This is a genomic window from Candidatus Pantoea floridensis (assembly GCF_900215435.1).
Classification (GTDB): domain Bacteria; phylum Pseudomonadota; class Gammaproteobacteria; order Enterobacterales; family Enterobacteriaceae; genus Pantoea; species Pantoea floridensis.
This window is the reverse complement of sequence record NZ_OCMY01000002.1, coordinates 173015-230685: the sequence shown is the minus strand read 5'-3', so window position 1 is coordinate 230685 and position 57671 is coordinate 173015. Positions and strand designations below refer to the sequence as shown.

Genomic DNA, 57671 nt, shown 5'->3' with positions numbered 1-57671 from the left:
CAGCAGTGACCAGGCGCGGTCAACGTGGCCCATTTCGGCAAAGGCCATAATTGCCCAAAGTGCCGCATGCGTATATTGCCCGCCATTTTCACGCGTGCCCGGCAAATAACCGCGGATATAACCGGGATTCGGCCCTTCACCGTTAAACGGCGGCGTTAGCAGCTTAATCAGCCCGTTATCGTTATCGACTAACTGCTGGTGCAGCGCCTGCATCGCTGATTCACATTTGTCCGGATCGCCAGCGCCGGAAAGCACCGACCAACTTTGGGCGATGGCATCAATGCGACATTCGCTATTGAGATGCGACCCCAGCGTTTCGCCGCTGTCAAAATAACCGCGCAGGAACCACTCGCCATCCCAGGCAACGTTATTAAGTGCTGTTTTCAGGCTATCGGCCTGAGACAGGCACAGCGTAGCAGCATCGGTTTTCCCTAGTCGGTGCGAGAGGGCTGCAAAACGGGTAAGCACGTTATAGAGGAAAAAGCCCAGCCAGACGCTCTCTCCCCGCCCGGCAATGCCTACCGCGCTCATGCCATCATTCCAGTCACCGGATCCGATGAGCGGCAGGCCATGCTCGCCGAAAGTCAGGGCATGTTTGATTGCGCGTAAGGCGTGCTCCCATAGGTTTTCGTGTATCTGACTCACGCCGGGAAGGCTATATACCGATTCCTGTTCCGGCAGCAGCAGCGCTGCTTCCAGATACGGCACCTGCTGCTCTAACAAGGTAAGATCGTCTGTCGCCGTTACGTAATGGCACAGCGCATAAGGTAGCCATAGATAATCATCTGAGCAGCGCGTTCTGACGCCACGTCCTGTCGGCGGATGCCACCAGTGTTGGACATCCCCCTCAAGAAACTGACGAGATGCGCAGAGCTGTAGCTGCTCACGCAGCAACTGTGGCGCGGCATGGGTGAGGGCAAGCGTATCCTGCAGCTGATCGCGAAAACCGAATGCTCCACCCGACTGGTAGTAACCGCTGCGTGCTAGCAAGCGACTGGCCAGGGTTTGATAGAGCAACCAGCGATTTGCCAGTAAATTCACAGCACGATCGGGCGTTTGCACCTCGATTTTGTTCAACACGTCTTGCCACTGGTTTTTTACCTGCTCAAGTTCAGCCTCCGCTGCTTCAAGAGGCAGGAAGCGCTGCATAAGCGTCAGCGCCGCGTCGGTATCTTCCGCTGCGCCCAACACAAAGACGAAGGTACGCGTATCGCCATCGATCAGGGTTGTCAGCGTTTGCAAGGTGGCACAAGGATCATAACCTGCTCCGGTATTGCCCGATAATCCACGCGCTTGCATCATCGCCGGTTTGCGCATCGATCCGTTGCGGCCAAGGCATTCAAGTCGATTGCCGCTGAAGGTAATCTGGTTGCCTGATGCGGCAAAAAAGGTGGTTCGGGCCGCCCCTGCGCTGTTATAGCGATTGATCGCCAGAATGGCGCTGCCGGCTTCCACCATGGCCGATGAGGTCTGGACATGCGGGGCAGATTGACTCATCAACTCGCCCAGCACCCATTCGACATAACCGGTGATCGACATATACCGCGTTCTGCCTGAGAGATTACTCAGCGTGACGAGCGTAATCTTCGCAGCCTCTTCTCTTGCCACAAAGGTGGTTACGCTACTGCTTATCCCCCGTTCCTGATGCACAAAACGGCTGTAACCCATGCCATGCTGCGTCACATAGGCGCCTTTGCCGCGCATCGGCAGCGGCAGCGGCGACCACACATCACCGTTCTCTTCATCGCGTAGATAAAAGGCTTCTCCGGAGGTATCGCTTACCGGGTCGTTTTGCCACGGGGTTAACCGATATTCATGGGCATTTTCATACCATGTGTACGCTTGCCCACTTTCCGAGACGACGCTGCCAAACTGTTTATTGGCCAGTACGTTACACCAGGGCGCCGGCGTCTGGTGGTGTTCGGGTAAGTGAATGTGGTATTCGTTACCCTCTGCGGTGTAGCCACCGGTGCCATTGAACATCTGCAACGCTGCCGATGACGGCGGCAGAACGGCGGCCGGTGCGGAATGTTTGTGTGGCAAGAAGTGAGCGGATGCTGGGGTAGGCTGCGGTTTAAGCAGCACCGTAAGCTGGTCGGCTAAACTGCCGTTTCGCCCCTCCAGCACCACGGCGGCCACGCTGATTAAGAGCGTGATGTCCTCGCTCGCCAGATGCTCGCTTTGGCGGATGAAGACGCCGCCGGGCTTGTCAACAAGCTGTTGCGTTTCAGCGGATGCCATCATTGTTAGTAATTGATTTTGCAGGAGTTGCTGGTAACCACCGTGTTCGCCGTTGATGATCACCAAATCAGTTACCAGGCCTTTTTGCCGCCAGTATTGATGCGCCTTGATCAAATTACTCACCAGGCTGAGTTGCGTACCGTTTTCAATGCGCACCAGCACGATGGGAAGATCGCCCGACAGCGAATGACGCCACAACGATGCCTGTCCCAAACGATTCTGCTGCAGGTATTTGCTGTCGCCGCGCATTTCCGGGCTGGCAAAGATCACCGCACTGGCGAGTTGATTGTACAAACTGGCATCTTCGGCAGTGATATTGAGCTGGCGTAGCGCCACCTGACTATGGGACGAGGCCATTTCAAAGACCCGATTGGCATAGACGTTATTGCGATACTTCTCCAGCAATGCCAAACAGGCGGCGCGCTGCGATGTCACGCCGTAGATCAGATCCAGCGTGATGGATTTCCCCGGCTTGAGCTGTATTTTTTGCCGAATCGAGAGCAAAGGATCCAGCACCGCGCCAGCGCTGCCCGAGAGAACGCCGTCGGGTGCTAATGCCTGAGGATTGGCAGCGCTGTTGCCGCGTCCGATAAACTGCGCGCGATCCGTTTCAAAACTGGTGGCGCGCTCGCTCGCGCCGTGAATCAGCAGGGCGTGGAACATCCAGACCGGTTCGGTCTTCTCTTCGCGCGGACGACGATGGGTCAAAATGGCTTCCAGCTCGGCCACGATTTCGGTCTGCACAAACAGGTTACTGAACGCGGGATGCGCCATATCACTGGCGGCCGGAGCCAGCACCACTTCCGCATAACTGGTGATATCAATATCACGCGGTTGCCGCGAGTGGTTGGTAAGGATGACCCGCCGAATTTCCACGTCGTCTTCCGGTGAGACCACAATATGCGTATGGGTGCTCAGCGTCTCATTGCGGGCTTCAAATTCTGCCGCAGCATCACTGAAGCGCGCAATATATTGCGGCTCTTCGTTGCAGGTCGGCTGAAACGTAGGACTGATGACCTCGCCTGTCTGACGATCGCGGATATAACAGAAAATACCATGCTGGTTACACGTGCCATCCGCACGCCAGCGTGTCAGCGACAATCCTTTCCATAAACTGTAGCCCGCGCCGGATTGCGTGACTAAAACATGGTAATTGGCATTAGATAGCAGCTGCAGCTGCGGCAGATGCCCCGCTGATCCGCTGAATTCGCGTAATCTGGCCAGATCCGAGCGAGGCGCTTTATCCACCACCTCAGCAAACTGCCGGCGTGGCGTATACAGCTCGATATCGTCTGGCACGCGCTCCTGCAACAGTAAGTAGGATGACTGGAAGCGGGCGGTAGACATAAAACGCGTCACCATCGGCGCATCAAACAGCAGGTGCGAGATCGCCAGAAAACCCATTGCCTGGTGATGGGCCATATAGGTTTTAACGGCAACAAATTGCTGACCGCGCGCCAGCCGATGGGCGGTGAAATCAAGCGCCTCATAGAAGCCATACTTGCCGCAGGCCCCCATTTTTTTCAGCTTCATCAGGTTCTCAGTCGCAGGATGCGGCAGAACCATCAGCGCTAATAGCGTGGCGTAGGGAGCGACCACGTGGTCATCGCCGAGGCCGCGCTTCAGGCCGAGCTCGGGGGTGCCAAACGCTTTATATTGATAGTTTTGACTGTCATCAAAGGCGGCATAGGCCGACTCTGATACGCCCCAGGGAATGTGCGCAGCTTCACCTGACGCTATCTGCTGTCTTACCGCTGCTAAGGCCATTTTTTCCAGCAAGGTATCGGGATACACCGGCATCACCAGATGTGGCATCAGATACTCAAACATCGAGCCGCTCCACGACATCACGGCGGGTTTATTGGCGAGCTGCGTAAATAATCGCCCCAGAACAAACCAGCTTTTTACCGGTAGTTGGTTTGCGGAGATGGCGAAGTAGTGCGTCAGTCGCACCTCGGATGGGAAGAGATCGTAAGCGCCTTTATCCATTAGTCCGCTATCGAGGTTATAGCCGACGCTGAGCAATGAGGTGGCGGGAAGGTAGAGGAAACGAAAATCCATTTTGGCATGGTTTTCCAGCCGTCCTTCCAGCTCCAGCAGGGTTGCCATACGTTCGCGAGCGGCCCAGATCACCGGTTCGGATTGGTTTAGGGGAAGATCGGGATAGTGAACATGTAATTCCACCAGCCACAGCAACGAAGGCAGCTCTTTCGGAAGCGTATGCTGCGGTGTCAGCCAGCTGAAAAACAGCGTCCACTCTTCCTGAAACTCGATAAGCTGCCGGATGAACAGTTCAAACCATTTAACCTGCTGCTGAGGAAAGACTATCTCCGCCAGTACCCTCTCGCTCAGGCCAATCAGCGCTGAGGTGCGTTCTGCTATCGCTGCGGGCTGCGCCTGCTGTAATCCAGCAAATTCTGCCGTTAACGCTTCCCAATGATGATTTCGCTCGGCCCCCATTTGCTTTTCAGCCAGCAGAAAGGTGTCTTGCAGACCGGCCATAATCACAGGCAGCGCCAGCAGCGGCTGATGTTTCCATTGCGCGAGGCCTGACTGCAGCGTGATCAGATGCGCGGCGAGATTGCCGCTGTCGACGGTGGAAATGTAGCGCGGATGCAAAGGCTGCAGGGTGTAAGTGTCATACCAGTTGTAGAGGTGTCCGCGAAAATGCTCCATGCGGTCGAGGCTATCCAGCGTGGCGAGCGTGCGGTTAATCACCTGTTTTTGCGTCACGTAACCAAAATCCCACGCGGTTAAATTGGCCAGCAGCGACAGGCCAATGTTAGTGGGAGAGGTACGATGCGCAACCGTGGGTTGCAACACTTCCTGAAAGTTGTCAGGTGGCAGATGATGGTGTTCGGCCGTGACGAAATCATCAAACCAGGCCCAGGTATGTCGCGCGGTCTGACGTAAAAATTGTTGCTGTTCGAAGGAGAGTCGTTTCTGACGGGGTGCTGCCGGTTTACTCAGGTGCCACAATAAGCCGGGCGCAGCCGCCCACAGCAACGCGATAGGCATCGCCATTGGCAGCAACATCGGATTGATCAAACCTGTTAAAAGTGACAGTGCAACGCCCGCGATGGGGTTGATCCACATGGCGCGATAGAAATGACCTAATCCGGGCGCTTGCCCAGCATGACCGGCTGCAACACTTTTCCACTCATGCAGAAACTGCCCGGTAACGTTCAAGCGCCACAGGGTGACAACGATCGCCTTCAGTGACCAGTAACTTTCATGCGGCAAGGCAGCCAGCAGCAGTGCGGCTCGACTCAGGCGGGTCAGCGCATCTGCCGATAAGATATACAGATGATGTTGCCAGGCGCGCTTCTTACTTTTTCTCATGCCCTCAATCCCCAGCGCGAGTAGCCCTGGCAGCAGAAGGTAGAGAACAATACAGCCCAACCAAAAAATTGGATTCGCGACGTAGGTAAACGTCAGGAATATCAGCATTAACAAGGCCGGTGCCACTACGCTGCGCCGCAAATTGTCGAACAGCTTCCAGCGCGACAGCGCACTCAACGGATTGGCCTGATGACTACCATCTGCCAGGCGTACACGTAGCCGGAGCCAGTTCAGCAGCTGCCAGTCACCGCGAACCCAGCGAAAACGGCGAGCAACATCACTCAGATAGTTATCGGGATAGTGCTCATAGAGCACCACGTTGCTGACCACGCCGGACCGGGCATAACAGCCTTCAAGCAGATCGTGGCTAAGCACCAGGTTTTCCGGGCAGGTGTTACGCGTAGCGCGCGTGAACGCAGCGACATCGTAAATTCCTTTGCCGACGAATGAGCCTTCGCCAAACAAATCCTGATAGATATCAGATGACATAGAGGAATAGGCATCGTTGCCCGGCACGCTGCTGGAGAGCCGTGCGTAAATGCCTTGCCCAAACGGCGGGATCTCTTCAGCCAGACGCGGCTGGAGAATGGCGTAGCCTTCAACAACGCGGTTAAGGCGATCGTCAAACACGGGCGCATTAAGCGGATGCGCCATAATGCCGATTAACTTATGTGCGGTTTCCCGCGGCAGGATGGTGTCACTGTCGAGGGTAATAACGTATTTGACCTGGCGCATTTGCGCATGCGTGGCACCCACGGTGACGTTGAACATCTCCTCTTCACCCTGTAACCAACGGTTCAGCGCATGGAGCTTGCCGCGCTTGCGCTCGTACCCCATCCAAACGCCCTGGGAGGGATTGTGTACACGGTTGCGATGCAGCAGAGAAAACAGCACATCGTTTTGCGTCTTGCTGCTATAGCGTCGATTGAGCGCTTCAATTTTCAGTACCGCATAGCCGATAATTTCATCGTCATTCGCCTGATGTTCAGCCTTGCTGTCGGTAAAATCAGCCAGCAGCGCAAACGTGATATTGGCTAACGCATTACCGAGATAGCTGGTTTCCAGTGACCGCAGTAGCGTATCGATCCCTTTTTGACTGCTAATCAGGCAGGGAATGACCACTAACGTCCGATCTTTATCAGGAACGGCGGCTTCAAAATTGAGCCGCGGCAGGGGAACAGGATGACGGGTGCGGGTGGTGACTTCGCTGAGTAACTGCATGGCGAGCTGGCTGCTGATCACTATCACGGCGGGCAGCAGCAGGAGCCAGACTAGCGAAGACATGTTCGCATGGCGGGTAATCAGCAGCGTCTCGGCAGTAAACGCGGTGGTGAGCAAGGTGAGGCTACCTAACCAGGACAGGAGCGGCGTCTGGCTAAGATGATGCCGCGCCTGGCTCAGCAACGAGCTGCGTGGCTGCAGCTGCTGCTCCAGTGTTGTCCGCCCCTTGTCTAGCAAAAAATAACCAATGTGCTGCTGCCGAATAGGTAATCCAGTCTGACGACTTAGCGCCAGCACCTGATTAGCGACGCTTAACTCATCAAATTGACTTTGCCGGGCGAGCTCTTCAATCACATGGCGATACTGATCGCGACTGTCAAAATGCATCTGTGAGTAAATGCCGCTGGGATCCTGCGCCAGCACTTGTTCAACCAAACTCAACGACTCTACCAAATCCTGCCAGTTAATTTCTCCCAGCTGGCGTAATCCTGAGATGCTATTGCTCACCGAGAGCTGGCTGAGCGACAGATGACGGTTAAATTGTTCAATGACATCCGCCGTGTTACGTCCGGTATTCAGCAGATGCTGTTCCACCCAGGTGAGCGCCAGCGAATGATTTTGTCCGTTGAGCTTGCGTGCCAGTTCAGCGACAAAGGCACCGGACAGTTGATCGTTCTTATCTGCCATTCGGGCGATAACCTGAATGACCTTGCTGGCATCTTTTGCAGAGTGGTGAATGATTTCATTAATCCATTCCTCCGCCTGGCCTCTTTCCTGATGGATGTTGGCTACTCCCACGGCAATGCGGGCGAGATTATCGATTAATGCAAAGCGCAGCATGGCAGGAAGCGCCCAAAGCTCGCCCATTAACAGTGGCGTAACTCTTTGATAGGCATGTATAAAGGTCGATAATACGCTGGATTCGAGCCGACCGTCGCTATGACTGATCATCTCGTCAGCAATCGCCTGGATACGCAAATAGTGAGCCGGTTCGGTTAATACGGGTAATCCCTGACCAAATTTTGCGGGCAGCAGATGTCGCACCATACGAATTTGTTCTTCGATAATATAAAAATTATCGAGCAGCCACTCACCGGCAGGTGTCAGGTTGCGTTCATCACCGGCACTCAATATTTCCGCGCTTTTAATCAGCGCCTGCTCATTTTCTTTTAATCGTTGTAATAATTTATAGCTTCTTTTCGCGCTGGAAAGATGGTGCGTTTTTGCTAAACGCTCGCCGTAAATGTCCATTTGTTGCTCAGAAAAAACATCTGGCCGGTTCGCCTGGTAAATACCACTTTCATGTAAAAACTCAACGCTGCTGCCTGTCATTTCTGGCAGCACGCTACTGTTTAAGATCGACCCGGTGGGAATTTTATTTTTCATAATGGCATCACAAAAATCCGATGGATTAAAAAAGCCAGCACTATCAATAGGAAAATTGATGGTATAGGGAGGGCGAGGGAAATTAATTTACCTTTAATGAGTATAGCGCTAAATGGCGTTTGCGGTTGGTTTACACGGCAATCGCTTATTTAAAAATTATAAACAACGTAATGATAGACTTGGACCGGTCTTATCGGCTTGTCAAATGTTAGTTGCGGTGAAAAAAATAAGGTGTGTTAGAATGAGTTATCGGAAAAAGGAAATAAATCATGAGCTGGTTAAATCGATTTCTGGAAAATTTGGGCCGCCGGGAGGTTAGTGCGCAGTGTCCGGTGTGCAAAAAGTTTTGCCCACAATCTTCACATAAACAATCCCACAGCCAGGCAATGCTGTGCCCACACTGTAAGTCCTTATTTGTTATGGATAAGTGAGTCTGCTGCCGCGTCTTTTTTGTTAATCACTAAACTGATTCTGCTCACCTGTACAAGAAGAGCCATTTGCATGTCTAAAGCTGTAAAGTAATTTACCTTTCATATTCCAAAAATGAACGCTGAGCTTCAGCCTGGTCTACATACTGAAAAGACATCGGATGTATTAATTTCTCATCACAATACCAAAGATTATTGATGCATTTAAAAATGTCACCTGCTTGAAATGTCTGATCATTGTCTAAGCGTATAACGGCATACTTTCCGTTGTTAACGCTGACTTCATACAGAGAAATTAACCCTAATTCGGATAATGTGCGCTGATGAATGATCTGACAGCGCATTTCAGAGGGGGTTGTTTTTTTCATGATACTTGCTCCACGTTGGCCTCTCTTAAGCCTGGCATTGCGTGAAATAAAATGAATTATTTATTTAACGCTGCGCTTGTGTAATACGCGATGTCCGCCATGATTAAGTCAGGATTAGGTTGCAGCCATAATAAATGGCCGCAGCTTCCCCGCCTTTTTTTATCAATACTCTACAACAAGGTAATATTATGACTATTAAAACGCTACATGATCTCTTCGTACATGATTTATCTGATATTTATAGTGCTGAAAAGCAGATTACCAAAGCGCTACCCAAAATGATTCGTGCGGCTACGGATGGAAATTTAGTTGCTGCATTTGAACTTCACCTTGAAGAAACGCGCGGACAAATTGATCGCATTGACCAGCTGGTTGAACTCACTGAAGGGGTTCGGATTAAACGAATGAAATGCCATGCCCTGGAAGGATTGGCTGAAGAGGCGCAGGAAATCATTGATGAAGTGGAAGCAGGACCGGTAAGAGATGCCGGATTAATTGGTGCGGCGCAAAAAGTTGAGCACTACGAGATTGCCACCTACGGTACGCTACGTGCCTTAGCGCTTAAACTTGATTATCAGGATGCGGCGAAGTTGTTGGGCGAAACGCTGGAAGAAGAGAAGGCGACTGACGAAAAACTCACCCTGATTGCTGAAGAGCAAGATTAACCGTTAGTGGAACAGGTTGCCAAGCGAGAAAACAACAAGCAGTAACCCCCCGCCAATATTAACGTATTTTTTCAGCACCACAGGGTCCGCCTTGCGGGCTGAAAAAATCAGCACATTACTCACCGCAATCAGCCATAAACTCATCACCGCAATATGGACCGACGCCAGCACCAGATAATGACTCACTTCACCGCTGCTTCCAGCAAACTGCGATACCACCGTCAGATAAAAGATCACTGCTTTAGGGTTTAGCACGTTAGCCAGCCAGGCCTCTTTTAACGTTACGGTCGCGTTTTCACGCGTAAAATCAATTCGTTGTGCTTTCCATCCGCTCAGTATCAGCTGCGTCCCTAACCAAAGCAGATAAACGGTACCCGCTACTTTCAACATGCCAAACACACCGGGAGATGAAACCAGGATAGCGGTGAGGCCCAAGCCAATGAGCAGGGCATGCGTATAAATGCCTAGAGCAGTGCCCGCCAGCGTACGGATCAGACCACGACGTCCGCCCCCCAGCGCGCTATTCATGGCCAGCGTGAAGCTTGCCCCAGGTGAGCATGCCACGGGAAGAAGCGCAGGAATAAAACCCAGTAGATTGATTTCCATAGTGTTTGCATAGTAAGTGAAGCATTACGCTGTTGCCACTGCTATCTGGAACCTGATGCAGATCAAAGCATGATGGCTATCCGCACTCTACTCTGCGCTTCGTAAAGAAATGTAAGCGCCGCTCTGGCTTAAGTGTGATCGAGGAAAAAGGGATGAATAGAGGTTCTTTTCGTTGTGCTTTGCTGGCCCTGATAATGGTAGCTATCAGCCCTGCACATGCCATCAACGCCGCTCATCGGGCTGCTCTGACACGCTCGGGATGCGATATGCAAACTGAAGCGACGTGGTGCGATATCCACAAAACCAAAGCACAGAATGACGCTAATCGACCAGCAGCCGAGTCCCGCAACAGTATGATGGAACGCCAGCGCGGTGATATCGCCTCCTTTCTGCAGGCACGCGTTCTGGCACAGCCTAAAACGAGCGCTTTTGCGGCACTGGTGGAATATGGATTCACACGTGAGAATGATGGCGACTTTTTTAAGATTACCGATCATTCAGCCTGGCATGTGCTAATGACGTTCAATTCAGACGGCACCGTAGCGACGGCTACTCTCCAGTAATCGCTGTTATTGCCCGGACGTTTTGAAAAATTCACTTGCGAATTATTGCATTAACTTGATCGTCATTCTCAGTATGCTTATCTCCATCTTCTCATACTAAAGTTTGCATCGTGGTGCGGAAACAAAGGGTACGCATGTTGGCTAATGAACGATCGGCAGAGCCCCGCACGTTTTTACGTGCCGGACGTTTCATATTGATACAGAAACTATTACGTCGTGATAAAACGCCAGCCTTGCTATTAGCGCTGGCGGCGCTGGTGGGCGTACTAACGGGACTGATCGGCGTGGCGTTTGACCGCGCCGTAAATTTTGTTATTCACACCCGCCTCAACATGATCGATAGCGTAGATGGCAGCCCGTGGTTGACCGGTCTGAGCGCTTTTTTTCTGGCCGCTGTCTTGGGCGGCATAGGTTACTTTCTGGTGCGCCGATATGCGCCGGAAGCGGGCGGCTCGGGCATCCCGGAAATTGAAGGTGCGCTGGAGGAGTTACGTCCGGTGCGCTGGTGGCGTGTGTTGCCAGTGAAATTTATTGGCGGAATGGGGGCGCTGGGTTCCGGCATGGTGCTTGGACGGGAAGGGCCCACCGTTCAGCTGGGGGGAAATATTGGTGGGATGTGCGTTGATCTTTTCCGCGTGCGTGCCGCTGAGTCTCGCCATACGCTGCTGGCAACAGGGGCTGCAGCCGGTTTATCCGCGGCTTTCAACGCACCATTGGCGGGTATCCTGTTTATTCTTGAAGAGATGCGGCCCCAGTTTCGCTATAGCCTCATTTCTATCAAAGCGGTGTTTGTGGGCGTTATCGTTTCCAGCATTGTTTTCCGCCTATGCAACGGTAATGAGCCAATCATTAATATTGGTCAGTTACGGGATGCGCCTACTAATACACTTTGGCTCTATCTGATTCTGGGTATGTTATTTGGGGGATGCGGCGTTGCGTTTAATCGCCTGATTTTTGCTGCACAGGATCAATTTCAGCGCTGGCATAAAGGACGCGTAACGCCATGGGTGATAGGGGGGAGTTTACTGGCCGGCACCTGTGGCGTGATAGGAATGGTGCTACCACAGGCCGTGCAGGGCGGGATCTCGCTGATCCCGGACTTTACCAGTGGTAATGTCAGCGCACAGGCACTCTTCTTCCTCTTCGCGCTGCGCACGCTGATAACCATTTGCTGTTTCTCTTCCGGTGCGCCCGGGGGTATTTTTGCACCAATGCTCACTCTGGGCACACTTTTAGGTACCTGCTACGGCCAATTGTGCATGCAGTGGTTCCCGGGATTACAGCTGGAGCCGGCTACTTTTGCCGTTGCGGGTATGGGCGCGCTTTTCGCCGCGTCGGTGCGCGCTCCCCTGACGGGCATTGTGCTGGTGTTGGAAATGACCAACAATTATCAGCTGATTCTGCCCATGATCATCACCTGCCTGGGGGCCACGCTAGCCGCGCAGTTCTTTGGCGGTAAACCCCTTTATTCTTCAATTCTTGCCCGAACATTGGCAAAAGCTAACAGGATCGAAAGCTAAGTCATTGTTTAGCTCGCCATGCCAAACTCTTTACCAAGCCACGCAGAAAACGCCGTCATCGCGGCGCTCTCTGCGCGCGATTGCAAGCGTGTAAGCCAGTAGCCGCCCAGATCTATCTCAGAGGTAAACGGACGGACCAACTTATCCGTCTGTAGCAGGTGATGGAAAATCTTGCTCGGGGCTAACGCAATGCCGACTTCCAGCAGCGCGGCTTCAACCATCGTCAATGAAGAATCGAAGATCATCACCGGATGTGAGGGCGAGGGGGGATGTTCGTTTATGCTTTGCAACCAATGGCTCCACTCATCGCGGCGAAACGAGCGTAGCAGGGTAAATTTATGCACGTCAGCGGGTTGCTGCAGCTGTTGGGCAATGGTAGGACTGCAAAGCGGTGAGAGGGGCGCATCGCAAATAAACTGCGCCTCGGTTCCGTGCCAGGCGCCGCTACCAAAACGAATCGTATAATCGTGCCCCTCAGCGGCGGGATCGACACGATTATTGTGGGTGGAGAGCTGCAGCTCAATATGTGGATGCTGGCGGTTGAAATCGCTCAAACGCGGGATGAGTAAGCCGGTGGCAAAGCTACCCACCACCCCCACTTTTAATTTTTCACGCATTGTTCCCGCAGAAAAGCGATCCAGCGTATCGGCGATACGATCAAACGAATCATTCAGCACCGGCAGCAGACTTTCACCTTCAGTGGTCAACATCAATCCACGCGAAATCCGCACAAATAATTGGCAACCGAGCTGCTGCTCCAGCGATTTCACCTGTTGACTCACCGCCGCGTGGGTGACATTCAGTTCAATCGCTGCATTAGTAAAACTTAAATGGCGAGCTGCTGCTTCAAATGCCCTTAGAGCATTGAGCGGTATATAGGGGCGCGTCATGCATTAACCTGTAAGATTTTCTATTGTCTGACGCTAAAATTAACCGTTTGTTGCGGCTTGTCAAATTGGGCAAACTGCTCGCGGAACACCAACCCGGAAGATTAAATACAATGAAATTGATTTCTCAAGCGTGGATAGCAACGCTCCTGGCATCGGTATGCTCCACAGGCGTGGCCGCCACGCCCGATGTAGAAAAAACCGTGAGTGAAACCATAAAGCCATTGATGCAGCAGCAAGGCATCCCCGGCATGGCCGTAGCGGTGATTGTGAAAGGCCATCCTCACTTTTTCACCTGGGGTATGGCAGATGAACAACGTCATCGCCCGATAACCCAGGACACGCTGTTTGAATTAGGCTCGGTGAGTAAAACTTTCACCGGGGTGTTGGCCGGCGTAGGCGTCAGCAAAGGCGAGATCTCACTTAACGATCCTGCGCGCCAATATTGGTCGGCACTTAATCAGCCTCAGTGGCGCCACATTACGTTGCTGCAACTGGCGACTTATACCGCGGGTGGTCTGCCCTTACAGGTCCCGGACAGCGTGACCAATGAGCCTGAACTGGTGGACTTTTATCACCAATGGCAACCTCAATGGTCACCCGGCAAGACACGGCAATATGCCAACAGCAGCATCGGCCTGTTTGGTTATTTAGCCGTGAAGACGAGCGGCCTCTCTTTCGAGCAGGCGATGCAGCAGCGCGTGTTTACGCCACTTAAGCTCAGTCATACCTTTATTACGGTGCCGGATGCGCAGAAAGATTCTTACGCCTGGGGCTATCGGCAGGGCAAACCCGTACGCGTAGCGCCGGGAATGCTGGATGCAGAAGCCTATGGGGTGAAGTCATCCATTAAAGATATGTCGCGCTGGATGCAGGCCAACATGGCACCAAAACAGGTGGATGATAAGACATTACAACAAGCCCTTGATCTCGCGCAGACACGGTTTTATCGCACTGATAATTTATATCAGGGACTTGGCTGGGAAATGCTTGATTGGCCTGATCAGGCTGCCATGGCCGAGAAGGGGGCTGATAATACCGTTGCGCTGGGGCCACAACCGGTGGTGGATGCGTCGATACACCCGCGTGTAGCGGCATCGTGGGTACATAAGACAGGCGCCACCGGCGGTTTCGGTGCTTATGTTGCCTTTATCCCGCAAAAGCAGGTGGGTATTGTTATGCTGGCCAATAAAAATTATCCGAATACCGAGCGGGTAAAGGCCGCCATGCAAATTTTAACGGCGCTGGAATAAGTGCCAGGGGCGAATTTTCGCCCCGTTTCTTGTGGCAAGCCACAAGAGCCGGGCGATTGATCATCTACACTTAAACTCTACTCATACTAAGGAGATCGAGATGACAGACCACCCGGAAAAAAAACGTGATGTTAAAGATGAAAAGCACCCGGCTAAAGATGCGCCTAATGAGCACGGTGAGATTCCCAGAACGCGCGACGACAGTGAAGACCACAAAAAAGATCCCTTCCGTGATGAGTGACGTTAATCGGTTTTCGCTGGTGTAAGAAAAAGCATCGCCAGGGGTAGCGCGGCGAAGAGTAATAACGCACTCGCTGCGCCTGCACTGGCGTAGAGCTGGCCAAAAAGGAGCGAACCGATCACTTGTCCAGCCGCTAACATAAAAAACAGTATGCCAACGCCGCTGGCGGGCGAATGCGCTGTTGCTTCGGCACCCCATACCAGCAGCACGCCGGAAAGCGTCACATAAGCAGCTCCTCCCAATGCCACGGCAGGAAATAGCCACCACGCATAGTGATGGCTGAGTGCCAGCAGCAGCAAAAGTAACGACATACCGCATAGCGACAGTCGATAAACAGCATTCATGCCAATCCATTTTGCCATCGGCCCCGTTAATGCGCCGAAAATGCCTGCCGCACCGCCAACCAGCCATAACAGACTTACGACGCTGGCATTCACATCAATGTGATGCAACAAATTGGGGCCAAAACTCCACCAGGCCGCACTGGCGATGCCGCTAATCAACGCAATGACGATTAGCCGCTGAAGCGAGCGCTGGCGCAGCGTGCTGAGCCACGATGAGTGGCGCGCAGCGTCACTTTTTCCGGGCAGCTGACGCCATACTGGCAGGATGCAAATGAGCGCCAGCAAAGCAAACAGGGCGCAGGCTGCTCGCCAGCCTCCCGGTAGCCAAAACAAAATGGGCACGGACAGCATGATCCCCATGCTGGTCCCGGCATTGATCGCGGTATTCATCTGCGGCTGTTGTCGGGATTCTATGCGCTGGCTCACCGCGTCTGCCAGCGCCGGAGAAGCAAGGCCAGCGCTTAGGCCGGCAATAAACAGCCCTGCACCGAGAAGCCATGGCGATGCGGCGCTGGCCAGCAGCAGCAATCCCGTTGCCGCACACAGGGCTGCAACCATCGCGGAAAACCGCGGCCCGGCGCGTGAAGTTAGCATCGGCGCAAGCATCACCGCGACGCAGTAGGCCGCAAAACTACTGGCTGAAAGTACGCCAGATATACGCGGTGTCAAAGGAATAGTGTGCATCACGTCTGGCATCATCAGGCCCCAGGCGAAGCGCGCCATGCCATAAGTGATGGCGATAAGCGAAAAGCCGGTCAGGACCAGCGCAGTCCCTTTCATGGCTGTTCACTGAGATGCAGCAGCTGGAGTGCGGCAGCTTTAGCCGCCTCACATGCATTCACCGCGCCGAGGATCAACGCGGAGGTAAGCGCACCTTCAAACAGTAGCCATATGGCATCAGCTAGCGCCACCTTCTCCTCACCGTGAAGCTTGTGAACGCAGCGCGCAATGTAAGCGCGCATGCTATGACGATATGCCATCGCCTGTTCAGCCAGTGCGATATCCTCCCCGGCATACTCTCCCCATGCTTTGAGGAATAAGCAGCCGTTGTTACCGTATTCAAGCATCCATGCGCTCATGGCATCGAATATCTGGCTTATTGCGTGGGGATGTTCTGCGGCATATAGCGCGGCGAAAAAACGTTCCTGACGCGCTGTCAGTACCGCAGCCGTCAAGGCTTCGCGAGAAGGAAAATAGCGATACATCGTGCGTGTAGACACATTGGCCTCGCTGCAGATGCGATCGGTACTGGTGGCATGAAAGCCATTGAGATAAAACAGCCGCTCAGCGGCATCAATAATGTCTTGTTGTTTATTCATCCTTAAAAAGTAAACCGATCGTTTTACTTTTGCAAGCTGACGGGATTAATCAGTTGATAAGGCCCTCTTCCCGCGCGTTTGCGTAAAGCGTAATGATTTTTTCCAGTAGCGCCTCCGCTTCGGAGAGATGTAAGAACAGCATTTCGTCCTCTTCCTCGAAGCTTACCAACTCTTCAATAAACGCTAATTTTTCGGAGAGGGAATGAATGCCAATGACGCTCAGCGTCCCAGTCATACGGTGCAGGTAGCGCGTGAGTTTGGGTCGATCTGCCATCAATAAGGCGTTACGTGCTTCGGCTAAATCCTGCTGCGTTTCAGCAAAGGTGGCGGTGAGAAAATCGTTGAGCGCATGGGGGGTGTCAGGGATGAATTTTTGTAGGCTCTCGAGATTAACCAGATCTAAAAATGTCTCTGCAGAGGAGAGTTGATGTGTGAAGGCCTCAAGTGATGCCGCGATTTGCTCAATGGTGATCGGACGGAACAGGCATTGATTCATGCCTGCCTCCAGGCAGCGCATCCGCTCAGATAATTGGGCATTTGCCGTCATCCCAATCACGGGAATGTTGCTATCTTCCTGCCTGATAATCCGCGTCATGGCTAAACCATCCATTTCGGGCATGCTGCAATCCGTGAAGATGAGATTAGCTTGCTCAGTTCGCCAGGCACGCAATCCTTCGGTTCCGTTGCTAGCTTCCGCTACGTGATGGCCCAGCAGCGTTAACTGGCGGCTGATCAGCAAGCGGTTGGCAGGATGATCATCCACAATCAGGATGCGCAGCGGGCGCGTGGCAGTGAGTGTTCGCGTAGCGATTGGTGGAGAAACCGGTACAGAGGCAGGGCGAAGACGAACCGGAATAGTGGTGAATACCGTTGTGCCTCGATTCGGCTCACTTTCAAGCGTTACTGTGCCCGCCATCATTTGCACCATATCGCGACTAATCGCTAAGCCTAAGCCTGTACCTTGATGCGTATCCGTTCCGGCCTGGACAAAGGGCTGGAACAGGGTGGGCAGAGCGTCAGCTGCAATACCGCGGCCGGTATCTTGTACCTGAATTTGCAGTTTAGCGGCGTGCTCTGCTGTCAAACTCAACTCAACCTGCAACGATATTTGGCCGCGCTGCGTGAATTTAACCGCATTACCTGCGAAGTTTGTGACGATCTGCCGCAAACGCACAGCATCGATATACATTTCGAATTGATTGTCTGGCAGCTGCCACCTGAAAGACAGCCCTTTTTGGCGCGCCAATCCCTCAATGATTCTGATCACCGGCATAAATACCGCTTCTGGCGCTGCCCAATCCGGCTGCAACTCCATATGGCCCGATTCGATTTTGGACATATCCAGAATGTCACCGATGAGCGCCAGTAGTGTCTGGGAAGAGTGATAGGCCGCCTGAATCAACTCAGGATCCGCTTTACCCTGGCGATTCTGCAGCTCCAGCAAACCAATAACGGCACTGATTGGTGTACGGATCTCATGGCTCATGGTGGCGAGAAAATGACTCTTACTTTTATTCGCCAGTTCTGCGGCTTCTTTGGCCCGTGACAATTCATCAAGCAGGGCGAGATAACCGGTAATGTCCTGCCAGCCGCAGATCAGGCCCGCCCATTCGTTGTTTTCATTCACGTAGGGCGTCATCCAGTGACGAAGCGTTCTTTCCGCTTCACCGACCCGGATGGTGAAGTCTAACTCTTCCATTTCACCTTTTTCTTCCAGCTGCTGCAGGCAGGCTTTCCAGACGGTGAATAAAGGGTTTCTGCCGTCATAGAGTGAACGGTGTAGATTTTCACGATCGTGGGAGGGGAAGAAACGGTCGAAGGCTTCGTTGCTGCGAATAATTTGGCCATTTTTATCGACGACATACACCGGACGCGGCGGCCCGTTAATGAGCTTATCGCGGAAAAGGACTTCTTCTCTCAGCCGTGATTGCGCCTGCCGCGTACGCCTCACCTGGCGCGAAAGGATTAACGCCCAGATAGCGGCCGTTAAAATGAGTACCCCGGCAATCACCGCCCCGCTGTAAAACTCGGTTTTATACAGGTTCCAGGTCTCAAATCTGGCGGCAGGCGTTCCCTGCCAGCGACTAACAATTCTTGAAATCATTGCTGGAGGCAGGGCGGCAATGGTTTTATTCAGAATACTTTGCAGTTCGGGATTATCACGCCTCACGCCAAACGAGATGGCGGCATCCTGGAATGGAAGAATATTTTCAATGGTCAGCTGATGCGGATATAAGCCTGAAATAACATAGCGGGCGCTGAATAAAGTATTAATAGTTGCATCTACTTTGCCCTCCGCCACCCATTGCATCGCCAGACTGGCATTGCTGGCATACTCCACTTCAACATCAGGATAGGTTCGCATAAACCATGCGCTGACGTCCTGGTCGCGGATTAACGCGATACGCTTTATTACCGGGGCAGAATCCGTGTTGGTATCACGTTTACGCGTTACCAGAACCTCTGGGCTGTACATAAAAGGGGTAGATAATAGAAACGTCGCGTTTCGGCTATTACTCCATACCAGCGGCGCCGTCATCAGCAGATTTTTTTGCGCCATGCGCTGACTTAAGTCTTGAGTATTTTCATCTTCAATCGGTAAAAAGCGAATACCGGTTTTTAACTGAATGAGATGCAGCAAATCGGCGCTGATACCGCGAAACTCGCCATTTTGATTGTTGAGAACGAAAGGTGCATTTAAGCTCGAGGCGGCATAGCGTACGGTTTGGTGTTCAGCCAGCCATGCTTTTTCACGCTCGGTGAACGTTATGGGCGTCGCAATAAAATGGACCATATCATCCTGATCCCACTGCGCGGCAAGTAGCTTGCCGGTGGTGTTCGCTTGCAGATCGGATAATGCAGTGCCAACGGCACGGAGTAGAATGTCATCGTGCTTATTTAACAGCACGTCATAACCACTCATTTTAATATTCAGCGGTTGGACAATGCTAAGGGTGGTGGCGTAATTACGCTCAATCAAATAATAGGCTTCACCCGCAGGCAGTGCGGCCTGATGCGTTTTACCGACATCGAGGGCGGCTAACAGATCTAAGGGCGAGAATGACTTAACGTTTTCAGCGGCCGGAATAGGTTGGCTATCCGCGAGTCTTATTACTTGTACCGGATAGGCAGGCAGAATATTTATTGTAGTGATGTCGCTGGCATGACTCGCATAATCGTCACCAGCGGGGCGGAAAACCATATCAACTTGACGCGCCTTAAGTGCGTCAACAGCTTGTGCGGCAGTGTCGAAATGCACAATTTTCAGGGTAAGCCCCAGGCTACGAATAAGCTGATAGGCCATATCCGGAAAGTAGCCGGTCAGCATCCCGGTTGGACTTATGCGCGTAATGGGAGGGCGCGCGTCGCCGTACAGTGCCAGCGTAATGTCACGCTTCTCACCTAACCAGCGCCACTCATCATTATTCAGATCTGGCGCCGCTAAATAGTGGTTGTCCATATTTTGATAGGTGAGTGAGGTTACAGCCGCCATGACTGAATGCATCATCGTGAATGACAACACTAGCCCTGAGAGAAAGCGCATCAATTGATATTATTCCTGCGGGCAAACTCGAGCAGATCCCGTTGATTTTTTAGACCGAGTTTATCCATCAGCCTCGCTTTATAAGTACTGACGGTTTTATTGCTAATTTTCATTCTGCCGGCGATGGAAATGATCTCTTTACCCTCGGCAAGATAGCGCAGCACTTCAAATTCCCGCTTGGATAAAAGGCGAATTTTATCGCTGTCGCTGGCATGTGCGGAGACGTCGTAAGTGGCGTGCATCCGTAAAGGAAAATAGCCATAGCCAGAGAGCACGGCGTTGACGGCCAATAGCAACCCCTCAAGATTATTCTGCTTACTAATAAAGCCGTTAGCACCGGCTTTCATGCTCTCAACTGCATAGTAATCGGCATTTTTACCGCTCATAACCACGATCGGTGTGCGGTTTCCTGTGGCACGCAACGCCGCGATCACATCAATGCCATTGATGCCAGGCAGATCTATGTCGAGAATCAACGCATCCGGTTTATGGCTGTTCAATAATTGCTGAACGACATCACCATCCCCCGCTTCGGCAAGCACCTGATGATCACTTTTTTCCAGTATCATTCGAATAGCAAGGCGCGCCAAAGGATGATCATCTACAACGATGAACGTAGCCATGTCCCTCCCTGTCAATATCAAGACATTTCTTACATCCATAAATGCTAGCCTGAGAATAACAGTTATACAATCATAAATATTAAAACGTAGTCCATTTCCTACACTTAATTACATCTACGCCTGGAAAATAGAATACTTTTTGCTAAGTAAGATTATCCCTCGTATTTGTAGTCCTGTTCCTACAGCGGCTGTAAGATCATCTTATTCCGTTAGTACGCCCAAAATGACAGACTTGTCACGTTCAGTCATGGCTAAAGACGCACGGGTGTAATGATGTCCTCTGCCATGTTTTTAATTAACGATGTAGCAGGAATATCATGAAAAACTTACGCGCCACCACAAATTATCATTTCAAATCAAATATACGTTCAACCACATGGATCGCATTATTCATGTTTTGCATCGGGTTTTGGCTGTTAACAACCTCGTTGCTTCTTATTAAATAACCTCAAAATAGCTTCTCAATATACCTGCAACAGGGTAGGCCTTGCTGTACCCTGCATTAATAAGGATTGATCGTGAATAAGATTTTTAGAGTTAAGTGGAATAGTGCGTTACAGCGTTTTGATGTCACCTCAGAATTAACCAAAGGGAAAAGTAAGTCATCCAGCGGTGGCGCTAAGCAATCTGGCGTGCAGTTACGTCACGCGGGTATATTGACTACGGGGGCATTGGCATTGGCTCTCAGCGCGCCTACAGTGGCTGTTGATATTGATTTAGATGATTTTGATGCGCCAGATGGGGGGCATATTCAGCGCATTACTGGCAGTGATAAACTGACCTCTGCCAACTGGAGTAGTATTAAATCGGGTGATAAAGGTTACCGATCAATGACGTTGGCACAGGCTAACGCCCTGGGGTTATTAACCGGTGATGGCGTTAATTATCTCGATGAGGGATATCTGGCGTTTGGTAATCGCATTGGCTATGAATATATCGATCCTACCACCGGTAATACCATTACGTTTCAGGGTTACGACAATGCTCAACTAAGAAATGTTTCCCTCAGCGGTAGCGAGTTTGTTCAGCACTATGCGGTGGGCGTTGATGGTCAGTATGTAGATCGTAATTTGATCCAGGTTGAGTCAGGGGGAAATCTGGAGGTGGATGTGGGGGGAGCGACCGGTCCCCTTTGGTTTAACGATCTGAACAACCGCCTTGAGCTTTTCATGAAGGGCAAGAATCAGACATCGTCTGTGTTTAAAGTCAGTTCAACTAACGCAGCAGCTCCTGCCACCTTGAATTATCTCAGCAAAACCGTGGTTCATCTCGGAAACTTCCGCAACACCTCAAAAAAGTCTGACGTTCCTGTTTTGAAGTTTTCTTCAGGTTTTAGCGGCGACTTCTCCAGTGCGATAGGCAATCAGAGCGTTAATAACATTGATGATTTAAAAAATTATAATAGCGCGCTAATTAGCGCCGTGCAGAGTGGCGCACTACCAGCCAGCCAGTATCAATCTGAATTTGAAAAGGCCTATTCACAGACTGAAAAGCTTATCTATGTTGATGATAAAATTGCCGATGATGATGCCTCCCGTTTAGGGGTGGGCACGGTAGGCGTTGCTTATATTTTGGGGGATGGTGGCGCAGCCACCATAAACGTTGACACTGATGCCTCAATCCAGGGTTTCAATACCGACATCTCTCTCATTCGCTTAGTCAATGGCGCAACATTAAATAACTATGGTTCGATAGGTCTTTTTTCTAACTCCAGTGCAGATAATGCGGTGATTACGGCCAGAGATAGCGTCGTCAATAATTTCGGCGTCATTGATGCCGGCACCAACAAAGAGATGATGGAGTATGAGACTTCACCGGGAATGCCAATTGGCAGTTTCTATAGCGGTGGACAGAAAAATGCCATCACCGCCAATAACGCGATCATCAATAATAGCGGTGTAATTAATGTTGCCCCGGCAGGAAATTATGTCGCAAACATTGGCATTAGCCTCAACAACAATTCCAGCCTGGTGAATAGCGGGAATATCAATATTTATGCTGCGGAAAAGAACGGTTCGATCTACTCAACCTATTCCCATGGCGTGCTGATGGAGGATAACGCGACTTTCCGTAACGAAGGTACTGTTTATCTTGGACGTGAGGCACAGCGTAACATTGGTGAAGCGGTTAATGATCTCGAGGTCAATTCACCTAATAACCGTTTGGTGACGGTGCGTGGTTATGCAGAATTTACCAACGAGGCAGGCGGGAATTTAACCCTAGGTTCACTTACCCAAGGCGCCTATGGCGTCATTGTTCAAGGGGGTGGCGCAAAAGCCGAGAATAAAGGCGATATCACTATCAATGGCAAAACCGGTGGCGCCGCGCCGTTGCAAAACATTGCAATGATGGGTTTTGCCAGCGCTAAAAATGTGCTTAACAGCGGCACTATCACACTTAACGGTGTTAATGCGGTTGGTTTAATGGCGAATTCTGTCGATACGGACAGTGGTACTACCGTGGTGACGAACAAAGGAACCATCAACATCACGGAAGGTGTGGATGCGGTGTCGAAAACCGCCAATTATGGCATGTGGGCTGACGGCCAACGTGCAATAGCGACCAATGGCGGCATCATTAATCTTAACGGTGATGGCGCCATTGGAGCGCACGCGCGCAACGGCGGCACCGTCGATATCGCGGATAATGGTGAGATGCGTTTTAACGGTAAAAACCAGACCGGTTACTACGTATATGGTGCAGGTTCGAAGATTATCGATGGTTCAGCCACCACCCAGGCTGCTAACGCGGAAGGCTCCACACTGTATCGTATTGATGGGGGAGCCAGCTTTGACGGTTCCGCAAGCTCCACCCGCATTGATGCCAGCGGTAAAAATGCCACGGCATTGCTGGTAACCAGCAATGCCAATCAAAGCACACTGGATACCGGCAAGATGACGATCCTCGTTTCGGGCGAAGGTGCAACGGGTGTTCGCGTTGAAGGCTCAGCCAAAGGAACGCTTTCCGATGAAACTGACCTAACGCTTTCAGGAGCAGGCAGTTCTGCAGGGATTGTTGACGGCAGCTATACCGATATTGTCGGTAACCGTAGTCAGGTGGGCAGAGCCGTTCTTACCAGCCTGGCGAACCTCACCAGCGCCAATACTGCGGCTAATGCCATTGGTTATATCGCACGCAACGGCGGAAAGCTCGACCATCAGGGTAGCATTGACTTCACTACCGCGGGTACCACCGGTGTGCTGGTTGAGGGCGGTACGCTGAATAACAGCGGCAATATCAATGTGAATGGCGTTGCCGTCAATATTCAGGGCGCAAACTCGGCCGTCACGAATACCGGCACCATTGCTGCCAGCGATGGCGTCGCCGCGATAAACGTGGGCAGTGGCGCAAACCTGACGCTGGACGGTTTGGGTCAGGTAAAAGCCAGCGGCAGCGCCCATGGCATTCTGCTGGATACCGGGGCAACCGGATTAATCGTTAAAGACGCCCGCATCAGTATGGATCCGGTCGCCACCGGCAACGCCATTGAGAATAAGGCCGAAATTGCCGGTATTAAACTCGACAATACGCACATCACGGTAGATAACGGTGCCGGTGTGCGCACGGCAGCCAGCATGGCCGCTGAGAACAGTGGGATTATCAACGTTAACGGCAGCGGCAGCGGCCTGCTGTTCCAGAATGCGGATGGCTCAACTGCTGATGGCGCGCTGGACATGTCGAGTTCGCGGAATCTGGTGATTGATGTCAATCATGCGTCGGGGAGCGGCATCGTGACTAACCTGAAGGGCGATGTTAAATCGGGCGCCAGCGTCAACGTCAATGACGCTGCCGGCGGCCCGGCGTTGAAAGTGGGCGGCACCAGCGCAGTCGTTGAGCAGAGCGGTCGGTTGGTATCAATCTCTTCAGCCAGCCCGGTGGTCGATGTGAATAACGGCTACGTTGGCAGCTTCATTAATCGCGGCGACATCATAGCGAACTCGGCAGCGCAGGTCGCATTGGAAATCACCAGCGGCCTTTCTGGCGTGCATTTTGTTAACGCGCAGGGTGGCAATATTATCGGCCAGGTCAACCTGACGACGGCTAACAATCACACCGTTGATTTGCAGCATGGCAGCACCGCCACCGATATCACCAGCGCAGGCGGCGATGACATTTTTAACCTGGTTAACATCGATGCCACGGATAGCAATGTGTTTGACTCGCTCGATGCAGGAGCGGGTAATGACAAACTCAATCTGCGCAACAGTCAATTGACGCTGGCGCAAACCGGCAAAACTATCAGCGGTTTCGAAGCGATTACCCTTTCGGATAACGCAACTCTGACGCTAGACAACATTCTGTTGCCGTTAGGCGATGCCAATGACGATGCCGCTGGGACCGGATTTGCGATCGCTGCTGGCAGCACTCTCGCATTAAAACAGAGCGGCGATACGCAATTTGCCAGCCACATCAGCGGTAGCGGCACGATTGCGGCGAGTACGGCGGGTAATACCTTTGATTTTACCGCCAATAACGCCAGCAACAGCTTTACCGGGACACTGGCGCTGAGCGACGCCAGCTTAAATCTTGACGGTTTAAACACGCAGGCGCTGACCCGCGCCCTGCTGCAGGCGGGCAGTGGTAGCCATATCCGTGTCGCTGACGGCACGCAAAACATCGGTGGTTTGCGCTTTGATGGCGGCACGGTGTCGTTTGATACCGGAACGCCAGGCGAGACCGTAGCGAAAGGCACGGTGCAAGCGCAAAACGAACTGGATATTGATGGCCGCGGAACGGTGGCCATCAACGCAGGCTCAGTGAGTAACCACCACGTATTGCCACCGGATACCGTTTCGCTGTTGCAACAGGATGAAGGGGATCTCGGAATTAAATTAGCGGGCAGCGATGGCGTGGTGACCGGCAGCGGCGGCAATCTGGAACTGCGCGATCAGTCGGGTAATCTGATTACTGATGCACTAGAGCGCAACGTTATTCAGGATGGCGAGATTGTCGCGATGGCGACATATGACTATCGTCTCACCAGCGGCGCGGCGGGTGATGGTCTCTACACCAGCTACGGATTAACTAAACTGGATCTCATGGGTACGGGTAATGATGCGCTGGTACTTAATGCCTTTGGTCAAACGGGCAACTCAGCTGATTTGAGCGCGAAGTTAACCGGCCTGGGCGATCTGGCGATTGATACCGGCGCAGGCCAAACCGTTTCGCTATCCAACATGGACAACGACTATCAGGGTAAAACCACGGTGCGCAGCGGCACCTTGCTGATGAACAACGACAATGTGCTCGGTCAAACCTCTGAGCTGACGCTGGCATCCGGCAGCGGTTTTGAGATGAACGGACATCGTCAAACAGTAGGCATGCTGAGCACCGCAGCGGGATCGACAGTTAATATTGCCGGCGGTACGCTGGATATCACCCATGGCGGAACGGTTGACGGCGCGCTACAGGGCACCGGAGCGCTGAACGTGAACGGCGGAACGCTGACGGTAAACGGCAGTAATACGGCGCTCTCCGCCACAACCTCGATTGCTGCGGGTGCTGATGCCCAGCTCAATCAGACTACCGGCTTGGGTATTGGCAGCATCGTTAACCACGGGCTGTTGGCAGTCAAAAACGCGGCGGGCGATCTGTATAACAGCCTGAGCGGCAGCGGTGAGACGCAGATAGCCAGCGCCAGCGATGTCAGACTGTTAGGTGATAACAGTGGCTTCTCGGGCACGTTCACAACCGATAGCGACTCCACATTGACCGCGACTCGCCAAAACAGCCTCGGCAGCGCAACCGTCAGCAATGAAGGCTTACTGAATCTGACTTCAGCTGATAGCTGGACGCTGGGCAACATCATCACGGGCAGTGGCAGCCTGAACCAAAACGGCAGCGGTGTGGTCACGTTAACCCAGTCGGCTGCGCAGTTCAGCGGTGACACTAACGTCAACGCCGGTGGCCTGCAGTTAGGGGATTCAGGGAATAACGTTACGCTGGCTTCCGGCAACCTCAATATCGCTGCTGGCGCACTGGCCGGTGGCTTTGGCGGCACCGCAGGTAACGTGAACAATCAGGGAATGCTGCTGTTAGGAGCGCTGAAGCCTGTTGCGCGAACCGTTGCCGATATCATGACTTTTAACGTTGGTGGTAGCCTGAGCAACGCCGGCGAAATAACTGTCGGCCGCACAGGCGCGCCGGCGGGTAATCTGCTGCACGTAGCGGGCAATTACGTCGGTAATTATGGTCACCTGACGTTTAACACGGCACTCGGTGACGACAGTTCCGTCACCGATAAAATGGTGGTCGATGGCGATACCACGGGCAGCACCCGCGTAAGCGTAAACAATGCCGGGGGCAGCGGGGCGAAGACCCTCAACGGCATCGAGCTGATCCGCGTTAATGGCGCATCAGACGGTGAGTTCATTCAGGACGGACGCATTGTGGCGGGCGCCTATGATTATCATCTGGAACGTGGCGAAGGCCGCAACGCGGGCAACTGGTATCTCTCGAACACCCTGAATGACGGCGGAGAAGAGGGCGGCGGCAATAAGCCCGATCCGGATGTGATAAAAGTGTATCGGCCGGAATCCAGCGCCTATGCCTCCAATATGGCGGCGGCCAACACTTTGTTTAATACGCGCCTGCACGATCGTCTAGGTGAGACGCATTACGTTGACGCCATCACCGGTGAAGAAAAGGTCACCAGCATGTGGCTGCGTAACGTAGGTGGCCACACGCGTTCATCGGACAGTAGCGGCCAGATGAGAACGCAGGCGAATCGTTATGTGATGCAGATGGGCGGCGACATTGCGCAATGGAGTGCTGATGGTGCTGATCGTTACCATCTCGGCCTGATGGCGGGTTATGCGAATCAGCAAAGCAATAGCCGCAATCGCCTTACCGGGCAGAAAGCCGATGGCAGCATTAACGGATATAGCCTGGGTGTCTATGGAACCTGGCTGCAGAATAACCTCGAAAAAACCGGTGCATACGTTGATACATGGGCGCAGTACAGCTGGTTTGATAACAACGTAAAAGGCGATTCGCTGGCTGCCGAATCCTACAAGTCGAAAGGGGTAACCACATCGGTTGAAAGTGGCTACACCTGGAAGCTGGGTGAGAAAAATGCGCGTGAAAGTTACTTCATTCAGCCAAAAGCTCAGTTGACCTGGATGGGCGTGGAAGCTGACAGTATTCACGAGAAGAATGGTACGCGTGTTGATGGCACGGGTGACGGCAATATTCAGACGCGCCTCGGCGTGCGGGCTTTCATCAAGGGACATAGCCCAATTGATGACGGTAAAAACCGTACTTTTGAACCCTTTGTTGAGGCAAACTGGATTGCTAACTCCAGGGCATTTGGCAGCCAGCTTAACGGTGTCAATGTGACGCAGAAAGGAACGCGCAATCTCGGCGAGCTCAAGGTAGGGATTGAGGGGCAAATCAAACCCGGCGTAAATCTGTGGGGCAACGTAGCGCAGCAAATGGGGGGCAGCGGCTACTCGGATACCAGCGCGTTGCTCGGAGTAAAAGTGAGCTTCTGATGCTATTAAAGAAAGCGTCCTTCGGGACGCTTTTTTACTACCTTATTTTTCCGCCGCGAAGGTCGCACTGTACAAGCTCAGTAACCAATCGATAAAGACGCGCACTCTGGGCGACAGCTGGCGATGCTGCGGATAAAGTGCGGAAACCTCCATGCCAGGGCTTTGCCATGCGTTGAGCACCTCGACCAATCTTCCGTCCGCTAGCGCCTCCGCAACGTGATAACGCGGTAATTGCACCAATCCCGCCCCTCGTAATGCACAGATAACATAGTTTTCCGCATCGTTTACCGTCACCCAACCTTTGGGCGAGAACGCCTGTTTTTTACCATTGATAATTAGCTCAATGGAATAATTCACGCCGCCCGTGGTCGAGAAAAAATTAACGCACTGATGCGCCATTAATTCTTCGGGATGCTGCGGCATACCAAAGCGTCCGAGGTAATCGGGACTGGCGCAAATCACTTGAGGCATCGTGGCCAAATGACGCGCCATCAGGGAGGAATCATGCAGTTTTCCCGCTCTGACTGCGCAGTCAACGCCTTCCCGCACTAAATCAACCAGCCTATCGCCGCTACTGATCACCAATTCAATATCCGGATAGCTACGGTGAAATTGATCGATATTCGGCAGCACAATGCGCGTTGCATGCGCGCCATGGAGGTCGAGCCGCAAAATGCCACGCGGCCGCGCAACCGTATGTCGCAACGATGACTCAGCGTCATCAAGTTCGGAAAGGATGTGCACGCACCGCTCATAGAAAGCTTTACCGTCCAATGAAGTCCGCACATGACGGGTGGTTCTTTCGAGCAGCCGGCACTCAAGATTTTTTTCTAACTGTTTGATCGCATTGCTGGCCGTAGCGCGCGGCACGCCTAGCTGATCTGCCGCCTGACTGAAACTTTCTAACTCGACAATACGCGTAAACAGCAGCAGCGTTTCAAACTTATCCATTATCTTTTCTCACACGCTAATTATTAACGAAAACGGAATTATCATATCAATTTAGCCAGCTTTATCTCTATTTATAAAGCATTAGTATGGATTTCACAGCACGCGGATGCGTGAGTCATTACCTTCACATTGGGAGAAACACATGAGTTCTGTAACGAAAACAGCCCTGGTAACGGGCGCCTCTCGCGGTATTGGCCGGGCGATTGTTGAGCGTCTGGCACAGGATGGATTTTCTGTGATCGTGAACTATGCCGGCAACGCCAGCGCTGCACAGGAAACCGTGCAGGGCATCATCGCTAAAGGCGGCAAAGCCATCGCGATTCAAGGCGATGTAGCAAACGAAGCGGATGTTCGCCACCTGTTCAGTGAAGCCAAAACCTTTACCGGTAGTCTGGACGTTGTGGTACACAGCGCGGGAATTATGCCGATGGTAAAGATCACGCCAGCCGGTCTTGCCGACTTCGATAAAACCATCAACACCAATTTGCGCGGCGCTTTTCTGATGTTGGCGAACGCCGCCGAATCCGTGAGCGAGGGTGGTCACATCATCGCCTTGTCGACAAGCGTGATCGCAAAATCGTTCCCGGCTTACGGTCCTTATATCGCGTCCAAAGCGGGGGTGGAAGGCCTGGTTCATGTACTGGCCAACGAATTGCGTGGTCGCAACATCACCGTCAATGCCGTCGCGCCTGGGCCGACCGGCACCGATCTGTTCTTTAACGGTAAGAGCGAAGAGCAAATCGCCGCTATCGCTAAACTGGCGCCGCTGGAACGTATCGGTACGCCTGGAGAGATCGCCAGTGCGGTTGCCATGCTGGCGAGCGCTGACGGGAGCTGGATTAATTCGCAAGTGATTCGTGTTAACGGCGGTTTCGCCTAATCGGCGGATCTGCAAGCAGGAGCATATTATGCAACAAGTCATTCTGGTTACCGGCGCGTCGAGCGGTTTTGGCGCCTTATCCTGTCGTGCATTCGCCCATGCCGGGCACATTGTCTACGCCAGTATGCGCGACACCAAAGGGCGTAACGCAGCGCAAGTTGAGAGCACACTGCAGTACGCGAAGACACAGGGTGTAAATATGCAGGCGATTGAATTGGATGTGCAGTCACAGGATTCAGCCGATGCAGCGATCGCCAGAATTATTGCCGAGCAGGGACGATTAGATGTCGTGGTCCACAATGCTGGACATATGGCATACGGGCCAGCGGAAGCCTTCTTGCCGGAACAATTCTCACAGCTTTATGACATCAATGTCCTTGGTACCCAGCGGGTAAACCGGGCTGCACTTCCGCACATGCGTACGCAAAGAAATGGCCTGCTGCTGTGGGTTGGCAGCAGCAGTACCCGTGGCGGAACGCCACCTTATCTCGCCCCCTATTTTGCGGCGAAAGCGGCGATGGATGCCGTGGCTGTTAGCTATGCGGCAGAATTAGCGCTGTGGGGAATTGAGTCGTCGATTATTGTGCCTGGAGCCTTCACCAAAGGGACTAATCACTTTCTCCATTCAGGTAAACCGGCTGATAGCGATCGCGAGCGTGAATATAACCTCACCGGTCCCACCGCAGGACTAAGTGAACAAGCATTAAAGGGCCTTGCAGAATGTGAACCGGCGGATGCGGATGTTGCCGATGTTGCGGCGGCAATGGTCGGTATCGTCAACGCGCCTGCGGGTAAACGTCCGTTCCGCGTACATGTTGATCCCTCTGATGACGGTGCGGAAGTGGTGAATGCGGTGGCCGATCGTATTCGCAAACAGTTTTTGCAGCGTATTGGGTTAGATGCGCTGTTAAGGCCGAGCATACGTTAGCGGTGGTAAAAGCGGGCTGGAGGCTACGATGCGAACGCTGCTATTTTTACTCTGTGGCTATCTGCTGGCGGGGGCGTGTTATTTGCTGGTTCGCTTGTTTTCCGCAATCTATCCGGCAGTTGCAATGCTGTTTCCAGCACTATTTACTTTGATGTGGTTCGCTGTCTCGTTAACCAATCTTATCGCTGGAATGACTCAGGCCGGATATAGCTTTGGTGAAGAATTGCCTCTGTTTTTGCTGATATTTATGCTGCCTGTAGCAACGTTATATTGGCTGGGGAAAGTGTGACGGCTTAAATCCGCCAGCTGCAGCCCGACGCGCTGAAGCTGGCGGCCCAACTAACTTACTGAGATTGCTGCTTTTTGCTGTCAGCCTCTTTCTGCTTTTTATTGGCCATGTGATGACCCACTGCACAGCCAGCTGCAGCACCTGCAACGCCATGATGCGCCATATGACCAGCCACGCCGCCCACAGCGGCACCTTTCAAACATCCTTTCGCCTCAACCTGAGACGTTACGGACATCAAGATACCTGCGGTAAGTACAATTAGTGAGAGTTTACGCACTGGATTTTTCCTCATTATGTTAATAGGCACATTAAGCCCGAATTGAGCATAGCCATCGTAAATAAATGCACTATTAAAAAGTGTAAGGAAAAGCATTCACTTGCATTGTTTCAAAAGTTCATTATGATTGACTAATCACTCATTTAAGGTGTTTGTATGGCAAGGCCACTTGACGAAGAAAAACGTAGAGCCATTTTAATGGCGGCATTACGAATTATCCCTGAGGAAGGGTTGGGTGCCACAACGGCTCTGATTGCCCGTGAAGCAGGGATTTCGTCTGGCTCACTTTTCACCTATTTTCCGGACAAAGTGACGTTGCTCAATCAACTTTATCTGGCGATCAAAACGGATGTTGCTGAGGCGCTGATGCGCGGTTTTCCTCTCCAGTCTGCTATCAGAGAGAGGGCATATCATGTCTGGATGGCTTATATCGAATGGGCATGTGCCCATCCTGAACAGCGCGCAACACTGCAGCAACTGTCGGTGTCGCGGGTGGTAACTGCTGAAGTGAGGGCGCAGTCTGCCGTTATGTTTGAGGCGATTAACATCATGCTGGCAGAACTGGGTACCACCGGCATTTGTGACAATGTGGAATTTATCACGTCGGTCATGGCTTCTCTGGCGGAATCAACCATCGATTTTGTGTTGCAATCGCCAAACGATAAAAAAGCATTAACCGAAGCAGGGTTCAATATGTTCGCAAGAGCGACAGGCATTTAGCCTTTAGCTTAATCTATAAATGACTGACTAGTTAATCATTATCTGCGCATAGGAGAAATAGGATGAAACACATCACTCAACATTACATTAATGGTACGTTCACCGATTCCATTGGCCAGGAGAAATTTGAACTCTTAAGTCCATCGACAAATGAAGTGATTGGCAGCGTAGTACTGGGAAATGAAGAAGATACGCGGCGGGCCATTGCGGCGGCAAAACAGGCATTTCAGAGCTATTCGCAATCGACGAAGGAAGAACGCGCCGCCTACCTGCAGCGATTTCATGATGCGATCATGGCAAGGCAGGATGATCACGTGGAAGCTTTTGTGACCGAGTATGGCGGCCCAATTCAGATGGCGCAGTTCCTGGTAAAAGCTTCTGCTGACGCGATTCTCAGCGCAAAAGAGAGCCTGCTAAACATGGCTTTCACCGAAAAGGTCGGTGAAGCGGAAGTTTCACGTAATCCCATCGGCGTTGCCGCACACATCACGCCCTGGAACGCGAACATTATTTATTTCTGCAACAAAACGGCGACGGCATTAGCTGCCGGATGCACGGTGGTCACCAAGCCCAGTGAAATGAGTGCCATTCAAACCCAGGTGATTATGGAGTGTGTTCATGCCGCAGGTTTGCCCGCCGGATTGATTAATATGGTCAACGGGCGAGGGGATGTTGTAGGCGTTGAGCTGTCGCAAAATCCAGACATCGCCAAGATTTCGTTTACCGGTTCAACCGCAGTGGGGAAAAGTATTGCAGCCCTCAGCGCGCAGACCATGAAACGCGTGACGCTGGAACTTGGCGGCAAATCGGCCCATATCGTACTGGACGATGCGGATTTAAATAAGGCGGTACCTTTTATTCTTGCGACAGGTTTTCTCAACAGCGGACAAGCGTGCATTGCCGGAACGCGCATTTTGGTTCCTGCAAGCCGTCAGAATGAGATCACCACGGCCCTGAAGCAGGCTATTGATCAGATTAAAGTGGGTATGCCGCATGAGAACGATACTGCCATTGGGCCGATGATCTCACAAAAGCAATACCAGCGCGTTCAGGACTATATTCAGAAAGGGATCGATGAGGGTGCGAAAGTGATTGCCGGCGGAGCAGGACATCCTGATGGGTTAGAGGCGGGAAACTTTGTGAAACCCACTATTTTTGTCGATGTCACGAATCAGATGACGATCGCAAGGGAAGAGATTTTCGGACCGGTTCTCTGCGTTATTCCCTACAAAACCGACGACGAAGCTATAGCGATTGCTAATGATTCACCTTATGGCCTTGCGGGATATGTCAGCAGTGAAAACCGCCAGCGTGCGAAGCACATTGCCGATCAGCTGGATACAGGGATGGTATCAATTAATACATTTGTACATACGCCTTTTGCTCCGTTTGGCGGTACCAGGCAGTCTGGTCTTGGCCGGGAAAATGGCATGTATGGCATCGGGGCGTATCTGGAATACAAAACCATTGCTTAATTTGCCGAAAAAAGCGTCGGTGAAGAGTGTTAGTTAATGAGCCGGGTCAGCCCGGCTAATCAGGAGCAAATAAGTGAACCTATTAATTTACGGGGCATCGGGCATGGTTGGCCAGGGCGTATTGCTTGAATGCTTGCGGGCAGAAGACGTGGAATCCGTAACCGTCGTGGTGCGCGCAGCAATCTCTCAAAATCACCCCAAACTGCGACAGCTCATCACCGCAGATCTGTCTGTAGAGATGAATAGCCGTGATTATGATGCCTGTTTTTTTTGTCTTGGCGTCAGTGCCGCAGGTATGACCGAGGAACAATACAGCAAGCTGACCTTTGATTTAACCTTGAACATCGCCGCTAAACTGGCACAATCAAACCCTCGCATGACGTTTGTCTATGTTTCCGGTGCCGGTACAGACAGCAGTGAAAATGGCAAAATTATGTGGGCGCGGGTTAAAGGAAAAACCGAGAACGCACTGCTTGCGATCGGATTCCATTCAGCGCTGATGTATCGCCCAGCCATAATCCGGCCCATGAAGGGCGTTCGTTCCAAAACGGCGAGCTATCGTATTTTTTATCAACTGATGACGCCGATTCTTCCTGTCCTGAAGTTGATTTTCCCCCGCGCCATCCTGACAACCGAGGAAATAGGCATTGCTATGCTTAATGCGGTTAGATATGGCAGCCCGAAAAAGGTGCTTGAAAAAGAAGACATTTTCGAGCAGGCACACCGATGAGAACGCGGTGACGCTGCTGCGATATTTCTGTGGTGAACATGGTGCGAAACTAAGATAACTTTCACGTAGCGACGCCGAAGCATTAAGTGCGCATAATCATGATTATGTTAAATGGCTTGGGCGCAAAAGGATCCAAGAGTGGTAATACGCAATTATCCTGTCTGATGCAGTTGGATTCGCTTCTGTCCGTTTTGATTTCAACTACAAACAGCCACAGCTATAAATAAATTTTACTTCGCACCTTCCCTGCCGGTTTTGCCGCGTTGGTGATGGCGTCGCTACGTGAATTCTGGTGCGTTTGCAGTACATTGGCCCGCAAACTTTCGCGTAGCGTAACGGATAAAGAAACACCCGTGACCGGATGCGCCGTTTGCAGTACGTTCTGATGCTTGCCGTAAGCACCGCGCCACCGTGATGTTTTTTTCAATCTTCATTGTGCGCAGCACTCTTCAGATTGCAGCCATAAAAAAACCGGTTGTGATAGCCGGTTTTTTATTATTTCCCGCACTTTCAGCCAACAAGGCTTTCAAGCGGAATATTGAACTGTTTGTGCAGATTGCGAATCATTGGAAGCGTAAGCTCGCGTTTGCGGTTAAGCACTTCATATACGCGATTCTGCCGACCAATTGCCGGTGCCAAATCTTTGGCCGTCAGCCCCATCTGGACCATACGGAAAAATGTCACAAATCCAAAAGATAACCCCTGTCTTGATATGCCAAGGGAGTAGAAAAAGGTTACTCTTTTGAGTGAATTGGCAGAGATGTCAATTCACATGAATTGACGATGTATCTGTTTAAAGATGGAATTCGCTATGCCAACGAGTAAAAAAACAGTCGCTAGTAAGGCTGCGGTCCTCGTTATGGATGGCGCACGCACGATAGCAAAAGGGGATCATGACTCATGAGTTTTCAGGCACACACCATCGCTATTCTGAAAGATTTGGAACAAAATGCGTTGCAACTCGACAACGCGCAGGCGATGAAACTCATCTCTCAAATCCGTAATGCAAAGCACATTTTCCTACAGGGGGCCGGGCGAAGTGGCATTGCTATACGGGCGTTCGCTAATCGCTTAGTGCATTTAGGCTTCTCGGTTAGCGTGGTAGGCGAAATTTCATCCCCACATTCTAAACCAGGTGATTTATTAATTATTGGTTCAGGCAGTGGTGAAACCTCGAGTCTGAAAAGTCTGGCGCATCAAGCCGTTGAAAATGGAGTTGAGGTTGCGCTTATCACCATGAAATCCGATTCGACGATTGGCCAATTGGCAAGCAGCGTGCTGGTATTACCGGGGAAGATGAAAACGGAAAACGATCGTCAACTAATACACTTCTCTCAGCCAATGGGTTCGGCTTTTGAGCAACTCTGCTTCATCGTCTATGATGCGATCGTGCTTGAGCTTATGGACCAGCTAGGTGAGACCAGCCAAAGCATGTTTAAGCGACACGCTGATTTTGAGTAGTCCGGAATTTCGCGCCCCAACGTCAACGCATCACTACCCTGCTCACGCACCACATTCAACGCTACGCTGATGAGCTGCTGCCGGCGGAGCCATACGTTGGCGAATGGGTAAGTTGTCAGTTTTGTTAAGTTCAGCATCACTCTGCTATTTGTAGCTCATACACCACACATGGCACATCGTAATGTTCCTCAATAGCTTTGTATTTCATGCCTAGCCGTTGCATCACTTTCTGCGAGGCGGTGTTTTTGGGATCGGCAACCGCGACCAGATATTTTGCACCTATCTTTTCAGCAGCAAACTGAATAATCGCCCGGCCTGCTTCCGTGGCGTAACCTTTACCGTGATGATTCGCGTTCAAACGCCAGCCGATTTCCAGAGGTGCGCCATCTTGATTGGCTAAATGTTGTAGACATGCAGCCCCCACCACTTCATGCGACTCCTTTTCCCGCATCGCCCACCAGGAAAAGCCGTATTGCTGCCAGCGCAACATAACGCGTTCAATATTGGCTCGCGTCTCTTCAGGGGATTTCACGATGCCATTGCTGATATAGCGCATTATCTCTGGATCGCTTTCCATCGAGCGCAGGCCGTCAAAATGTGCGTGCTCGAAAGGTTCCAATACTAAGTGTGTTGTAACTAATTCCATCGTTTCTTCCAAATATTTCATCATTGTAACCAGACCATAAGAATCTCCCGCTTTCCGTGTCAATGTTATTTAGGAAATTTCGTACAAGTCGCCACTCCTCGGTCTGATACTTATCAGCGCCCTGCCGCGATTTAATAACAACATAATTGGGATGGGGAGGTAGAAATGTTGTCATTAACACTAGTAGACAATAACCAATGGATTGCGGAAGGTTTAAATCACTATTTTTCAGAGAAACCTGTTCAAATTAAAAAAATTGACATCGACAGCCTCAATTCAGCCCTCAAAAATATTGCTGGCTGCAATGTACTGATCAGCGAATTAACCGCTTACGGCCGCGATGTGCAGTTTTTTACTGAGCTGTTACGTAAGGTAAAAGCGTCTTCTCCTGCAACGCGCATTATTGTTCTTACCGATCTCAATGAGAAAGCGGTGGTCAGTTACGTTATGAGCGTGCTGCCTGGAGTGATATTCCTTGCTAAAACCAGCTCGCTCGATGACATTTGCGATGCGGTAGTGGGCCACGCGACGACACAGAGTACGCGACGTACCAAGCAGACGCTCTCACCGCGTGAATTTGGGCTTTTGCGACTGCTGGGACAAACCAGTAATCTGACAGATATTGCCTATTCGCTTAGGCTGAGTTGCAAAACAATTAGCCACCATCGTCAGAGCATCATTCGTAAACTCAACTGTGCCAACAATAAAGAGTTATTTAATCGCCTAAATCGCATGGGTTACCAATTAGAAAAGATTTAATCATTCCCTCTTCTTAATTGGACCGCAAATTGGTGCGGTCCAATTAACACTCAACGTGGTAGCGAATCCCCCCAATCTTCACTTTTCTGGATTTTGTGTGACTGAGGTTGCATTTTCGCCATGAGCTGCTGGTTAACGAGGCACGCCCAGGCGCAGAATGGAATATATAACCATCACTGAATATATATTCAAAGCGATTTGCATGCATAACCCAACACGCAATAATTTAAGGAGAAGGTTCTATGAGTAGTTACACGTATCCGAAATTTGGTGCCGGATTGTGGCACTTCGCTAAGTATATCGATCGTTACGCGGTTGATGGTTATGGACCGGCGCTCAGCACTCTCGACCAAATAAAACTCGCCGCCAGCGTCGAAGACCTGTCCTACGTTGATGTCCCCTATCCTTTCACTGAAGGCGTTACGGTGGCTCAAGTCAAACAAGCCCTTGAAGATGCTGGCTTACGAGCCATTGGCATCACGCCGGAAATTTATTTACGTCGCTTCTCCCGCGGTGCTTTCACTAACCCTGATGATGCTATCCGTAAACAGGCTTTCGATTTAATGCATGAAGCCGCCACCGTGGTGCGAGAGCTCGGAGCCAACTATGTCAAAATTTGGCCAGGTCAGGACGGTTGGGATTATCCGTTCCAGGTAGATCATAAGAATCTGTGGAAGATGGCGGTTGATGGCATGCGGGAATTGGCCAGTGCCAATCCCGACGTAAAATTCGCTATTGAATACAAACCACGCGAGCCGCGCGTGAAGATGACCTGGGATTCTGCCGCACGCACCCTGCTGGGCATTGAAGACATTGGTTTGCCTAATGTCGGCGTGCTGCTGGATTTTGGTCACGCGCTGTTTGCCGGTGAATCTCCGGCGGATTCGGCTCAATTGATCATCGATCGCGGGCGTTTATTTGGGATGGACGTCAATGACAACTTGCGCGGCTGGGATGATGATTTGGTAGTTGGCACCGTACATATGACGGAGATTTTTGAATTTTTCTACGTATTGAAGATTAACAATTGGGATGGCGTATGGCAGCTCGATCAATTTCCCTTCCGTGAAGATCATGTCGAAGCAGCCAACCTATCCATTCGCTTCCTGAAACATATTTACCGGGCATTAGATAAACTGGATATCACCGCGCTGCAGGAAGCGCAGCGTGAACAAAATCCGCTTAAAGCTCAGAAAATCATTCAAAACGCGTTGCTCAGCAGCATCGAGCAGTAAGGTTAAGCCCAGCACGTGCATTTTGGACAAATAGGTGGTCATCAATGGCCTAATGCCGTTCAATTAGGCAATCCCTCTTTATGCAGGTGCGCATGAATGCGCACCCTACGAAAACCCGGTTATATCCGCGTTGGGTCACCATTTATGGTGACCGATTCACGCTTCGCTGACGAGCAATACGCCATAAATGGTCACCTTACATTGAATTCGAATGCCTAAAACGCAACGCTCAGTACGAATTTTGTTGCTTCCATTGCAGCGTAAACCCGCTAAGTTGGAAAAAAAATGGAGGTAACTATGCAAATGCCCTCTTCACCCTGGTGGTGGGATCTCTCTACGCGAGAATTTAGTGAACTTGATATGGCAAACATCGTTGCCATACTGCCAATCGGTGCGGTGGAACAACATGGGCCTCATTTGCCGGTACGCGTCGATGCGGCAATAAATGCCGGCATTGTTCAGCGCGCGGTCGAATTACTGCCTGATAACTTGCCGCTGCTGGTCATGCCCGCACTGCCGATCGGTAAATCCGACGAACATCTCGCTTACCCCGGCACGCTTTCATTGCCCTACGAGGTGTTAGGTAAGGTGTGGTTTGAAGTGGCAAAAAGCGCGTGGCGTGCTGGCATTCGTAAACTGATTTTCTGGAACTCGCACGGCGGCCAGCCACAGCTGATGGAGATCGTCTGCCGTCAGTTACGCATTGAACTGGGCATGTTTGCCGTCGGCGCCAGCTGGTTTCACACCTTTGATGCTTCCGACTTGTATAGCGCACATGAACTCAATCACGGCATTCACGGCGGAGAGTTCGAGACCAGCATGATGCTGCATCTCCATCCACAATTGGTGCAGATGCAGCACGCAGATAATTTTGTGTCCACGTCGGTGGCGCTCGAAGCCCGCGGCGGTATTTTGACGCCCGAAGGCGGTATTGGTTTTGGCTGGATGGCACAGGACCTGCATCTTTCCGGCACCACCGGCAACGCAGCGGCCGCCGATGCCGAACGCGGAAAGATCGCCACCGATCGCGCCGCGCATGCGCTGCTGAAACTGGCGCGCGAGGTGCAGAGTTTCGATCTCGGCTTTCTTACTGAGCGAACCGCATACCAGCCGCTGAACCTGTAGGGTTGCCATTCATGGCGACCAGGTGCGCATTAATGCGCACCTTACAGGCTACACAAGTCCTGACATCATGCCTTTGATGGTTTCAGCAAATACGCTGCCAATCGCGCTGGTGCCGCGATCGTGACCGATCAGCATCAGCGTTTGCGTATGCTGCGCCAGTTCTCGTACCGGAATATAGATCAAGCGGCCGCTGCGCTGGTCAGATTCAATATCGATTGGCGTGAGAAACGTCAGCGTTTGATCCATCATCGCCGACTGGCGCATCACTTCGATCGAGTTAGTTTCGATGACCGCTTGTAAAGTGATCGAGGCGCGTGCAAACACTTCATTCAAATAAGGGCGAATGACCATCGATTTATCGGCAATCACCACCGGATAAGGCAGGCAATCACTCAGGCGTAAACTGGATTTCTCCGCCAGCGGATGTCCCGATCCTACTACCGCACCTAACCGCACCGGTACGCTAGCAATATTGCGGTGGACCGGCTGCAGTTCAAAATCAAAGCCAATACCCAAATCCGCCTCACCGCTTGCCACCGCGTTAGTGATATTTTCACCGGTGGTGAGCTGTTGTAGCAGCAATTTTACCCGCGGATTGGCGCGTCGGAACTCGGCCGCCACGCGCGGAATCAGGTTTGCCGCCAATCCACTCATCATTGCCACGGTGACTTCGCCACGCCGCAGTCCTTTCAGCTCTTCAATTTTCATCTGCGCAATTTCAATCTCTTTGAAACTCTGCCGTACGTGGTGAATCAGCGCTTCACCGGCGGCCGTGAGGATCATTTTACGGGGTAAACGTTGAAACAAAGGCGTACCCAACTCCTCTTCCAGCGCAATCAATTGGCGGTTTATGGCCGATGCGGAGATATGCAGACGCTCGGCGGCTTTGCGGATTGAACCGCTGCGCGCGATCTGGTCGATATAAACAAACAAACGGTGCTGAAGCATATTCCATCCTGCGTTGCCTTTTAGGCATCGGTAAGTGCTAAAAATGATGCTTTTAAGATAATGCTCTTCCGGTGATTAATACATCAAAACCACACCAGGAGAACACATGATGGCAGACGTATCCCGCAGAAAATTTGCGAAGTTAGTGGCTGGCGCGCTGTTGTTACCCGCGCTGGCACCCATGTTGTCGCGCAAAGCCATGGCAGCGAATAACAATATAAAAATCGCCCTGCTGCTGCCCGGTTCGGTTGCCGATGGCGGCTGGAGTTCGCTGGCGTATGTTGGCTTGCAAAGCCTGCAAAAAGCCGGTTTTACCGTCGCCCATAGCGAAAGCATCACCCAGGCGCAGATGGATCAAACCATCCGCGGCTACGCCGATGATGGTTACACCTTGATCATTGGGCACAGTTTTGAATACGGCTCAGCCTTCGCTGAAATCGCCCCCGAATATCCGGATACCTATTTCTTCGCTTCCACCTTTAAGCCCGATGAAAAAACGCCGGGTAACGTGGAGTACATCGATCTCGCCTATGTGCAAGGTGCTTATGCTGCAGGTGCGCTGGCCGCGCTGATCTCTGATAACGGTAAAGCAGTAGGATTTGTCGGCGGCGGCGATAACCCCACACAGCAGGCGATGATGCGAGCCTTCATCCAGGCGGCAGAGAAAACCCGCCCGGGTATGAAAGGCTTGGGCGTGGTAACCGGCGATTATGATAACGCCGCGAAAGGTCGCGAGGCCGCAACCACCATGATCGGCAACGGTGCGGATGTGATCTGGCATGCGGCAGACGTCACGGGGCTTGGAGCCATACAAGGCGCGGCGGCGGCGAAAGTCAAAGTCCTTGGTTGTTATGTGGATCAGCGTAGTGTCGCGCCGGATTACGTTGCCTGCAGTTTCCGCCAGAATCTCGATTGGATGGTGGAGCAAGTGGGTGAATCGGTGGCCAATAAAACCTTTAAAGGTGGCCAGGAATGGCAGCCTACGGTGGGCAAAGCCTGGTCAATAGTTAACGGCAGCGAGCGTTATAACGCCAAACTGGTGAGCACCAGCGCCTGGGATAAATTCCAGCAGATCTGGCAACAGCTGGACAACGGCACACTGAAGCCAGTGGTTTGATAAGCGGAATCGACTCATGACAGTAACGGCAAACATACGCGTCGCGCTTAACAACATCACCAAACGCTTCGCACGCGTGGTGGCAAATGACGATGTGTCACTCAGCATTAAAGCCGGAGAAATTCACGCGCTGCTGGGCGAGAACGGCGCAGGCAAAAGCACGCTGATGCAGATCCTGTACGGTTTGTATCAGGCCGATGAAGGCAGCATTGTGGTGGATGGCAAAGCGCAGCGCTTTCGCGATCCCAGCGATGCTATCGCCTGCGGCATCGGCATGGTGCACCAGGAATTTATGCTGGTACAGCCTATGAGCGTGGTAGAGAACGTGATACTGGGGCTGAAAGAGAGCGTCAGCGGCGTACTCAATTTGCATGCTGCGGCAGCGCGTTTGCAGGCGCTATCAGATAAACACGGTCTGGCGATTGATCCCTGGGCAAAAGTACAACATCTGCCCATTGGCGTGCAGCAGCGCGTGGAGATCCTCAAGCTGCTTTATCGCGATGCGCAGGTGCTGATTCTGGATGAACCGACTGCGGTGCTCACGCCGCAAGAGAAAGCAGGTTTGTTTGCCACACTGAAATCGCTGTGTGCTGAAGGCCGTTCGGTGGTGATCGTCACGCACAAACTGTACGAAATCATGGCCATTGCCCATCACGTTTCGGTGATGCGCGGCGGAAAAATGGTGGATTCAGTCGATATTAAAGACACCTCTGAACGCGACCTGGCACGCCGTATGGTGGGCCGCGATGTGGTGCTGCGTATGGAAAAAACGCCGTGCCAGCCGGGTAAAACCGTGCTGCAGGTTGATAACATCGCGGTGCGCGACGCCAGCGGACAGCAGAAAATCTGGCGCGTTTCGCTGAGCGTGGCCGCGGGTGAAATCCTCGGCATTGCCGGCGTGGAAGGCAATGGGCAATCCGAGCTGGCAGAAACGCTGCTCAATCTACGCGAGCTGGAAGCCGGCCGTATTCTGCTCAACGGTGAAGATATCAGCGATGATTCCCCTGCTACACGCCGCAGTAAAGGTATCGGTTTTATTCCGGCGGATCGGCGCGGCGTTGGATCAGTTACCGATCTTTCGATCACCGATAATGCCCTGCTTGGTCGCCAGCGCAGTTTTACCCGCGCGCGAGGATGGCTGTTGGATCGCCAACGTATTCGCCAGCACGCACGGGATATCATCGCGCGCTTTGCAGTGCGTACGCCAGATGCCGATTTTGAAGCCGGAAAACTCTCCGGCGGTAATTTGCAAAAGCTGATTCTGGGCCGTGAAGTCGCCAGCAATCCCTGCCTGCTGATTGTGGAGCAACCGACGCGCGGGCTGGATGTGGGTGCGATTGAGAGCGTATGGCAAGGATTAATGGACGCGCGCGATCGCGGCTGCGCCATTCTGATGATCTCCGCCGAGCTGGAAGAGATTATGAATCTTTCCGATCGCATCGCAGTGATGTACAGCGGCCAGATCGCCGGGGAAATGAACGCCGTCGATGCTTCTCCAGAACGCCTCGGCGAGCTGATGGCGGGCGCACATCTCAAAAAAGGGGGAGGCAACCATGAAGAAGCTGCTTGAGCGGCGTCTGGCTCCCGCTGAATCCACCAGCGCACTGATGTTAACCAGCTGCTGCGGGATCGTAACGGCGTTTGTGATTGCTGGGCTGCTGTTTATCCCTTTCGGCGGTAATCCATTGTCAGCGTATGGCTTCCTGTTTGACGCCGCGTTTGGCTCATTGAGTAGCGTAGGCCTTAGCATCGTGCAATCCACACCGTTAATGTTGATTGCGTTGGCAACCATCGTGGTGTGGCGTGCTGGATTGGGCTACATCGGCTTTGAAGGTTGCTTTCTGCTGGGTGCCGCGGCGGCCAGCTGGATTGCGCTCTCCGGGACGCCCCAGGGTTTTCCGTGGGCCATTCCAGCGCTGCTTTATTGGCCACTGGTGCTGATCGCCGCCTTCCTCGCCGGGGCAATTTGGGCCGGCTGGGTTGGCGCGTTACGCGTCAGGTTTGGCGGCAATGATGTACTGATTTCCCTGATGGCCAACTACGTGGCGCTGTTCATAGTGCAATATTTGGTTTCTGGTCCAATGCGCGCTCCCGGCGACCTGCCACAAACGCCACGCTTACCGGTGGATAGCTGGTTGCCGTTTGTCATGACTGGCATGCGCGCACACTGGGGCATCGCCATTGCGCTGGTTGCGACCGTCTTTGTCTTCTGGCTAATGCGCGCCACACCCGCCGGCTTCGAAATCAAAATCGCCGGGCTTAATGCGCGCGCCGCACGCTACAGCGGCGTTGATGTCAATCGTCGGCAAATGGGCGCAGTGCTGCTCGGCGGTGGATTGGCGGCGCTGGCAGGATTGTGCGCGGTACTTGGCGTGCAGCATCGGCTGATGGAAGGCATCTCTGGCGGCGTCGGGTTTATTGGCGTGGTCGTCGCCTTGCTGGCACGCCTCAATCCTCTGCTGGTGATCCCTACCGCAATTCTCTATGGCGGTTTAGAAGTCGGCGGCAGCGCGATGCAGCGTCAAACCGGTTTACCGACGTCAGTAGTGCTGATTCTGCAAAGTTTAGTGGTGTTACTCATTCTGGCGGGTGATTTGCTGCGCTATTACCGTATCAACCTGCCCATCCTGCGTAAAACCCGCAGCCCAATGGTGGAGAAGCAATCATGAGTTTGTGGGCTAATCTCGACACCGCGTTCTTCGTCAGCTGGCTGGCTGCAGCGGTGCGGCTTGCCGGTCCCGTGTTGTTAGCCGCACTGGGCGAAATCTATGGCGAACGTTCTGGCGTGTTAAATATTGGCATCGAAGGCACCATTCTGCTGGGTGCGCTCTCCAGCTACATGGTAGCGGTAGCAAGCGGCTCAACGGCACTCGGCTTCATCGCCGGTGGCGTAGGAGGATTACTGGTCGGCTGCGTGCTGGCGGCGCTCTATCTGCGTGCCCACGCCAGCCAAATTGTGGTCGGCATCGTTTTCAATATTCTTGCCGCTGGCCTTGCCACCTGGATTTATGCGCTGGTGATGGGCAACGAATCATCGCCAACCATTCCCATGCTGGAACCCTGGCATGTGCCGCTGCTCTCGTCATTACCCTTCATCGGTCCGATTCTGTTCCAACAGCCACTGCCGCTCTATTTTACTTTACTACTGGCGGCACTGGCGCATTTTGGCCTGTTCCATACCCGCTTCGGCCTCTCTTTGCGCGCGGTGGGTGAAAATCCGCGCGCGGCCCATGCAGCCGGGCTTAACGTAGTAAAGATCCGCACATGGGGAGTAATGTTCTCCTGTTTAGGAGCGGGTTTAGCCGGCAGCTATCTGGTGACCGCCCAGATTGGCTTGTTCCGCGACAACATCGTCAGCGGGCAAGGTTTTATCGCCCTGGCCATCGTTATCTTTGGCCGCTGGAGTCCGCTCAAGGCGGTGGTGGCTGCCTTTATTTTTGGCGCAGCCGATGCATTACAGCTGTCGCTACAGCTGTTTGAAAACAAGCTTCCTCCGCAGGTGCTGCTGGCCCTGCCTTATCTTCTCACCATCCTGGCAATGTCCGGCGTAGTAGGACGCACATTGCAACCCGGCGCGCTAACGCAGCCTTATCGAAAGGAATAACTGATGAAATCGTTTCGTTTCAACTCTCTTGCGGATGTGAAGGCGTTCCGTATTAGTCCCGATAGCAGTAACTATTTCGCCATTTTGTTCGACAAACCGCTCGATGGCATTGAGAACATCTTTGTGGTGGAAATCTTCAACGTGGGCGGTGCTACGCCGCCCAATGAACACGCCACCGCGCATGAGTTTTTCTATGTGCTGCATGGTGAAGGCGTCGCTCGCTGCAACGATGAGGAGTTAGTGATTAAGAAAGGCGATTCCCTGCTGTTGCACCCGGGTAATGATCATGCGATCCGCAACACCGGCAGGTGCAAGCTCTATACGCTGACGGTCATGACGCCCAATGAGGGATTCTCCGAACTGATTCGCAGCGGTGACCCTGTCACGCTGGATGAGGAAGATTTGCGCATCTTAACGGGAGCCTGATATGGGAGAAAACGTTTTAGGCAGCAGTCGGCAAAATCAGTGGCGTGTTTCCGCGCAGGTCATTGATATGCGACGCCCGGAGCAACCCGTACGCGCAGTAAAGCTCGGCACGCGCGACCGATCGGTGATCTTTGATTTACAGAGTACTGCAATCATCGTAGTGGATATGCAGAACGATTTTTGCCATCCCGACGGCTGGCTCGGACACATTGGTGTGGATGTCACGCCCGCGCGCGCACCGATTGCGCCGCTGCAAGCGTTATTGCCAGCATTGCGTGCCGCCGAAGTGCCCGTCATTTGGCTCAACTGGGGCAATCGCGCAGACAAACTCAATCTCAGTCCGGCTTTGCTGCACGTTTATAATCCGTATGGCACTGGTGTGGGTTTAGGCGATCCGTTACCGGTTTCGGGTGCGCCGGTATTGCAGGCGGGTAGCTGGGCGGCCGAGGTAGTGGATGAACTCATGCCGAACGATACGGATATTCGCGTTAACAAATACCGAATGTCCGGGTTTCATGACAGCGAGCTTGATAGCATCCTGCGCAATCTCAACGTCACCACCCTGTTGTTTGCCGGCGTCAATGTCGATCAATGCGTGCTCTGCACTTTGCAAGAGGCCAACTTCCGCGGTTATGACTGCCTGCTGCTGGAAGATTGTAGCGCGACGACCTCGCCCGACTATTGTCGCGATGCCACGCTGTATAACGTACAGCAGTGCTTTGGTTTTGTGGTGAATGCCGCAGAGTTACAACAGCAGCTGGAGAGCAACATATGAGTTACTTGCTGGCTGACGGCTGGATCATCACCATGAATCCGCAGCGCGAGATTCTGGAACAGGCCAGTTTGCTGATTGAAGACAACCTTATCGCCGCCATCGGCACGCGTGATGCCTTGCAGCAGCGCTATCCGGAAGCGGAAATCATCGACTGCCGCGAGCGTATTATCATGCCTGGAATGGTGAATACGCATACGCATCTGTTTCAGACGCTGCTAAAAGGTCTCGGCGACGACATGGTGCTGAAGAAGTGGTTCACCTGCATGACCGGTCCAAGCGCCGTGGCGCTGACGGAGGAAGACGTCTACGCCGCTGCGCTGCATGGCTGCGTGGAATCGCTGCGTTCTGGCGTCACCTCGCTGGTTGATTTTATGTACGCCCATCCGCGTCCAGGATTGACGGCTAAAGTGATTGACGCTTTTGAAGTCAGTGGCATTCGCGGCCATGTCTGCCGCGGTTTCCTCACCAGCGGCATTGAGCACGGCATTCCCGCTGAACTGATTGAAACGCCAGAGCAGGCGCTAGCCGATGCACGTAATGTGATTCAGCGCTATCACAAGGCGGATGGACGGGTAAAAGTTGGTCTCGCGCCAAGCATGATTTGGGCGCTGGATGAAAAAGTACTGCGTGGCACACGGGCGCTGGCGAATGAAACCGGCGTACTGATCACGACCCACGTCGCAGAAACCGATTTTGAAATCGAGCAGGCTAAGCTGCGCTTTCAGGCGACCGATACGGAGTTCCTTAGCGATATCGGTTTCCTCGGCCCTGATGTGCTGGCGGTACACTGCGTGCAGTGCAGCTCCCGTGATATCCGTGCGCTGAAGCATCACGACACACGCGTCTCACACAATCCCTGCAGCAATCTCTATCTTGCCTCAGGTGTGGCGCCGATTCCCGAAATGCTTGCCGCCGGATTAACCGTAGGGTTAGGCTCCGACGGCCCCGCTAGCAGCAATAACCACAACCTGTTTCAGGCCATGAAAGTGGCAGCGCTGCTGCCAAAAGGCGTGCATCGCGATCCCACAATAATGACCGCTGAAAAAGTGCTGGAGATGGCGACCATCGACGGCGCGCGCGCCATTGGTCTTGATCATCTGGTCGGCTCGCTGGAAGTGGGTAAACGAGCGGATGTCGTGATTGTGGATACCTCGCATCCTGCGATGACGCCGATCCACCATCCTGTCTCATCTTTGGTCTACTCCGCTTTGGGCCACGAAGTCAGTGATGTATTTGTGGATGGTGCTTATCTGTTGCGGGCGGGAGAATTTACCCAGCTTAACCAGCGGGAAGTGATGGCGCGTTCACAACGAGCGGCGCAGTCACTGGCGGTGCGCACCGGCAATGATAAAACACGCGGTTGGCGTTCAGCCGCGTTTTGATGGGGCACAGTGGCGAGTTTTAGGCTTATCACCGCGCGAACGATGCTGTTCGGTTAACAGCGGCACATTCCGCTTAACTTACTTTTTGCTACAACATTCAAACTCATACCACTCTGCAAAATGCGCTTTTAGCCCTAAGCTTTAAGGCATCTGGCCACTGTTAATGAGGTTTCAATGAGTTTACTTTTTAGCGCAACGCAACTGGGTAAGTTAACGCTCGACAACCGCATCGTGATCGCCCCGATGTGTCAATACTCCGCGCAGGATGGCAAAGCCAGCGCCTGGCATCGCATCCATCTTGGCCAGCTCGCACTTTCGGGAGCGGGTTTGCTGATTATCGAAGCAACGGCGGTTGAAGCCGCAGGGCGGATTTCGCCGGGCGATCTGGGGTTGTGGGATGATGCAACCGAAGCCGCGCTGGCTAGCGTGCTGGAGGATATTCGCCACTATTCTGATATCCCTATCGGCATTCAGCTCGGTCACGCCGGGCGCAAAGCCTCATGCGCAGCACCGTGGCTGGGTGGTCACCAGCTGGCACTGAATGACGGTGGCTGGCAAACGGTAGCCCCCTCTGCACACGCTTTTAACCCTGAAGATCGTGCACCGGTGGCACTGGAAAAACAGGATTTGGAGCGACTAAAATCCGCTTTCGTCGACAGCGCGCAGCGCGCCGCGCGTCTTGGCATCCAATTGATTGAGCTTCATGCCGCCCACGGCTATTTGCTGCATCAGTTCCTGTCGCCATTGAGCAACCAGCGTCAGGATGAGTACGGCGGTTCACTGGAAAATCGTCTGCGTTTCCCGCTTGAAGTTTTCCACGCGGTACGCAGCGCATTGCCCGATTCAGTTGCAGTTGGGGTTCGCCTTTCAGCTACAGATTGGGTTGAGGGCGGCTGGGATGTTGAGCAATCCATCACCTTTAGCCAGCAACTGGAAACTGCGGGTAGCGATTATGTGCATATCTCCAGTGGGGGACTTTCACCGCAGCAGCAGATTACAGTGGGGCCCGGCTATCAGCTGCCGTTCGCGCATGATATCCGTAAGCAGGTGAAGATTCCGGTGATTGGCGTGGGCTTGATTACCGACCCGCAGCAGGCTGAAAATGCATTACAGAAAGACGATGCCGACCTGATCGCACTCGCCCGCGCGGTACTCTATGACCCACGCTGGCCGTGGCATGCCGCTGCAGCACTGGGCGCACAAGCGAAGGCTCCCCCGCAGTATTTGCGCTCCGAACCCCATGGGTTGAAAGGGACGCTGGTCGCGAATAAGGGCTGAAAATCATATCCAGGTGCGCATCCAAACGCACCTGGATATCCCTAACAGCGACCGTTACTCCGCTACAAACTCTGGCAGCAGCTTAAACCAGCTCAGCATCCATGCCAGAATATTCAGTAGACCAAATGCAAAGAGTAAAACGACCGCGATCGAACAGCGCTGCTGCGATCGCCAGGCCAGCATCGCCGGAACAATCACCGCCCACAGGGTGGCAAATAAACCGGCAAAGCCAATCGCTGCCACAAATCCACTCGGCCAGCAAATCGAGGCCATTAACGGCGGCAGAAACGTCAGACAAGCGGTTTTAAAACGCGCAGTCGGTGAATGTCCTAAGCCCAGACGATCGGCAATGAAATCAAACAAGCCGGCCGTGACGCCAAGAAATGAGGCAATCACCGCGAAATGCGAAAATATCGACATCATTAATGACAGCGCATTGACGTGCAGTTGCGCACGCAGCGCGGCCATCAGCGCCGCAATATCGCCGCCCTGTTGCACAATTTCAGGGAACGCGCTGCGCGGCAGGTTGCCCATGGTGCTGGTAAGCCAAAAAACATACAACGCCAGTGACAATAGCGTGCCCAGAACCAACGCTTGTGTAATGTGCTTTTTGTTCCCCGCATAGTAGCTCACCAGCCCGGTGATATTGCCATGATAGCCAAACGAGGCCAGACAAAATGGCAATACCCCGAGTGCGTAGGGCCAGTAACGCTCCCCTGCGCCTGGCGCCTGAAGCAGCGACGGTACATTGACCTGCGTGAGCAATCCCCCAAATAACAGGATCAAAAACAGAATCTTGGCCAGCACGCAAAAGGTCATCAGCCGACTCACGCCGGTTGTGCCGAGCCACACCACTGCCGCCACGCCGATTGTTAACAGCACCTTTGCTTCTGCGGTGGAAATCGGCACACCCGCCTGATTAAGAGAGTGCTGATACACCGGGCCGCTGGCCGAGATATAGGCGTAGGTAAGAATGCCGAGCACAAATAAGATACTGAGCCCGTTCAATGTCGCCCAACCGCGCCCCAGCAGATCTTTCGTTAAGGTGTCATAGCCCGCGCCTGGCGGATAGCTGAGGCTGACGCGCATAAAAAGTAAGCCTGAAAGCAGCATGCCGCCCCAGCTGACCAGTAGCATGATCATCGCCCAACCAAACCACGCGCCCGCCATCACCACCGGCAGCGTAAACATCCCTGCACCCACTACGGTGCCGCAAATAATCATCGCGCCCCACCACACGGAAGGCTGGCGGCGGGACAATGTCATCTCCGTCATCATTTATTCCCTACAAAACCGCTTAAAGGCGGCGATGATACACGGGATAACGCTAAGAAGAGAGTTACAAGCAACAGAAAGTGCGACGGTAGATGGCTGGGGTGACAATGCAAAGATGCATTACCACAGGTTGCGCCGTCACGGCAGCGGGTTGTCGCGCAGTAAAAGCCTGATTGATTAACCTGCGCCGTACTGTTTACCCCCTTCAATATGTGATCATTTTCGCAACAACCTTTTAAACATCCTTGTATGGTAGTAGAACATTAACCCTCAGGGACTTTTGCTATGGCCTCTTCCACCCTTACCCAAACGCCAGCGATCGAGAAAGATCATGCTTCACTCATCAAACGAGTGGCAAGCGCATCCGCCATTGGCACCGCGGCAGAGTATTACGACTTCTTTGCTTATGGCACCGCTGCCGTCTTGTTCTTTGGCCATCTGTTCTTTCCCAGCCACGATCCGCTCATCAGCACCCTCGCCGCTTTTGCCACCTATGCGGTGGGCTTTCTCGCTCGTCCAATCGGCGGCATCGTTTTCGGACACATTGGCGATAAAGTTGGACGTAAAAAAGCCCTGGTGGCCACCATCCTGATTGTTGGCCTTGGCACGTTTTGCATCGGATTGCTGCCGACTTACGAAAAAATCGGCATCTGGGCTCCCGTGCTGTTGATTTTGATTCGCTTGTTGCAAGGCTTTGGCGTGGGCGGCGAGCAGGCGGGTGCGGTATTGATGACCGCAGAATATGCTCAACCCGCACGTCGTGGTTTCTTCGCCAGCTGGGTACAAATTGGCGCGCCGGTGGGTTTCCTGCTGCCGCTGGCGCTGTTTGCCGTTCTTAATGCCACGCTCTCCCCGGTTCAAATGATGGATTGGGGCTGGCGCGTTCCGTTTTTACTCAGCGCATTGCTGGTGATTGTTGGGCTGTTTATTCGCCTGCGCATTGATGAGTCGCCGGTGTTCGCCGCTATTCGCGAAACCAAAGCAGCAGAATCACGCCCGTTAAAAGAGGTGATGCGCGGGAATCCACGCCTGGTCATTAACGGTGTCGCCGCCAAACTGATTGAAGCCTGTGCCTTTGCCCTGTTCACGGTGATTATTCTGGCGTGGGGCAAAGCTAACAATCTCGATTCTGGCATTCTGATGAATAGCATGATCGTGGCGGTGATTCTCGAGGTGTTTGCCATTCCACTCATGGGCGCGTTGTCAGACAAAATTGGCCGCAAGCCGGTATATATGATGGGTACGTTGCTGATTGTCATTGCCATCGTGCCGTTCTTCCTTGCCCTGCAGCAAAACAGCTATTGGCTGACGCAAATTGCGATGATTGTCGCCCTGACGCTGGGTCACAGCATGTGTTACGCGCCGCAGGCATCGTGGTTTCCGGAGCTGTTTCCCACTCACATTCGCTGCAGCGGTATTGCGGTGATTTGGCAGGTGGGCTCGCTGATTGGCAGCGGCGTGCTCGGTTTGGTGGCCGTAAAAATCCTGCAAATGACCGGCGGTCACTGGTACGGCCTGGCGCTGTATGTTGCGGTATTAGGGGTGATTTCCGTTATCGGTCTCATAAGGCTGCCTGAAACTGCACCGCGCCGTCGCAACGGCGAATATCATCAATGGCAGCAACATTAATTTGTTGAGCAGAGCGGCAGAATGCCGCTCTGTCGCGTGGCCATGTGATATCAGAGATATCATTTCCGTCTCGGCAGCGAAACCATGAGCAAGCCAATGACAATTAACACCACGCCAGCAAAGCTGCTCCAGCGGAACGACTCCCCCATAATCGGCAATGAAATCGCTGCCAGCCAAACCAGCACATAGCTCAAACTCAGCAGTGGATAGAGCCGATTGAGCGGCAAATGGCGCAGCGCCAGCATCCAGCACACCATTGAGAGCGCATATGCGCCAAGTCCGATGGCTAACAGCAGCAGTGGCTTGAGGTGCTGTAGATTGATCAACTCGCGCAGCGGCGGAAAATCCAGCATCGCCGTGCGCAGCACCAACTGCGCCAGCGACACCAGCAGTACGCTGCACAAGGCCAGCATTAGTCCTTTCATAGATGACTGCCCATCAGCGCCACGCCCGCCATTATCACCAGCGTGCCGATCCACTGTTGCAAGGTGAAGGTTTCGCGCCAGATCAGCCGCGCGGCTAATGCGACCAGCACAAAGTTAAGACTCATCATCGGATAAGCAATGCCGACAGGCACCATGCGCAATACCATCAGCCACAGCAACATCGCCACGCCGAGCAGCAGCACGCTCAGCGCAATCCATAATATCAGCCGCTTTTTACCCTGACGGCTGCCAAGATACGCCGCCTGCTTTTGACACAGTTGGGCGGCGCAGCTCAGCACACTTACCAGTAAGATCAGCACAAGATTCATGGTGTGGCATCATAGCCGTAATAGACTAAACGGCCCTGACGATAGACATCATCGGGTTCTGGCAAGTTTTTATCCGGCGTGTTGTCACCTGAGTTCAACATCAGCACCAGCGAAACTTTTCCCTGGCGACGATGCACGCGCAGCCAGTCAGCAAATCCGTCCGCATCAATAAAGTGAGATTGTGCATCCGGATAGCTCAGGCCGTATTGCAACTCCCCTTTGGCATCGTAGAAGTTGATATCGCTACGCTGCAACGCCCAGGCAACCGTTGACGCCACGCCGGGATTGTTGGCTAACAGATAACGACTATCCGCCAGCTGGTCGTGCACTGCGCTAATAAAACTCTGCGGCTGCTTGGAATCGCGCACCTTTTGGGGAATGGCAAAACCGACCAGCAGCGCCAGCACCAGTGGGCAAAGGGCGGCTAACTGCCAGCGGCCATTTTCCGGTTTGCGACTCATCCAACCCAATATGCCCCAGCCAGCAAAAGCCAGTGCTGCACACAATACGCGCTGCAGTTCATCGCTGGCGTAAAACGGACGGTGCGCTACCCCCCACGGAGCCAGTACAATGAGAACAACCAGCGTCGTCACGGCGCCGAACAGTAAGTTGATCCAGCCATTCACTTTAAACGCCTTAACGACAGAGGCAGAACCACTGTGGGCATAATGCGCCATCAGCAGCGCCAGCGGGGCGAAGCAAGGCAATATATAGGTCGGTAGTTTGCCCTTGGCGATACTGAAAAACAGCAGCGGCAGCAATACCCAACTCAATAAATAAACCGCACTAGCGTTTTGACCGCGTTGACGCCATGCACCCGCCAGCGATCCCGGTAGTAGTGCCAGCCACGGTAAACATCCGCCGAGCAGCACCGGTATGTAATACCAGAAAGGTGCTTTGTGCTGGGCATCTGCCTCGGCAAAACGCTGAATATGTTCAACCCAGAAGAAGTAGTGCCAAAAGTCCCCTTCCTGCCGATTAATGGCCAGCGCCCATGGCAAACTGAGTAGTGCAGCAACCAGCATGGTCAATGGTCCCCAGCGCAGCAACTCGGTGAAACGCCGCTGCCAGATAGCCCAGGGCAAAATCGCCAATACCGGGACCGCCAGAGCAAGGAAACCTTTGGTCATAAAACCCATGGCGCACGCGGCCCCGAGCAGCACATACCCACACGCGCGCTGTTGCGTAGAAGTTGCCTGCGCCGCCAGCCAAAAGCTGCACATCGCCGCAACCAGCCACAGCATTAAGATGGGATCGAGCACGGCGTAAGTACCAATGCCATAGACCAACAGTGAGGTGAGGAAGATGACGCTGCTGCTTAACGCAACTTTTTGACTGACGAACATTTTTTTAGCCAGCCAGTAGATAAGTAACGCACTGAATGTGGTACTGATAATCGCGCCAGCGCGCACGCCAAAGTTGGTATGGCCAAACAGTAACTGGCCGATGTTATTCACCCAATACCCGGCAATTGGCTTCTCGAAATAGCGCAAATCAAAGAAGTGCGGTACTACCCAATTACCGCTGAACAGCATTTCGCGGCTGATTTCAGCATAACGGGCTTCGTCCGGCTGCCATAAGGCACGGAATTCAATGGGGATCAGATAATAAAGCGCAAAGAGTGCTATGAGCAGCGCGGTTTTGGTGCCTGTTCGCATCCGTGAGTCCTGTAAGAATTAACGTTGGCAGCCTAACCAGCCTTCGCGCCCGGCAAGATGTCCGCGCACCACGTTGCCCTGCGGCAGCGTGCTGAGATCGTCTGGCAATAAGGCACTCAACGGGCAGAATTGAATGTTGTGTTGTTCAGCGCGCTTCAACAAATCGGCGAACGCCTTTAACCCAACGATTCCTTCCACTTCGGCGTGAATGGTGTAAACCGGCGAACCGGTTGCAGCGAGCATTTTTTCCAGAATGTAGTCATTAAAGTCGGCAGCGCTGACCGCTTGTCCCACCACTTCATCCCAGGTTGGCAAGGTGACTGGAATTTGTACGGTGCCTACGCTGCCATTACTTAAAAGCGGCAGGAATGGCCCGGAGCCGCGACAATCGCTGTTATAGCGAAAGCCAAATTCCTCTTTGGCAGCCATCACGCGGCCATCTGCGCGCCAGCCTGCCACGGCAGAACAGGTGACGTTGTCACCAATAATTGCTTCCAGCGCACTTTTACCTTTTGCTATCTGCTCAACCAGCTTTTCCTGCGGCCAGACCCCCGCCCAGGTTTGCCATGCAAAGTGGTCCCAGGCATGTAAACCGACTTCATGATGATCGGCAGTGGCACTGATGATCTCCTCAAGGCCACGACCAATTTCACGTCCTGGCCAGGCGGTGCCGGCCAGTAAAATATCCCAACCGTATAGTGATGCTGCGCGGGAACGCAGCATTTTCCACAAGAAGCGCGGCTTCATCAGGCGCCACAAGTGGCGCCCCATGTTGTCGGGCCCTACGCTAAAGAAGAAACTCGCCTGCATTTGATGCAAACTGAATTGTTCCAGCAACGCCGGGACACCCAGTTTGGTACCACGCCAGGTATCGACATCGACGCGCAAACCTATTTTCTTCATGGCTTATCCTGCAGCTCAACGGTGCGCAGGAAAAAGTCCAGCGTGTTATCAATGGTGGTTTCCATCTCAACTGTTGGCGTCCAATCCAGCAAGCGACGGGCGTTTTTAATCGATGGTTTACGATGTTCAACGTCCTGATAACCTTTGCCGTAATAGCTGCTGCTTTCCACTTCGCGGAAGCCCGCAAACGGTGGGAAATTGCTACGCAGCGGATGGCGCTCAAAACTGGCCAGCAGGCGCTCAGCCAGTTCTTTAATGCTGGCTTCGTTTTCCGGGTTGCCGATATTGACGATTTGACCATCACAGTTGTTCTGCTTGTTCTCGATAATGCGGAACAGCGCTTCAATACCGTCGCGAATATCGGTGAAGCAGCGCTTCTGCGCACCGCCGTCAATCAGCTTGATCGGAGAACCTTCCACCAGATTAAGGATCAACTGCGTGATGGCGCGTGAACTGCCGATACGCGCGGCGTTGAGGTTATCGAGGCGCGGCCCCATCCAGTTAAACGGACGGAACAGCGTAAAGCGCAGGCCCTCTTTCTCACCATATGCCCAGATTACGCGGTCAAGCAGCTGTTTGGAGACCGAGTAGATCCAGCGCTGCTTGTTGATGGGGCCAACAACCAGATTGGAATGATCCTCATCGAAATGCTGGTCGGTACACATGCCGTACACTTCAGACGTCGAGGGGAAGATAATGCGCTTTTTGTATTTAACGCAGTCGCGGATAATTTTCAGGTTCTCTTCGAAATCCAGTTCGAACACGCGCAGCGGATTGCGGGTGTACTCAATTGGCGTGGCGATCGCCACGAGCGGCAGCACCACATCACATTTCTTGATGTGATACTCAATCCATTCGGAGTGAATGCTGATGTCGCCTTCCACAAAATGGAAGCGAGGCTGATCGAGGAAGCGGCTAATGGCATCAGAACCAATATCCAGGCCATAGACTTCGAAGTTATCGTCCTGCAACAGGCGCTCGGTCAAATGGTTCCCGATAAACCCATTCACGCCGAGGATCAGCACGCGTGTACGGCGCTTCACCGCCGCCACCGGCTGAGAATAAAGCAATGCCCCTTTCACCATGCCAAGGCTCTGCGCCAGCTGGCTGCCGTTCATATAGACACCGTTATCGACTTGCCCGGTAACCACTTCCAGCGCGCCTTCTCCACAGGCGATCATGAACGGCTCAACGGATAAGACGGTGCCCGGCTTTGCCTGATGCTCAGCGCTATGAACGCGCCCTTTCCACACCACGAATTTAACCGTACCGGCAAAGGCAAACGCGCCCGGCCACGGATCGGTCACCGCCCGCACCAGGTTGTTGATCGATTTCGCAGATTGCTCCCACTTGATGCGGCCATCCTCCGGCGTACGGCGTCCTACCATCGTAGCCTGGCTATGATCCTGCGGTGTTGTGACAATGTCACCTCGCAGCAACGCAGGCAGCGCCTGCTCCAGCAGTTGGGTAGCGCAAGTCACCAGTTTTCGATGTAGCGTTAAAGCGTTGTCCTGCTCGTCAATGGCCACGCGCTGCTGCGCCACAATGTCACCCGCATCGGCGCGTTTCACCATGCGGTGTAGCGTGACGCCCGTTTCTGTTTCACCGTTGACCAGCACCCAGTTAAGAGGCGCACGACCGCGATATTTCGGCAGCAGCGAACCGTGCAGGTTAAAAGCCCCCACGCGTGCGCAATTGAGGATGTTGTCGCTTAATAACTTGCGATAGTAAAACGAAAAGATGAAGTCGGGCTCCATCGATTTGATGCGGTCAACCCACAGTGGATGATCGGCATCTTCCGGTGCATACACGGCAATGCCATGTTCAGCGGCCAACCGTGCCACCGAAGGGAAAGCGTGGCTCTCAGGCGAGGTGTCCGCATGGGTGAAAATAGCGTCGATCTCAAAACCAGCGTTCAGTAAGGCAGAAATACCAGCACAGCCCATTTCGGCGTAGGCGAAGACGATTGTTTTCATTGCTCAATTTCCTGTACAGAAGAGGCATCTTTCTGTGAATTAATAACACGTTGTATGAAGTAGCGCGGACGGGCACGAACATCGTTATAAATACGCCCGATGTATTCGCCGAGTAAGCCCATACCGATAAACTGGGCGCCAACAAAAATAAACAGCACCGCGAACAGCAGGAATACGCCGTCACCCGCCCAGGCTGCGCCAAGGAACAAACGCAGCACAATCAGCACCAGAGAGAAGGCAAAACCGAGAAGCGCGATCAAACTCCCTACGATACTCAGCAGACGCAATGGCGTGGTGGTTAAACAGGTGACGAGGTCGTACATCAGGTTAATCAGCCGCATAAAGCTGTACTTTGAGTCACCAAACTCGCGCTCGGCGTGAGCTACGGGTAATTCAATGGTGCGGCGGGCGAAGGTGTTCGCCAGA

45 protein-coding genes and 1 pseudogene (2 of these 46 running past the window's edge) are annotated in these 57671 nt (G+C 52.8%); 26 read left to right on the top strand and 20 right to left on the bottom strand.

Annotation, left to right across the window (positions count from 1 at the left end; translation table 11 throughout):
* On the bottom strand, positions 1–8190 hold the 5' portion of the coding sequence (locus CRO19_RS21660) for a glycoside hydrolase family 94 protein (protein ID WP_097097899.1). Its footprint begins 444 nt before the window's first position; only the first 8190 of its 8634 coding nucleotides appear in the window; its start codon is at positions 8188–8190; the stop codon falls past the left edge of the window.
* 269 nt (positions 8191–8459) lie between these two features.
* Here CRO19_RS21660 and CRO19_RS26300 point away from each other — a divergent pair, with 269 nt between their 5' ends.
* A complete protein-coding gene (locus tag CRO19_RS26300; protein WP_320204522.1) occupies positions 8460–8621 on the top strand; it encodes a YnfU family zinc-binding protein in 162 nt (53 codons plus the stop codon).
* A 92-nt stretch (positions 8622–8713) separates the two neighbouring features.
* Here the strand turns inward: CRO19_RS26300 and CRO19_RS21655 are convergent, their stop codons facing one another.
* Entirely contained in the window at positions 8714–8986 is a 273-nt protein-coding gene (locus CRO19_RS21655) for a hypothetical protein (protein WP_097097898.1), read from the bottom strand.
* Positions 8987–9174: 188 nt separating this feature from the next.
* Between CRO19_RS21655 and CRO19_RS21650 the strand changes: the two genes are divergently transcribed.
* On the top strand, positions 9175–9651 hold the full coding sequence (locus CRO19_RS21650) for a YciE/YciF ferroxidase family protein (protein WP_097097897.1): 477 nt from the start codon (positions 9175–9177) through the stop codon (positions 9649–9651).
* 3 nt (positions 9652–9654) lie between these two features.
* On the opposite strand, the gene CRO19_RS21645 is transcribed toward CRO19_RS21650, so the two are convergent.
* On the bottom strand, positions 9655–10257 hold the full coding sequence (locus tag CRO19_RS21645) for a LysE family translocator (RefSeq protein ID WP_097097896.1): 603 nt from the start codon (positions 10255–10257) through the stop codon (positions 9655–9657).
* Between the two features lie 266 nt (positions 10258–10523).
* On the opposite strand from CRO19_RS21645, the gene CRO19_RS21640 reads away from it, so the two are divergent.
* Entirely contained in the window at positions 10524–10820 is a 297-nt protein-coding gene (locus CRO19_RS21640) for a hypothetical protein (protein WP_097097895.1), read from the top strand.
* Between the two features lie 134 nt (positions 10821–10954).
* Positions 10955–12340, top strand: coding sequence for a H(+)/Cl(-) exchange transporter ClcA (gene clcA, locus CRO19_RS21635; protein ID WP_097097894.1), 1386 nt, complete (start codon positions 10955–10957; stop codon positions 12338–12340).
* Between the two features lie 8 nt (positions 12341–12348).
* Here the strand turns inward: clcA and ampR are convergent, their stop codons facing one another.
* Positions 12349–13230 (bottom strand): LysR family transcriptional regulator AmpR, encoded by an 882-nt coding sequence (gene ampR, locus CRO19_RS21630; protein ID WP_097097893.1) that lies wholly within the window; start codon positions 13228–13230, stop codon positions 12349–12351.
* Positions 13231–13340: 110 nt separating this feature from the next.
* On the opposite strand from ampR, the gene ampC reads away from it, so the two are divergent.
* Both ampC and CRO19_RS26170 read left to right on the top strand, forming a co-directional pair.
* Positions 13341–14480, top strand: a complete 1140-nt coding sequence (gene ampC / locus CRO19_RS21625) for a class C beta-lactamase (protein WP_097097892.1) — start codon at positions 13341–13343, stop codon at positions 14478–14480.
* 100 nt (positions 14481–14580) lie between these two features.
* Complete coding sequence (locus CRO19_RS26170; RefSeq protein WP_176519236.1) at positions 14581–14721, top strand: hypothetical protein; 141 nt, start codon at positions 14581–14583, stop codon at positions 14719–14721.
* 2 nt (positions 14722–14723) lie between these two features.
* Here CRO19_RS26170 and CRO19_RS21620 read toward each other — a convergent pair whose 3' ends face one another.
* Genes CRO19_RS21620 through CRO19_RS21605 form a run of 4 tightly spaced genes read right to left on the bottom strand, consistent with a single transcriptional unit; the run spans position 14724 to position 20551 of the window.
* Entirely contained in the window at positions 14724–15845 is a 1122-nt protein-coding gene (locus tag CRO19_RS21620; RefSeq protein WP_097097891.1) for an MFS transporter, read from the bottom strand.
* Positions 15842–16384: a TetR/AcrR family transcriptional regulator gene (locus CRO19_RS21615; protein WP_097097890.1), complete on the bottom strand. Its 543-nt coding sequence runs from the start codon at positions 16382–16384 to the stop codon at positions 15842–15844. The genes CRO19_RS21620 and CRO19_RS21615 overlap by 4 nt, the downstream gene beginning before the upstream one ends.
* A 49-nt stretch (positions 16385–16433) precedes the next feature.
* Positions 16434–19877 carry a response regulator gene (locus CRO19_RS21610; RefSeq protein ID WP_176519235.1) on the bottom strand — a complete coding sequence of 1148 codons (3444 nt, stop codon included), beginning with the start codon at positions 19875–19877 and terminating at the stop codon, positions 16434–16436.
* A gap of 50 nt (positions 19878–19927) precedes the next feature.
* Positions 19928–20551: a response regulator gene (locus CRO19_RS21605; protein WP_097097888.1), complete on the bottom strand. Its 624-nt coding sequence runs from the start codon at positions 20549–20551 to the stop codon at positions 19928–19930.
* A 518-nt stretch (positions 20552–21069) separates the two neighbouring features.
* Here CRO19_RS21605 and CRO19_RS21600 point away from each other — a divergent pair.
* Positions 21070–28044 carry an autotransporter outer membrane beta-barrel domain-containing protein gene (locus CRO19_RS21600; protein WP_097097887.1) on the top strand — a complete coding sequence of 2325 codons (6975 nt, stop codon included), beginning with the start codon at positions 21070–21072 and terminating at the stop codon, positions 28042–28044.
* Positions 28045–28086: 42 nt separating this feature from the next.
* Here CRO19_RS21600 and CRO19_RS21595 read toward each other — a convergent pair whose 3' ends face one another.
* A complete protein-coding gene (locus tag CRO19_RS21595; RefSeq protein ID WP_097097886.1) occupies positions 28087–28995 on the bottom strand; it encodes a LysR family transcriptional regulator in 909 nt (302 codons plus the stop codon).
* A 142-nt stretch (positions 28996–29137) separates the two neighbouring features.
* Here CRO19_RS21595 and CRO19_RS21590 point away from each other — a divergent pair, with 142 nt between their 5' ends.
* The 3 genes from CRO19_RS21590 to CRO19_RS21580 are packed head-to-tail and all read left to right on the top strand — an operon-like array spanning position 29138 to position 31092.
* Positions 29138–29875: an SDR family oxidoreductase gene (locus tag CRO19_RS21590; protein ID WP_097097885.1), complete on the top strand. Its 738-nt coding sequence runs from the start codon at positions 29138–29140 to the stop codon at positions 29873–29875.
* Between the two features lie 28 nt (positions 29876–29903).
* Entirely contained in the window at positions 29904–30803 is a 900-nt protein-coding gene (locus CRO19_RS21585) for an SDR family NAD(P)-dependent oxidoreductase (protein WP_097097884.1), read from the top strand.
* 28 nt (positions 30804–30831) lie between these two features.
* Positions 30832–31092, top strand: a complete 261-nt coding sequence (locus CRO19_RS21580; RefSeq protein ID WP_097097883.1) for a hypothetical protein — start codon at positions 30832–30834, stop codon at positions 31090–31092.
* Positions 31093–31147: 55 nt separating this feature from the next.
* Here the strand turns inward: CRO19_RS21580 and CRO19_RS21575 are convergent, their stop codons facing one another.
* On the bottom strand, positions 31148–31369 hold the full coding sequence (locus tag CRO19_RS21575; protein ID WP_097098335.1) for a hypothetical protein: 222 nt from the start codon (positions 31367–31369) through the stop codon (positions 31148–31150).
* Positions 31370–31525: 156 nt separating this feature from the next.
* On the opposite strand from CRO19_RS21575, the gene CRO19_RS21570 reads away from it, so the two are divergent.
* The 3 genes from CRO19_RS21570 to CRO19_RS21560 all read left to right on the top strand — a co-directional run bounded on the left by CRO19_RS21570 (position 31526) and on the right by CRO19_RS21560 (position 34294).
* Positions 31526–32089, top strand: coding sequence for a TetR/AcrR family transcriptional regulator (locus CRO19_RS21570; protein WP_097097882.1), 564 nt, complete (start codon positions 31526–31528; stop codon positions 32087–32089).
* A 62-nt stretch (positions 32090–32151) separates the two neighbouring features.
* A complete protein-coding gene (locus tag CRO19_RS21565) occupies positions 32152–33564 on the top strand; it encodes an aldehyde dehydrogenase family protein (protein ID WP_097097881.1) in 1413 nt (470 codons plus the stop codon).
* 73 nt (positions 33565–33637) lie between these two features.
* Positions 33638–34294 (top strand): Rossmann-fold NAD(P)-binding domain-containing protein, encoded by a 657-nt coding sequence (locus tag CRO19_RS21560; protein WP_097097880.1) that lies wholly within the window; start codon positions 33638–33640, stop codon positions 34292–34294.
* Between the two features lie 510 nt (positions 34295–34804).
* Here CRO19_RS21560 and CRO19_RS21550 read toward each other — a convergent pair.
* Positions 34805–34969: pseudogene (locus tag CRO19_RS21550) on the bottom strand (helix-turn-helix domain-containing protein); the annotation flags it as partial.
* Positions 34970–35194: 225 nt separating this feature from the next.
* On the opposite strand from CRO19_RS21550, the gene hxlB reads away from it, so the two are divergent.
* Positions 35195–35755: a 6-phospho-3-hexuloisomerase gene (gene hxlB, locus CRO19_RS21545; RefSeq protein ID WP_097097878.1), complete on the top strand. Its 561-nt coding sequence runs from the start codon at positions 35195–35197 to the stop codon at positions 35753–35755.
* A 136-nt stretch (positions 35756–35891) separates the two neighbouring features.
* Here hxlB and CRO19_RS21540 read toward each other — a convergent pair whose 3' ends face one another.
* Positions 35892–36425, bottom strand: a complete 534-nt coding sequence (locus CRO19_RS21540; protein WP_320204521.1) for a GNAT family N-acetyltransferase — start codon at positions 36423–36425, stop codon at positions 35892–35894.
* Positions 36426–36566: 141 nt separating this feature from the next.
* Between CRO19_RS21540 and CRO19_RS21535 the strand changes: the two genes are divergently transcribed.
* The 3 genes from CRO19_RS21535 to CRO19_RS21525 all read left to right on the top strand — a co-directional run bounded on the left by CRO19_RS21535 (position 36567) and on the right by CRO19_RS21525 (position 39520).
* On the top strand, positions 36567–37160 hold the full coding sequence (locus CRO19_RS21535) for a response regulator transcription factor (protein ID WP_097097877.1): 594 nt from the start codon (positions 36567–36569) through the stop codon (positions 37158–37160).
* Between the two features lie 242 nt (positions 37161–37402).
* Positions 37403–38395, top strand: a complete 993-nt coding sequence (locus CRO19_RS21530; RefSeq protein WP_097097876.1) for a sugar phosphate isomerase/epimerase family protein — start codon at positions 37403–37405, stop codon at positions 38393–38395.
* Positions 38396–38692: 297 nt separating this feature from the next.
* Positions 38693–39520 carry a creatininase family protein gene (locus tag CRO19_RS21525; RefSeq protein WP_097097875.1) on the top strand — a complete coding sequence of 276 codons (828 nt, stop codon included), beginning with the start codon at positions 38693–38695 and terminating at the stop codon, positions 39518–39520.
* 48 nt (positions 39521–39568) lie between these two features.
* On the opposite strand, the gene CRO19_RS21520 is transcribed toward CRO19_RS21525, so the two are convergent.
* On the bottom strand, positions 39569–40468 hold the full coding sequence (locus tag CRO19_RS21520; RefSeq protein ID WP_097097874.1) for a LysR family transcriptional regulator: 900 nt from the start codon (positions 40466–40468) through the stop codon (positions 39569–39571).
* A gap of 106 nt (positions 40469–40574) precedes the next feature.
* Between CRO19_RS21520 and CRO19_RS21515 the strand changes: the two genes are divergently transcribed.
* The 8 genes from CRO19_RS21515 (at position 40575) to CRO19_RS21480 (ending at position 49050) form a co-directional block, all read left to right on the top strand.
* Positions 40575–41585 carry a BMP family protein gene (locus CRO19_RS21515; protein WP_097097873.1) on the top strand — a complete coding sequence of 337 codons (1011 nt, stop codon included), beginning with the start codon at positions 40575–40577 and terminating at the stop codon, positions 41583–41585.
* A 16-nt stretch (positions 41586–41601) separates the two neighbouring features.
* Positions 41602–43155, top strand: coding sequence for an ABC transporter ATP-binding protein (locus tag CRO19_RS21510; RefSeq protein WP_097097872.1), 1554 nt, complete (start codon positions 41602–41604; stop codon positions 43153–43155).
* Positions 43139–44254: an ABC transporter permease gene (locus tag CRO19_RS21505; protein WP_097097871.1), complete on the top strand. Its 1116-nt coding sequence runs from the start codon at positions 43139–43141 to the stop codon at positions 44252–44254. Before CRO19_RS21510 ends, CRO19_RS21505 begins: the two co-directional genes overlap by 17 nt.
* Complete coding sequence (locus CRO19_RS21500; protein WP_097097870.1) at positions 44251–45189, top strand: ABC transporter permease; 939 nt, start codon at positions 44251–44253, stop codon at positions 45187–45189. Before CRO19_RS21505 ends, CRO19_RS21500 begins: the two co-directional genes overlap by 4 nt.
* A 3-nt stretch (positions 45190–45192) precedes the next feature.
* Positions 45193–45615, top strand: coding sequence for a cupin domain-containing protein (locus CRO19_RS21495; protein WP_097097869.1), 423 nt, complete (start codon positions 45193–45195; stop codon positions 45613–45615).
* Between the two features lies 1 nt (position 45616).
* Positions 45617–46390: a cysteine hydrolase family protein gene (locus tag CRO19_RS21490; RefSeq protein WP_097097868.1), complete on the top strand. Its 774-nt coding sequence runs from the start codon at positions 45617–45619 to the stop codon at positions 46388–46390.
* Positions 46387–47772 carry an amidohydrolase family protein gene (locus CRO19_RS21485; protein WP_097097867.1) on the top strand — a complete coding sequence of 462 codons (1386 nt, stop codon included), beginning with the start codon at positions 46387–46389 and terminating at the stop codon, positions 47770–47772. The genes CRO19_RS21490 and CRO19_RS21485 overlap by 4 nt, the downstream gene beginning before the upstream one ends.
* A gap of 174 nt (positions 47773–47946) precedes the next feature.
* Positions 47947–49050 carry an NADH:flavin oxidoreductase/NADH oxidase gene (locus tag CRO19_RS21480; RefSeq protein WP_097097866.1) on the top strand — a complete coding sequence of 368 codons (1104 nt, stop codon included), beginning with the start codon at positions 47947–47949 and terminating at the stop codon, positions 49048–49050.
* Between the two features lie 54 nt (positions 49051–49104).
* Here the strand turns inward: CRO19_RS21480 and CRO19_RS21475 are convergent, their stop codons facing one another.
* The gene (locus CRO19_RS21475; protein WP_097097865.1) at positions 49105–50325 is read right to left on the bottom strand and encodes an aromatic amino acid transporter; all 1221 of its coding nucleotides are present in this window, start codon (positions 50323–50325) and stop codon (positions 49105–49107) included.
* A 285-nt stretch (positions 50326–50610) separates the two neighbouring features.
* On the opposite strand from CRO19_RS21475, the gene CRO19_RS21470 reads away from it, so the two are divergent.
* Positions 50611–51954: an MFS transporter gene (locus CRO19_RS21470; RefSeq protein ID WP_097097864.1), complete on the top strand. Its 1344-nt coding sequence runs from the start codon at positions 50611–50613 to the stop codon at positions 51952–51954.
* A gap of 59 nt (positions 51955–52013) precedes the next feature.
* Here the strand turns inward: CRO19_RS21470 and arnF are convergent, their stop codons facing one another.
* The 6 genes in view from arnF to arnC are tightly spaced (at most 18 nt apart) and all read right to left on the bottom strand, a layout consistent with a single transcriptional unit that may run on beyond the window.
* Positions 52014–52379, bottom strand: coding sequence for a 4-amino-4-deoxy-L-arabinose-phosphoundecaprenol flippase subunit ArnF (arnF, locus tag CRO19_RS21465; RefSeq protein ID WP_097097863.1), 366 nt, complete (start codon positions 52377–52379; stop codon positions 52014–52016).
* On the bottom strand, positions 52376–52708 hold the full coding sequence (arnE, locus tag CRO19_RS21460) for a 4-amino-4-deoxy-L-arabinose-phosphoundecaprenol flippase subunit ArnE (RefSeq protein WP_097097862.1): 333 nt from the start codon (positions 52706–52708) through the stop codon (positions 52376–52378). Before arnE ends, arnF begins: the two co-directional genes overlap by 4 nt.
* On the bottom strand, positions 52705–54366 hold the full coding sequence (gene arnT / locus CRO19_RS21455; protein WP_097097861.1) for a lipid IV(A) 4-amino-4-deoxy-L-arabinosyltransferase: 1662 nt from the start codon (positions 54364–54366) through the stop codon (positions 52705–52707). The genes arnE and arnT overlap by 4 nt, the downstream gene beginning before the upstream one ends.
* Positions 54367–54384: 18 nt before the next feature.
* Complete coding sequence (arnD, locus tag CRO19_RS21450) at positions 54385–55269, bottom strand: 4-deoxy-4-formamido-L-arabinose-phosphoundecaprenol deformylase (protein WP_097097860.1); 885 nt, start codon at positions 55267–55269, stop codon at positions 54385–54387.
* Positions 55266–57245 carry a bifunctional UDP-4-amino-4-deoxy-L-arabinose formyltransferase/UDP-glucuronic acid oxidase ArnA gene (arnA, locus tag CRO19_RS21445; protein WP_097097859.1) on the bottom strand — a complete coding sequence of 660 codons (1980 nt, stop codon included), beginning with the start codon at positions 57243–57245 and terminating at the stop codon, positions 55266–55268. Before arnA ends, arnD begins: the two co-directional genes overlap by 4 nt.
* Positions 57242–57671, bottom strand: partial view of an undecaprenyl-phosphate 4-deoxy-4-formamido-L-arabinose transferase gene (gene arnC / locus CRO19_RS21440; RefSeq protein ID WP_097097858.1) — the final stretch only. The gene runs 557 nt beyond the window's last position; the window shows 430 of its 987 coding nt (coding positions 558–987); the start codon falls outside the window, past its right edge; its stop codon occupies positions 57242–57244. Before arnC ends, arnA begins: the two co-directional genes overlap by 4 nt.

Coding starts and splice junctions, on each gene's coding strand:
- CRO19_RS26300 (WP_320204522.1), top strand. CDS start 8,460: ATGAGCTGGTTAAATCGATTTCTGGAAAATTTGGGCCGCCGGGAGGTT.
- CRO19_RS21655 (WP_097097898.1), bottom strand. CDS start 8,986: ATGAAAAAAACAACCCCCTCTGAAATGCGCTGTCAGATCATTCATCAG.
- CRO19_RS21650 (WP_097097897.1), top strand. CDS start 9,175: ATGACTATTAAAACGCTACATGATCTCTTCGTACATGATTTATCTGAT.
- CRO19_RS21645 (WP_097097896.1), bottom strand. CDS start 10,257: ATGGAAATCAATCTACTGGGTTTTATTCCTGCGCTTCTTCCCGTGGCA.
- CRO19_RS21640 (WP_097097895.1), top strand. CDS start 10,524: ATGCAAACTGAAGCGACGTGGTGCGATATCCACAAAACCAAAGCACAG.
- clcA (WP_097097894.1), top strand. CDS start 10,955: ATGTTGGCTAATGAACGATCGGCAGAGCCCCGCACGTTTTTACGTGCC.
- ampR (WP_097097893.1), bottom strand. CDS start 13,230: ATGACGCGCCCCTATATACCGCTCAATGCTCTAAGGGCATTTGAAGCA.
- ampC (WP_097097892.1), top strand. CDS start 13,341: ATGAAATTGATTTCTCAAGCGTGGATAGCAACGCTCCTGGCATCGGTA.
- CRO19_RS26170 (WP_176519236.1), top strand. CDS start 14,581: ATGACAGACCACCCGGAAAAAAAACGTGATGTTAAAGATGAAAAGCAC.
- CRO19_RS21620 (WP_097097891.1), bottom strand. CDS start 15,845: ATGAAAGGGACTGCGCTGGTCCTGACCGGCTTTTCGCTTATCGCCATC.
- CRO19_RS21615 (WP_097097890.1), bottom strand. CDS start 16,384: ATGAATAAACAACAAGACATTATTGATGCCGCTGAGCGGCTGTTTTAT.
- CRO19_RS21610 (WP_176519235.1), bottom strand. CDS start 19,877: ATGGCGGCTGTAACCTCACTCACCTATCAAAATATGGACAACCACTAT.
- CRO19_RS21605 (WP_097097888.1), bottom strand. CDS start 20,551: ATGGCTACGTTCATCGTTGTAGATGATCATCCTTTGGCGCGCCTTGCT.
- CRO19_RS21595 (WP_097097886.1), bottom strand. CDS start 28,995: ATGGATAAGTTTGAAACGCTGCTGCTGTTTACGCGTATTGTCGAGTTA.
- CRO19_RS21590 (WP_097097885.1), top strand. CDS start 29,138: ATGAGTTCTGTAACGAAAACAGCCCTGGTAACGGGCGCCTCTCGCGGT.
- CRO19_RS21585 (WP_097097884.1), top strand. CDS start 29,904: ATGCAACAAGTCATTCTGGTTACCGGCGCGTCGAGCGGTTTTGGCGCC.
- CRO19_RS21580 (WP_097097883.1), top strand. CDS start 30,832: ATGCGAACGCTGCTATTTTTACTCTGTGGCTATCTGCTGGCGGGGGCG.
- CRO19_RS21570 (WP_097097882.1), top strand. CDS start 31,526: ATGGCAAGGCCACTTGACGAAGAAAAACGTAGAGCCATTTTAATGGCG.
- CRO19_RS21565 (WP_097097881.1), top strand. CDS start 32,152: ATGAAACACATCACTCAACATTACATTAATGGTACGTTCACCGATTCC.
- hxlB (WP_097097878.1), top strand. CDS start 35,195: ATGAGTTTTCAGGCACACACCATCGCTATTCTGAAAGATTTGGAACAA.
- CRO19_RS21540 (WP_320204521.1), bottom strand. CDS start 36,425: ATGATGAAATATTTGGAAGAAACGATGGAATTAGTTACAACACACTTA.
- CRO19_RS21535 (WP_097097877.1), top strand. CDS start 36,567: ATGTTGTCATTAACACTAGTAGACAATAACCAATGGATTGCGGAAGGT.
- CRO19_RS21530 (WP_097097876.1), top strand. CDS start 37,403: ATGAGTAGTTACACGTATCCGAAATTTGGTGCCGGATTGTGGCACTTC.
- CRO19_RS21525 (WP_097097875.1), top strand. CDS start 38,693: ATGCAAATGCCCTCTTCACCCTGGTGGTGGGATCTCTCTACGCGAGAA.
- CRO19_RS21520 (WP_097097874.1), bottom strand. CDS start 40,468: ATGCTTCAGCACCGTTTGTTTGTTTATATCGACCAGATCGCGCGCAGC.
- CRO19_RS21515 (WP_097097873.1), top strand. CDS start 40,575: ATGATGGCAGACGTATCCCGCAGAAAATTTGCGAAGTTAGTGGCTGGC.
- CRO19_RS21510 (WP_097097872.1), top strand. CDS start 41,602: ATGACAGTAACGGCAAACATACGCGTCGCGCTTAACAACATCACCAAA.
- CRO19_RS21505 (WP_097097871.1), top strand. CDS start 43,139: ATGAAGAAGCTGCTTGAGCGGCGTCTGGCTCCCGCTGAATCCACCAGC.
- CRO19_RS21500 (WP_097097870.1), top strand. CDS start 44,251: ATGAGTTTGTGGGCTAATCTCGACACCGCGTTCTTCGTCAGCTGGCTG.
- CRO19_RS21495 (WP_097097869.1), top strand. CDS start 45,193: ATGAAATCGTTTCGTTTCAACTCTCTTGCGGATGTGAAGGCGTTCCGT.
- CRO19_RS21490 (WP_097097868.1), top strand. CDS start 45,617: ATGGGAGAAAACGTTTTAGGCAGCAGTCGGCAAAATCAGTGGCGTGTT.
- CRO19_RS21485 (WP_097097867.1), top strand. CDS start 46,387: ATGAGTTACTTGCTGGCTGACGGCTGGATCATCACCATGAATCCGCAG.
- CRO19_RS21480 (WP_097097866.1), top strand. CDS start 47,947: ATGAGTTTACTTTTTAGCGCAACGCAACTGGGTAAGTTAACGCTCGAC.
- CRO19_RS21475 (WP_097097865.1), bottom strand. CDS start 50,325: ATGACGGAGATGACATTGTCCCGCCGCCAGCCTTCCGTGTGGTGGGGC.
- CRO19_RS21470 (WP_097097864.1), top strand. CDS start 50,611: ATGGCCTCTTCCACCCTTACCCAAACGCCAGCGATCGAGAAAGATCAT.
- arnF (WP_097097863.1), bottom strand. CDS start 52,379: ATGAAAGGACTAATGCTGGCCTTGTGCAGCGTACTGCTGGTGTCGCTG.
- arnE (WP_097097862.1), bottom strand. CDS start 52,708: ATGAATCTTGTGCTGATCTTACTGGTAAGTGTGCTGAGCTGCGCCGCC.
- arnT (WP_097097861.1), bottom strand. CDS start 54,366: ATGCGAACAGGCACCAAAACCGCGCTGCTCATAGCACTCTTTGCGCTT.
- arnD (WP_097097860.1), bottom strand. CDS start 55,269: ATGAAGAAAATAGGTTTGCGCGTCGATGTCGATACCTGGCGTGGTACC.
- arnA (WP_097097859.1), bottom strand. CDS start 57,245: ATGAAAACAATCGTCTTCGCCTACGCCGAAATGGGCTGTGCTGGTATT.